Below are 50,281 nucleotides of genomic sequence, written 5' to 3'. Positions count from 1 at the left end.
CCGCATGACTCGTGATACGTCGATACTTGGCCGATGTCCGGACTGCGATGAAGACATCACTCCAGCGTGGTTATTAGTCGAGTACGAGCAAGACGACGGGACGACAGGTATCTGGGCCGAATGTCCGGCCTGTGAAGACGTTGTGCATCCCGAATAGTCTACCCCGCCATAAGCTGGCTTGAAAGACTAAACAGCGTTATCTTTGTAAACTTGGGAGTGGCTATCCGAGGCCCTATACAACCTCTCTGAGCGTTTCTATGCAGCCGATGTCTCTGCAAGCGCTATGTACTGCTGTTCCCATTCACAGGGACCCTCTATTTCCGGCGGCCGCGTCGAGTGAGTGTTATTGACGGCTATCATTTCCCGACGAGTCGGTGCCGCGACCGAGTTCCGTCGATAGGCCGCGATCGTGGCGAACTGCAGTGAGTGGCGCGCCTGTTCGTTCACACTCCTCGTCGTATTCCCTCCATTCCGGCCCGTGATCGATACGCTGTTCGTCGATGATCAGGCCACAGTCCTTGCAGACCGTTTCGGCCGCGTTCGTCATGACCCAGCCGTCGCACTCGGGACACTGATTCGCGCTCGATTCCGTTCGGACGTCTTTGTCGAAGCCAGTTTCGTAGATGTCTCTGGTTGCCATCGTTCTCACCGTGTTTCGGGAAGCCGCCAGTTCGGCGAGCTCCTCACTCATTGAGGGCCCTCCCGTAGACTTCAGCACAGTCTCCGAGGAATTCACGAGCGAATCGAAACGACGGATACAGCAGTGGCTACCTTCCGTGGTGGTGGACGAAGAAGACCGAAAAGCGTGTGATGAACACCTCGATGGGAGGGTTTCGGAAAATCTCCACACGACCATCTTGTCGAGCTTCTTCAGACCCCGGATTATGAAGCTCTGCTTGACTCGTATGCTGCTCATCTGTGGACGGTCTCATCGGTGACGATTCACGAGGACACTGTCGCGGGCTCAACTGTCAACCCTGATCAACCAATACTCACGGCAAAGTTCGACGAGGAGCAACTTTCGGTGGAGAATGTCCTATACTTCCACGTTCAGGATCTTTGTCTCTACCAGACTTCCATTGATTTCGAACTCGCTGTCGTTACTTCTTCTACAGAAAAAATAGCTGTAGCAATCGCTGGAGGGGAGATCACCCCTACGAGCAACCAACCAGTACCCACGGGAGTTCACGTGGTTCAAGCAGGAGAAGCTGCCGGTACTGGCTGATGGCGGTGAAGATACTAGTGAGAACGAAGCGTCGGACTGACGCGTAGTCGTCTCGGGCCGGATCTGAGTCGTAGATGTAGGAGTTCTCTTCACTTTTCGGGAGAGCCGAGCGTTTACAGGACAGATTACGGGGTTGCTTTAGGTATAGTGGACCTCGTAAGAACACCACTCGATAGTGTTATTGACTATTAACGTAGGATTCGATACTTGCACCCCCTCAGTATTTGCTATAGGAGACCTTACACTTGTCCGGCCTTGTTGAAATCCTCAGCAGGTGACGAGTCCTGGCCCGGTTGTGGTCAATACAGAGCCTGTATTCAGCAAGCCGCTGCTCTTTGTTTCAAGTCTGTTGCACCGAGCTTCCAGATAGGAAGAGCGTCTGACCCGTCCTTATTTGTATGCGTACTGTATGATTCAATTCAATATGAAAGGACCTGCAATGCAGCGATTATCGATACTCCTGATGCTGTTCGGTGGGTTTCTTGAAATGGCCGGAGGGCTTCGTGGAAATTATGCGGGACTACCGGCCTATGGGCTCCCGATAATGGTGGTTGCGCTTCTCGTAGGTGGACTTGGATTATTCCTCGTACTCTCCAACAACCGCTGATGGGTAGGACCTAGGTATCTATCACTCCGTTACCGCGCCAGATGACGACCGACCAGTGACCGATACGCAGTAGCTACCTAACGGCTGTTTCATTCCATATTATGTCTGAAGAATATGATTTCAACAGAGCCACTTGTCCCTGTTCGGACGTGCCGATCGACAGTGTCCCATAGACGAAAAACGCGACGCTGAGAAGGCCTAGAATAGTTCCGCCAATCATACTGTTCATCTGTATCATGGGTAGCGCCAATATACAAATCGTAGCGAGACCGAGCGCTATCGTTCCGCTTACGAGCTTTTGTCGCTCCCTCATATCGAACCTCTGCGAATCTGTCATAACTGTCTCTTCATGGGCAACCGTCTAACCAGTCGTCCCGAACATGATCGCCAATGCTTCACACAGTAGAATGGAAGAGATCAACGATGTCTGCTCCTTCACCACGAGACAGACAGTAAATCAGTCGTCGCTCAGTACTCCTTCCGCTACGGCCATGTCGTCGACTGCTGGATCATCTTCGGACTTGCGAAGCACGAACCGCTTCCGTATGAGGTCTGCAGCGTAGATTACTGTGCCGAGGATTATCAGCGTATCACCTGGAAGTCGAGCCCAGAAGAGCGTCTGGATGATCGGTTGGTTGTAGAAGGCGAGGCTCCTCCCAGTAGCGTAGCTGCCAGTGAATATCGCTTCTAACTGAAGGAATCCGACCGGAAGCACGGAGACGAACACCATCAGCGCGAGTCCAACGTTCCAACACCAGAAGGCTGCACGAAGCCACGAGCCGTCCCAGCGGTCCGGCTCGATAGATAGCTGCAACATGTAGGTGACCATCCCGAGTGCAAGGAAGCCGAAGGCGCCGAACATGGCCGCGTGGGCGTGGCCGACCGTGAGGTACGTCCCGTGTTCGTAGTAGTTGATAAGCGGGAGATTGATGAAGAAGCCGAGCACGCCGGCGCCGACGAAGTTCCAGACGCCGCTGGCGATGATAAACATGAACGGCAGTCGGTAGGGGAACCCACCGCTTTCGCTCATTGCTTGATACTGGCCTAGTGCCTCGTAGAGGATGAACACCAGCGGGATGAGCTCAAGTGTTGAGAAGACGCTCCCAATAGGTACCCACATGTCCGGCATCCCAACCCACCAATAGTGATGGGAGACACCGATGACACCGGTGCTCATCACCAGCAACGCCTGCAACATCACCGCCTTCTCGGCACTCCGACGGCTCAGCAGGTTCATTGAGACAAGCGTCAGCCCGACGATGGCGACGATGAAGAACTCGAAGGCGCCTTCGACCCACATATGGACGACCCACCACCGCCAGAACTCGGTTACTGCGATATTGGTCGTCGGGGTGAAGAAGAACCCGGCAGTAAATAGCAGCGCGATGGACCCGCCCGCGTACAGAATCATGTGCGCAAGTCCGTAGGGTGGTTCCCGGTCTAAGAGAGGCTTGAGCCCGCGAATAGAGAGTACTGCCCAGAGGCCAAAGCCGGCCAGCAGTCCGGCCTGCCAGACCTTTCCGACTTCGAGATACTCCAGTCCCTCGTTACCCAGTAACCACCACAGGTTCCCATCTAAGTAGCCGTTTGATCCAAGCCAGATGCCACCCAACCCACCGACGGTAACCACAACGATGGCACCGAGCAGTCCGTCGACGAGCGTGGACTGATGTTTTGGTTCGTGGCCCGTCAACAGCGGCGGCAGGAACAGCCCTGCACCGAGCCACGTTGCGGCTATCCAGAGGATTCCGAGATCGATATGCCACGTCTTGGCCATCGCGAAGGGGAGTATCTGGAGAATATGGACACCGAAGATCTCCTCGATGCCGAAAAAGCCGGCCCGTTCGATGTAGAAGTGGGCGAGCAACCCACCTAGCAATACCTGCGCCAAGAACAGCCCGGCCGCAACCGGAACGAACCGTAACGCGGACCGTTGGCTCGGGAAGATACTCACATCACCGGGTTTGGGGACCGAGAGGCCATCGGTCGACGGCTCGGGGAGTCGAACCGAATTGTACAGCCAGATGCCGAATCCGGCACCCGCCACGAGTAGTATCATTGCGATAACGCTCCACGTCATCGCTGCACCAGTAGCATCGTTGCCGGCATTGGGTGCGTACGGCCACTCATTCGTATAGGAGTGATCGCTGTTCGGTCGGTCGGTGTGAGAGAACCACGCTGTCCACATGGCGAAGTCAGCGAACTGTCGTGCCTCCTCTTCGCTTTCGATCATACCCTTCGGGACACCGCGTTCGTGACTTCCCTCGTGATACCGATCGACATACTCCTCCCGGACTTGCTGGTGGGCGTACAGTTCCGCTTGGGAGTACTCGATGTTCCCACCGTCGTATCCGCTGTTCATGTCGGCACGCACGATGTCGTCAACGGCTGCTTGTTCCTCGGACGGGAGCGAGTCGTACGTGTCACTGTATCTCTCTTCAGCGTAGTACGACCGCATAGATTGGGTTTTCAATTCGAGTGTGTCAGCGGTGTAATCCTCACCATAGTACGCACCGTTCCCGAGAATAGACCCGTGGTTCATCAGCCCATTTTGCTGGAAGGTTCGTTTCCCATCCCTGATATCCTCGTCCGTAGCTAGGGTTTGTCCGTCCGGACCTGTAATCTGGTCCGGAATCGGCGGGGCTTCTTGATACGCAAACCACGCACCTGCGCCCATCACCACCAGGTTGAAAATGAAGGCCGCTGCGATGACCTTCGCGATCGTTTTGCGTTGGAGCTCCATATCGAAACGTGACTGTCGGAGGTGCTAAACAGCTTCCCGAACATATTACCCAACGTTTCCATTGACCTACTCTGCCGCGTGAATGGGGTGGAGGAGACCAATGTCTTCGAAATTGTCAGTCACCACTTCGTCTCCGCTGGCCACTACTAAGGAGACGTACGCTCCAACGGCCGACTCTGCACTACCGCGTTATCATGCGGGTAGTCATTATTCTTCTTTCCACGATCCCTCTATGCGCGAGGTCACAAATCGCTGTGGCCGTTGAGATCTTTTGTCGTGCTGTGGACGACCATGTCGGCTCCGTGAGCGAGTGGGCGCTGGAAGTACGGCGTCGCGAACGTGTTGTCGACAACGTAGGTTGCGTCGCCGACGCTGCAATGTCGGCCACGGCCGAGAGGTCACAGAGCCGCAGTAGCGGGTTCGTCGGCAACTCTACCCAGACGCCGTACATCGAACGGAGAAGTCATTTTCCGTGTCCTGGGAGGGCGATGGTGTTGTGTACGCAATACCGGCCAATGTTGTACCCGACGATATGCACAGTACCCGGGCGGACGTTGAATCGAGCGTGCCGATATCAGTTCGTCACGTCGACAGGGGTGCTTGGTTAAGCGTCAACGGAACGCGGGAACTCGGCGTCAGTTCCCTCTGGCAGTTCACCGACTCCGAATTCTGTGAATGTAACGTGACCGATTTTCTCGCTGAAGGCTTCGCCGAGATCGGTATTGACGGGGCCAGCGTCGAGGCACGACTCGCCGGGCGGTGTATCCAGTGTGGGAGTGAGGAAATCACTCCGTGGCTTACCCTTGGCCGTATCATCGGTGCGGCCGACCGGGAGTTTTACCCTGTTGACCAGGACGCGGTCCAGGATCTTGTTTCGATGGGGAAACCGACACGGGCGAGCGGTACGTAGCGTGTTCTTCTGGGTGACTATCGGACTGTTTCCGGTACTTCCAGATTACCATCAGCCATAGAAGACAGTTGTTGAACGATGCAACCCCGGTTTGACAACGGCCTCGACTCAGCCATCTACGAAGCCAAATTCGACTACAAGAAAGAGGTCTAAACGGTCGGCTAGCGAGGACGACTCAATTGACATCCTCCTCCGCGTGAACGCGAAGAAATCCCGAGCGGTAGGAGTTTCAGGTTTGCAGTCCACTCACCGGACTACCACTCCTTTGGGGTACGGGGAGCCCCACAACATCGGAGTGGTGGACTGCTGGCGGTGCCAGGCCGCCGTTACCCCTATCTTTGACCATATATGGTGTCCCAGTGTTGTTTTAGCCATCGGAACGCCAGCAGGCGTCAGCAGAGTCGGGGGTATCGTCTGCCCTACTTCGAGCAGTCGGCACAGATACACGCTTCTAGCATGTGCGTTCACCGCCTGCCATTTCGGATATTGTCCCATTACATGGGGTGGACAGGCCACCTCCGAAGGACGGGACGGATCCGCTCCGTTCCACCCGATTCCTCCCCTTCGGTACGGTAGCCTGTCACTTAAACGTCAGTGTGGGAAACTCGGAGTGCTTGCTGAACGGGAATCTGTTTCATGGAACGACGGCGCGTATCCACGGCCTGAAGGCCGTGGTATTCGCCTGTTCCTCGTATAAACTGTTTTCTGACAATTCAGTATTGCGCTAAGACCTCGTAAGCACGCGTTGCAGCATGATCCGGGTCATTAGAGTACGTATAGAGTTCTAGGGTCGCGAACCCCTCGTAGCCGATGTCGTCCAGCGAATCGAACACTGTTCGGAAGTCTAGATCTCCCTCACCAGGAATTCGATGATAGTGTTTTCCTCGTCGACCACCCTCGATATCTTCGAGATGCACTCCTGTGATATGCCCAGCGCTCCGGTAGATGGCCTCAGCGAGGTCCTCACCGTAGACTGCCGCATGTCCAATATCGAGATTCACGCCGAGCGAATCGCGCCCGATCTCGTCGATGAGTTCGAGCACGTCGGTGGTACATTCGACGAGGAGTTCGGGTTCAAACTCGATGCCGACCTCGACCTCGCGAGGCTCGGCGTAATCGAGAATTTCGTGGAGCGAGTCCCGGAGGTGCTCACGGGCGCGTTCAGGTGGATTCCCGGGTAGTGGCCGCCCCGTAGCGAGACAGACTGCTGGCGAGCCGACCGCCGCGGCGAGATCTATCGCTCGTTTCGTGTATGCGATTCGCCACGCCCGGTCCTGATCGTCAGCAGTGATGATGCTCGGTTCGAAAAACGCCGAGGGTGGCGCGTCATCGTAGTACCCCATTGCTGTGTTGGCATTGATATTCGACACCGAAATGCCGGTTTCCTCGAGGGCCCCGCGCAGTGCCCGCTCTTGCTCGTGGTCGAATGCTGGGAAGTAAGCGTGTGGATCATCACCCAACAGTTCGACCCCATCGTACCCATGGTCGGCGATGCGACGAACCGCCTCTGGAAGTGTGTACTCGGTGTACGCGTTCGTCGAAAAAGCCAGCTCGACCATTCTCACTCACCACCGTGTCGGCAGACCGCTTCAGGCATGTTGATTTGGGCTCGATACAATCTGAGTCGGAGCGGTTTCAACCGCGTTGTGTACTGTGTCAGTTGCATGGTTGTATGACTGTAGTTACGATACATCGAACAATTGTGAAAGTCCGACAGCAGGAACGACAAACGCGAGCGCCGTCAGCGCCCAGCGAACGCCCGCAATACTTGCGATTGCCGCGTCAACGACAACGAGCGCCAGCACGCACGTCCCGACCACCGGTCCGACAGTTTCCGGTGACGGAGTTCGGTAGGCTCGGCCGAGCGCTTGTCCCGCTGTGACGAGGAATCCGCCGGCAAGGATAATTCCAATACCGGCGGCAAGTGAGTGCGTAGCGAGAGGGCTCATCGTATGAAGGGCGATGGTGCCCAGCCCCGCGATGCCTGCACCGACACCCGCGATGACCACCGAGCGGCGAGTCGCGCCGGTAGCCTCCTGCGCGGCCATGCCTGTCACGCCCGCAATATAGGCAGCGACGACGAGTGGGACTCCGAATACCCACAGGGGAAGCGAGATAAGTGACACAGTCGTAGCCGTCATTCCGAACAGGACGTTCAGCCCCCGCGTGACGCCCATCGCGACGAAGCCTGCCGGGCTGCCCTTCAGAACACCGTCGTACGAAACCACGGCGAGCGCGACTGCGGTCGCGCCGATGCCGGCCGTCACGCCAGCGAGGGCGGCGGCGACGACGATACCACTGCCGAGTAATGTGACGCCGAGAAGCCCAGCCGCCGGGCGAGCGATTCGTCCGGAGGGAATCGGCCGCTCTGGACGCTCCGCAGCGTCGACAGGCGCGTCAACGTAATCGTTGAGTGTGGTCCCGCCGGCATAGAGTAGCATCGACGCGCCAGCCACGCCCGCTGCAGCCGGCAACGAGACCGTCCCGCCGACGGCGACAGCGAGGGCCGCTCCGGCAATCACGTCGGGTGGGGCAGTGAAGAGATTGGGCACACGTACCAGCGCGGCATACGCCGCTGCAGTCCGTCGCAGTTCGCGTGTGCGACGCTGGGAGTGTGCCACGTCAGATCCACCCGTGCTCGTCGAGGTAGGCGTACGCTTCACGTGCGGTTTCGGCGGCCGTTTCCTGATACGGGTAGAGTTCGACGGTGACGAACCCATCGTAGCCCGAGTCCTCGACTGTCTGGAGGAAGCCGTCGATATCCATCGCGCCGTCACCGAGTTGCGTGTGTTCGTGAGTGCGGTCGGCAGGGATATCCTCGAGGTGGTAGTGTGGGGTGTGGTCGCTGAGTCGTCCGACCGCCTCAGCCGGATCATCGCCGACACAGAACAGGTGGCCAGCGTCGAAATTACAGCCAACGGCCCCGGAATCGAGACGGCTTGCGAAATCGAGATACTGCTCAGTCGTCTCGATGAGCAGGTCCGGTTCGGGTTCCACGAGGATATCCACACCCCGCTGCTCGGCCATCGGAACGATGTCGCGCATACTCTCCGCAAACGTCTCCATGCCCCATGCACGAGACTGTCCGTCGGGAATCGGACCGCCCGGCTGGATGGAGATAGAATCTGCATCCAACGCGTCGGCTAACTCCACTGCCTCGCGGGTGTATTCGATGCGTTCCCGTCGATAGTCGGCGTCGGGCTCGATGTACGACGGGTGCTGGAAATCCGTCTCTGAGATCATAAACGCGTTACAGTTGCTGATCTCGAGACCGGTATCCTCGAGCGCTTCCGTGATAGCAACGATGTCTTCCGTACTGGTATTGGCCGGGTGGAGATGTGAGCCACCGAACAACGGCTCGACTCCATCGTATCCGATATCGGCCAGGATCTCGACTGTCTCGACGGGACCGTACTCGTGAAACGCGTTGGCTGAGAATGCGAATTGCATGGGTGATCAGCGCTCGTACTCGAAGTTCGGTGATTGGTTGAAGAACTCGTAGGGGTTGTCGAAGACGACTCGCTGGACCTCTTCACGGTCCCATCCACGGTCGAGCATCTTGTCGCGGGCTTTCGGTACTGCGAGGGGATCGGACGGGTCCCAGTCAGCGGCGCTGTTGAAGAGCATTTTGTCGGTCCCATACTCCTCGAGCAGGTCGATCGCGCTCTCAGCTTCGATCTTACCGGGGTAGAGAGTGAACCCGATCCAGCAGTCGGTCTGCAGCGAGGTGTCGATGGTATTCTCTGTGTTGTGGTCGAGGATGATCCGCTCCTCGGTGACGTCTTCCTCCTGGATCATCTCGACGAGACGCTCGGTCCCTTCAGGCTTGTTCTCGTGGGGCGTGTGAACGATAACTGGGAGCTGGCGCTCCTCCGCCATCCGGAGCTGTCTGCGGAACGCGTATTCTTCGGCCTCGGTGCCCTGATCGAGTCCAATCTCGCCGACACCGACGACGTTCTCCCGATCGAGGAACTCGGGGAGCCCGTCCAGTACCGTCTCGGCCATCTCTGGGTAATTAGCCTCCTTCGGCTCCAATCCGATGGTAACGTAGTGGTCCATCCCGGCAGCACGCTCGGCGCGCTCGGTTTCGAAGTCGATGAGGTGTTCGAAGTAGTCGAAAAACGAGCCCGCGTACTGCTTGTCGGTCCCGCTCCAGAACGCTGGTTCGATACAACACTCGATGCCCGCACGTCGAGCGCGTTCGTAGTCGCCACTCGACCGCGACACCATGTGCATATGGGGGTCTATTACACGCATCGAATGGCATCTCAGCGAGGTGCCACTTTGTTACCACTCGGCTACCAATCCTATCGAGTTTCGAAACATAACGCAACGCGGCCTGAGCCCCGGGAAATACGCATACTCACTGGGGTTGAGAAACGTGGGTGTCGGTATTCGTTCAGGCGGGCTATACCGCCCGTTCAGGGAAGCTATAATAAAACTAGTATTAGCCGATGAATAGGACTGATGACAGAAACAGGTGTCTGGCTGATCGGTGCGCGCGGAAACGTGGCAACCACCGCAATCACAGGAGCCCGCGCAATGGCTCATGGTGAGATTGACACGACCGGGCTGGTGACGGGCGAATGACCACAGTCGGCGACCCGACCACAGCTGGTCGCGTCATCGTCCTCGATGTCGTCGGGCTTCAGCAGGATCATCTCGGGAACGGCAACACACCGAATATAACTACGCTGCTTGAGGGAGGGCTGTCTGCCGACCTTCAACCCCCTATGCCCGCCGTCACAGTCCCGGCCCAAACCACACTGGCAACTGGACAATCGCCCGCAACACACGGTGACATCGCAAACGGTGAGTATGACCGTGAGACAGACACAGTAGCCTTCTGGGAGCGGGATCGAGCCGATAGAACTCGTCTCTGGGAAGCTGCGAGTGAGGCTGGGTTCACCACGGGAGCATTGTTCTTTCAACATCTCATAGGGACTACCGCTGACGTCGCAGTGACACCCTCGCCGATCGAAGACGAGGACAACAACCTACTGGAGATGAACTGTTGGACCAATCCAGACGGGTTCTACGATGACCTGGAAGCCGAATATGGCCACTTTCCATTGCACCACTACTGGGGGCCAGGAGCAAACGAACAGGGCAGCGAGTGGATTTTGACGGCTGCTCGCGAGACAATCGAGCGATACGATCCGGACCTACTCTGGGTGTACGTACCCCATCTCGACTACGATGGCCAGCGCTACGGTCCTGGAACCCCGGAGTTCACCGACGCGCTCGAAACGGTCGACAGATTGGTCGGTGAGTTTCTCGACTTCCTCCGTGAAGACAGTCGATGGGACGAGACTGCAGTAAACATCGTTAGCGAGTACGGGTTCCACAGCGTCGATACGCCTGTCTTCCCGAATCGCGCGCTACGAGACGCTGGTTTGCTCTCAGTAGATAGTACTGATGACCACGGCGACGAGGTCAACATTCCGCAGTCCCAGGCCTTCGCGATGGTTGACCATCAGGTCGCCCATGTGTATGTGGAGCCTGATGCACTACCTGCTGCCAGAAGGGCACTGAAAAATCTCGATGGCATTGCGTCGGTTTTAGAGGCAGAGGGCAAGGAACAACACAACCTCGATCATCCCAACGCAGGGGACCTCGTGCTCATCGCAGAACCAGCTGCGTGGTTCCAATACTACTGGTGGACGGACCAGGAGAACGCCCCCACATATGCAACTGATATGGATATTCACGCGAAACCGGGGTACGACCCGTGCGAACTGTTTTTCGGCGACACGGGGCTCGCGTCGTTGGATCCATCGAAAGTACGTGGGTCCCATGGGCGAGTAGACGACGATTCGGTCCCACTCTACGGACTTGGCGGCCCTGCTGCGCCCGAGATCAAGGTAACCGAGCCAGTCGATGCGCGTGCCGTCGCGCCGACAGTGTTCGAGCTACTCGGCATCGACCTCAGTTCGACTCTTACTTTCGATGTTCCTGGGCTGGTATCTCCGTCCAAATCACAATAAAATGAAATACTATTAGACGAAGTTCTCCGGCGTTCGGTTGAATATTACTTCGTGTTCGTCGGAACAAAAATAGTATTCCTGACCCGAATACTGCACGCTGAGCTCCTCACATTTGTGAACATTGTTACCACAAATCGTACAATCGTGGTTCGTATTACCCATAAATCAAATACAAATGATAGGTATATGAAAGTTAGGGTAGGTCAACTGATACTATTCTTCCCGCATCCAGCTGGTTATACTTGCTACACTTGGAGCCGCAAAGTCACTCAGTATCATCGCCTTCAGCATTTTCGTCATTTTCAGTCCTAACACTCTTCACGGTGAGCGACGGAGATTTAATCAACGATATCTATCGATTGAAAAATATTCGAGAGCACGAGCGAGGACGAACTCGCGGACCTCTCCGTCTCCGATCACGTCCTCGGATTTCTCGTTGCCAACGAGGACCGGGCGTTCAAGGCCCGTGAAATCGCCTCTCAGATCGGCGTCGACAAGGGCGCGGTCAGCACCGCACTCTCGCGATTAAAGGATCGCAACCTCGTCGAACACAAAGCGATGTACTGGGCGATTACCGATGACACCGATCGACTCGACGGGTATAGCGGCTACGAACGGGCGACTACCCTATTCAACGAGCAGTTCGGTGCGGAAGAGAAAAAGTCGTGGCGCGAACACGCCGCCAGCGAGCCACATCCGAGCGAGGAGACCGAATAGTGACCGAGGCGGAGGCGTCACCAATTTTCGAGCGAGGAGATGTCGTCTACGGCGATGACCCATTCAAGGCGACGAAAACGCTCAGCCGTGGCTCATTCTCTCGAACCACGAAGGGCGTCCGTTCCACGGCGAGCAGTATATCGTGGTGACGCTCACAACGAAATCCTGGATGGACGGGCTCATCGACATTCCCGAGGAGAGCTGGCTTCGCGGTGGGACGCCAGACGACAGTCGGATCGTTCCGTGGGGTGTCCAATCGAGCGACCGCGAGGACATCGATTTCTGGCAGGGCGTCTAGAAAGCACTCTCGTTGACGAAGCAGTCGCTGCTCTTGCCGAAGAACTATAGTAGCCAGGTTTTCCCAGCAACCTTTGATTTAGAGATTTCTCCGTGAGAATACTTGGTCACTATGCGGCTCTTGAGTAGCTTCTCCCAGACACGTTGGATCGTCTGGCGGTGGAGCTCTTTGCCCAGCTCAGCGGTCAAAGCAGTCTCCACATCGTCCATCGTGAAGAAGACGCCGCTGCTGTCGTCCGTTCGGTCGCGAATTCAGGCCACCGTTTGGCGACACTGATCACCTGATCGAATGCGACGCCGGAGCCTGAGACTCGAGTTAGGAATGACGCCGGTAACCTTCGTCTCGTCGTGACCAACGATGGTCGTTGCGCTCGCGTCGTCAAGCGCAGTGACTAGTTCTCCCACTTTCATGTGGCCGACCGACCCGTCTCCCCCGACGATTAGCGTCGTCATGCCGAGAGATCGACTCCCCGAAGCCGACGGGCATTGATCGCGACGATGATCGTCGACAGCGACATGAACACGGCACCGATGGCCGGCGACAGCAGAATCCCGATGGGTGCGAGGATTCCCGCAGCGAGGGGCAGCGCGAACACGTTGTAGCCAGTTGCCCAGACGAGGTTCTCCTGCATTTTCCGGTAGCTCGCCTTCGAGAGCTTGATGAGACGGACGACATCCAGGGGATTGTTGTCGACGAGGATGATGTCGCCCGACTCGATGGCCACGTCGGTCCCGGAGCCGATAGCGATGCCCACGTCAGCTCTGGTTAGTGCGGGGGCGTCGTTGACGCCGTCGCCGACCATCGCGACCAGCTTCCCCTCGGACTGGAGCTGTTCGACCGTCGTGTCCTTCTCCTCCGGGAGCACCTCAGCGAAGTACTGGTCGATGCCGAGTTCCTCGGAAACGGCCTTTGCGACGTCTTCGCTGTCGCCGGTCAGCATCGCCACCTCGATGCCCATCCCGTGCAGTGCCTCGATGGCCTGTCTGCTTTCTTCCCGGATGACGTCGGCCAGCGCGAACGCCGCGATGACCTCAGATTCGCCGTGAATCAGGTAGATAACCGTCTGTGCGTTCGAGCCAGCCTCCTCAGCGAAGGCGGTGATGTCGTCGGGTCGGTCGATGCCGAGTTTCTCTATCAGGTTGGGGCCACCCAGGTGAACCGTCTCGCCGTCGACGGTCGCTCGGACGCCGAGGCCGCGGAGGTTCTCGAAGTTCGAGACACTGGCTCGCTGGACGCCTCGGTCCTCGGCGGCGTCCCGGATGGCGCGAGCGATCATGTGCTCGGAATCACCTTCGACGCCTGCAGCGACCTCGAACGCCCGCTGTTCGTCCCAGTTGCCTGCCGTCTCGACGCCCACGATGCCCTGTTCGCCCTTCGTGAGCGTCCCGGTCTTGTCGAACATCACCGTATCGAGGTTCCGGGCCTCCTCCATGGCGATGCGGTCGCGGATGAGCATCCCGTTCTGGGCAGCCGTGGAGGTGTTGATCGCCACCACGAGGGGGACGGCCAGGCCGAGGGCATGTGGACACGCGATGACGAGAACGGTGACGACACGTTCCAGGACACCGATGTTGAATCCGACCGCGACGACCCACGCGATGGCCGTAATCGCTGCGACGCCGAGTGCCACGTAGAACAGCCAGCCTGCTGCCCGGTCGGCGAACAATTGGGTTCGAGATTTGGACTGCTGGGCCTCATCGACGAGTCGCATGATGCCCGCCAGTGTCGTCTCGTCGCCGGTCTTCGTGATGCGAACACGGAGGCTGCCGTCTTGGTTGACCGTGCCAGCGACGACTTCCGACTCGGGTTCTTTGTCCACAGGTCGGGACTCGCCGGTGATCATCGATTCGTCGACCGAGGACTCGCCCTCGACGACTTCTCCGTCCGCAGGTACACTCGCACCCGGACGAACGAGAACGACGTCGCCTTCGTCGAGTTCGGCGACGGGTACCTCCTCCGTGTCCCCGCTCTCGGTGACACGCTCTGCGGTGTCGGGCATGAGTTTGGCCAGTTCGTCGAGCGCCCCAGAGGCCTGCCGGACCGACCGCATCTCCATCCAGTGACCCAGCAGCATGATGTCGATCAGTGTGACGAGTTCCCAGAAGAACGGCGTCGTCCCCTCAAGGAACAGACTCGCGATGGAGTAGACGAACGCGACGCTGATGGCCAGAGAGATGAGCATCATCATCCCCGGCTCACGGTTCTCGAGTTCCGTCCAGGCCATTGAGAGGAACGGTACGCCACCGTACGCGAAGATGATCACCGAGAGGGCGGGCGTGATCCAGACACTACCTGGGAACGTCGGCGCGGTGTAGCCGAAGACATCCTGGATGAACTCGCTGAAGAAGATGACGGGCACCGAGAGGACGAGGGACACCCAGAACCGCCGGCGGAACATACCTTCGTGGCCCGTGTGGTCCGTATGTGCGCCGTGCTCCTCATGTGGACCTCCCTCGTGATCGTGCGCACCGTGGTCGTGCTCTGCTTCTACGTGGTGAGTATGTTCGGTCTCGTGCTCTTGATGCGCGTGTTCGTCCGGAGGTTCGAATTCCGTGGTGGCCTCATCCACCGCAGTATGTGCTTCGTGCTCTGGGGAGTGGGAATGCTGCTCGGATGACGTGTGGGTTGTTGCCAGCGCTTCAGCATCTGCTTCTAGCTGGCAAATTCGACAACAGTAGACAGGTCCTTCGGATTGGTGCGAGGGGTTACCCTCTGTAGAGCGGTTTTCGGAGTCCTCGTGGTCTGGATCGTTACTCATGGCGTGGGTTTTGGTGCCGTCCCTCATTATGTTGTCCAGACCCTGATACTGCGCGGTGCCTTCGGAAGGGCCGGTATCGAACGAGAACGGTGGGGCGTTCGTCGACGTACGTTTCAGCGTTTCTCAGGCGTGGGCGGTGTATCCAGCGTCCTCGACGGCCCGGACGAGTGCTGTGACGTCAGCATCGCCATCGACGCTCGCCTGTTCGGCTTCTCGATCGGCGGTCACGTCAGTCACGCCGCTCACCTCTCGAAGCGCTTCTTCGACTGTCTGTTCACAGTGACCGCAGGTCATTCCCTCAACGGTGATGGTCGTCGACATACACGAATACCTACGCTCCCCTTTTTTATGCGGATTTTCCTTTCGAACGAGGGGTATTGACCAATCCAAAGTTTGGAAACTAAGCAGGTGGCACCGAGGTGCGTTAGTCATTGGTTGCCGTTGGCTCACTATGCGCGACCTCGACGAAACCGATCTCGAAATCCTCCAGCTCCTGATGTCAAACGCTCGTCGACCGTACAGTGATATCGCGGACATCGTCGGTCTCTCGGCACCGGCCGTCTCAGATCGGGTGGCGAGACTGCAGGAGATGGGAATCATCAACCGGTTCACGCTCGACGTTGACGGCTCGCAGCTCCGGAAGGGCATCCCGTGTTGCTGACGCTGGACATCACATCGGATGGAGTGGGAGTCGCGTCACTCAAAGATGTCTTGCTCAACGAGGGAGCAGTCGAACACGTATTCACGACCGCTGAAGCTGATCTGGTCGTCTATGCGCGAGTGCCGGACAACGATGTTGCGAGCTGGCTTGACGACACCCTCGAAGACGGAGCAATCGCAGATCGCTGTGGGGTGGGGAATCAGCTTTACGGGCGTCATCGCGTTCGTCTACGCCGACCTCATCCCCGTCCTGAATGTCTACCGGAAGTACTGCGGCTGGAAAGTGATGCTGTACATCCTCGGCATCTTCTTCGTGACCATGGCGTTCACGGGCCTTCTCATGGAAGAACTGTTCAACGCCCTCGATATCGTCCCGAACCTCGCCCGCGGGCAGACCGCGAGCGAACAGACGTACTTCGGACTCAGCTACACGTTCTACCTCAACGTGATCGCGTTCGCGCTCTCCGGATTCCTCCTCTACGTCTACCGGCATGGTCTGGGCGCGCCCGGTCAGTACCGTGATCCGGTCTGTGGCATGCGGACCGACGACAGTGGTCCGAGCATCACCTACGACGGCGAGACGTACTACTTCTGCTCGAACCGATGCAAGCGGTCATTTGAGAACCACCCCGCCGAATTCGCACAGCAACACCCTCAGGTTTCAGGTACGGGGGCTTCACAGGGCCATGAGCACTGAACGCTGCATCGTGATATCGGATTTCGCGGGTAGGCAGCCCCGTGTATTGCGTTGACCAATCAAAACTGGTACAATCATGTCTCGCAAATACACGTACATGAGCAAGTACGCCGACGGATCAAGGTGGGGGAGATGAATCGACGGCGAGCCGACATGCTAGTCGGTGGCTTGGTCGCTGCCGTCCTGATCGTCGGGAGTGCGCTCAGCTGGGAAGCGTACCAGCAACAGCAGGCCTTCGAGGAGATGGGATCGATGATGGGTACGTCAATGAGGGCGGTTCATGGGACGAATCCACTCTGGTACGTCCTCGGAACTCTTCTCGTCTCGGCTGTCATCGGCGGAGGATATCTCACGGTTCGGGACGAGGTCACCAGCACAGACACAAGCGACCGCTCACAGAGCGAGATGGCGGATCCGACCGACCGTGAGAGCGCCAATTCGCCAGAAGGAACTCGCCAATCGAATGGCGCCATCAATCCGGAGTCTCAGCCACAGGCTCGCGTGTTAGATCTCCTGCCAGATGATGAACGGCGTATCCTCGAACCAGTCCTCTCCTCGCCCGGAATCACGCAGATTGAGCTCAGAGACCGTTCGGACTTCTCGAAGAGCAAGGTGAGTCAGACGGTCAGTGCCCTCGAGAAGCGCGGCCTGTTGTACCGTGAGCGTCAAGGGCGAACGTACCGGATCTACCCGAGTGACGACCTGAAACAGACTCAGAGCTAGTATCTGCTAGCTCCTGTCGAACAGTTTTGTAGCTGAACGTCGTATCCCTTCATATGTGCAATCGCCACGCCGCCCACATGATTGTGGACTACGAAGCGGCGAGGCTCGACGAAGACGAGGAGGAGCCCGAAGGGTCGGAGTCACGCAACTCGAAACAGACGGAGAAGGATCAGCCCGAATTGCTGGCGACTCTCAAGAGTCGCCTCGCTCGATAATCTCGGTTCAGGTCACCCTCACTCGGTGTCACAAAGGTTGACTCGTGAGTATATCCTTTCGAAGCTTCACACTTCTGATTTGAAAGAGTAACTGCAATCAACCATTCCAGCGTAACTTATAGTATGGGAGCGGATGGCCTCCATTCCAATCGGGCCGACAATAATGGCGGTGGTGATTCGCGACACCAGCCATTACCCGCCTCGATCGCACATGTGGCAACAATAGGTGTGTACACGCTCATCACTGGATGGGATTGTCCTTTCTCACGAATCCGGTTCCAGATCCGTCCTTTCCGTGGGCGACGCTCCCCGAGTCGCTCAGAGTCGCCTACACCCAGCCGCGGATCGAACACTGGCCGGTCACCTATACCGTCGGCCTCTGGCTCGTCGTCTTCACGCTCCCGCTCGTGCTGTTGCACGCCTACCACCAGTACGCGTCACGACTCCCGCTTCGGCCGAGTACGTGGCTCGCAGCGCTGCCCGTGACGGTGATGCTCGCCTTCACCACGTACTGCCGGTTCTTCTGGCCCAAGTTACAGCCGCCGACGTGGAACGCCCCTTCCTACACTCTCGTTTGCTGGGGCTACTGCTCAACGTATGATCCGCTCTGGAGTAATATCGCCTACGCGGTGGCCATCTTCGGTGCTGCTGCCACCTACCTCGCCTATCGGGAGTCGACGTACGCAAAATACGCGCTGGCGACGTTCGGGGTTCTTGCGTTCCCACTCGGTGTGCCCGCACTTTTCGACGCCTATCGCCACCACGGATGAGGACTCTACCTTCATAGTGATGGAGAGTTCGTCTTCACTTTCGATCACAGCAGGTGCACAAGCTGGTAGATCACCAAGACCGGCGATAGAGCACTCGAGGAACTCCGAGTGGCGTACGCTCGCGGTGATCTCTCCGAAGAAGAGTTCGAGGAACGGCGTGCAAACCTCCGCCTCGAGGAGTCCCAGTAGGTTACGAACCGATCTTCGATGGTATAGCGACGGGAATTCCTCACGGAACTTCGCTCCGATATCGTGGGCCTGTTAGGAGAGCTTGGGAATCCTCTCAGTAGTGGCGACGATGTCAATGGGACGACCTACGTCAATGCATATCACTCTTCGTACGAAGGTAAGGAGAAACCCTACGACTTTAGTCGAAGGAGGGAGCCACTAGGGTGGCAGTCTACCACTTGTGCCTGCGGTTGGAACCTTCAGGAGAGGTTGTGAAGCAGACTGCTGACTGTGACAAACAGCTGATACACCCATCCCACTTGGTAGGTATCTCGCATTAAGACGTAGCAGAATAATGCTGCGTAGATTTACAGACGCAGTAAATATGACCTCAGTCGTCCGCTGTACTCCAGCTACCACTGGGACTGCTATCCATCTCGGCTGGGTTGCCCATCCCCTCTTTCACGCCGACGGCGATGAGCGCGACGTTGACGGGATAGGCGGCGAAGAACCCGATGGTCAGCGAAAACAGCAGGGCTGTCCAGAACAGCGGCGTCGTCCAGCCCGCCTTACCGGCCAGCAGCAGGTCGGTGCCGATGGCGACGATCTCCATGATGGTGATGCTGGGCGTCTCGCTCCAGATGGCGTCCCACATCGCTTCTCTGAAGCCGACACCCTCCTGCATCAGCGGGCCCACCGTCAGTGCGAGCCCAATGATGAACGCGAGTGTGAACGTTAGCGCGACTATCCAGAGCGTCGAGAAACTGAGGATGATGGTCGCGGCAGTGATGCCGATCACCTCCCCGATTCCACACCCAGAGTAGCAATGCGAAGTCGAGCGGAAGCCCTGCTTCCACAGCGAGTCACTATCGAGTTGTGTTCGGCCCGTAAACCAATACACTCCTAGACCGAACAGCCCCGAGTAGGCGATGACGAGCGACCAGACGAACTTCATGAGCGACGGGATGTTCTGGTTGTATTTCTCGAAGTCCCACCACAGCGCGCCCAGCGAGACGAGATCCTGACTTTTTTTGATTTCTAGCTTGCATGAACAGCGAGTGGGCGGAGTCTCCTGAGACATTCGACAGTAATACAGCTGTTAGAGAGGGCGTGGCTATTGCGTAGGTTCTGCAGGCTCATTGAGCTACCCACGTCCTTCAGGCCGTGGTAACTTACTAGCAGAAGCGGGGTCGCTTGGAGCATACCAGCAACCACATGTTCCTATTCTCGCAACGGCTTTCGTTGTGTTTTAAATTTCCTTCCGGCCGAACGCCTGTCCGTCAACCACCTCGGGGTCGATCCTTGAGGCTTGCCAGTTGACTTTCGGTTTAGCTAAGTAATTCGGCAAGCGTGTAGTCGCCGTTCAGGTCAACCAGTTCTAATCTACGACAATGCGACTACGCTCGGCCATATACGGATGACCGTAGCCACAGTAAACCGTACAGACGAAGCCAAACGATCCAGTGGTGTTTACGACGAATCCGAGTTCGCTCGGCACCGTCGAGTGATGCCAGAGGTATACCGGTGGCGCGAGCGTTCCGTCGTTCCCGCTCCCCCACCCATACCCGTGCATTCCAGGGCCACACCAAGATGTCCCTGGACCAGACGGACCACTAGGCCCCTGTCCTGGACCTTGGGTCCCCTGCCGCGGGCCTCGGCCACCCTGCCCGGGGCCGTATGGACCGCCGTGGGGCCCGTGGTGACCGCCCCACGGCCTGCCCAGACCACCGCTTCCGGGGCCCTGACCTTGCCCCTGACCCTGTCCCGAGCCACCTGATCTATTCCACATATACTCGTCGTTGAGGATGGCGAGACTGTGGTCCGGGTATGCGGCTTCGGCCGCCTCGTGCAGGGTTTCGAGAGTCGTACCCTGAGGAACCGGGATCGCCTGTTCGTTACGCTGTGCGCGGTCCTCTGCACTCGGGATGTTCGTTCGAACTGCTTGCGGGAGTCCATCTATCGCGCCCTCGGCTTCGACATTAAAGAGAGTAAGTCGCAGTTCGTCACCTGACGATAGCGTTAGTTGGTCGACCTCGGCACCGTCCTCGTCCAGTATGAAGTATCCCCAGTGATACGATCCAATGAAGGCCCGAACGGTCTCCGCCTGCTGATTGTCATCTGTCTGTTGGGCAGTTTGCTGTGTAGTACCCTGTTGCCTTTGTCGCACTCCGGAATTCGGTAGCGAACAGCCAGCCAGGGCGGCTATGCCGGTGAACGCGAGCAGTTCTCGGCGAGTCATCGGTGGAAACTTGTCGTCCATACTCAGCCGATGGGTGTCGTGTGATAATTGTTGTTTTTCCCACACGACGCCCAATTTGTTGTCTGTCTCGACCGATCTATATTCCCTGGAGCAGGAAAGTGGCTAAATGAGGCCTCAACTGATGCGGTAGCGCGGAGTCCCCTTCCTCAAGGAGCGAGCGAACCCGTCAGGGTGAGCGAAGTAGGGTGGGGTAGTTGACGAGCGATACCTCCAATCCGATCCGTCCTGAACTCTCGATAAACGTTGTCGTAGCTGTCACGCTGAATAGCAGCTTCTCACTGGTCTGGGGTGTAGTAGCCGGATTTATACGCTTGACCTCGTAACCAGCGCACATGAGGCATATTGGGCTGAAGGTCCGGATGGCCGTCGTTGGTGCCCTGCTCGCGGCGTTCTATCTCGTCGCCTCCGCCGCTGCCTCAATCTCTGCAGCCCGCTATTCCATTTTTCTATAAATGAAGGGTCGTCTATGTATTTGATGTTCGTTCGGACAGTAAACACAGCCGTTCTGATCAGTCGTGGTGTGAGTGAGATGGTGCCCTCGGTGCACAAATTCTTATTTTGCTTTGGCACGACAATCAAACATGTCGAACGAAGACCGAGCTAACAACGGATTTGAATGTCCAGTATGCGGCGACACCTTCGACACAGAAGAGGACCTGAACGAACACGTCACAAATATTCATCCTGACTGACCGACGCCAGCGAGGGGATACGGCGGACAAGATTGGAGGGTGCGTGGCCGCTCTTAAGTGCGTCAGAACGCGTCGAACAGGTCCTCACCGGCAATGTCAACTAGTTGTTTGCTCACCGCTCTGTGGAGTGGGACCGGAAAATCAAGCGCTGAGTGCTGGCACCACGGACCGGCGGAACAAATAAAACTGACACGACATGAATCGTAGTATGCCGCTACTGCAGTTTGATACGACACTCTCGCTGTCGGCTGAACAAAAAACGTCGTTCGCAGAGACTGTCACAGAAATATACACGACCAAGATGGCTACGAAGCAGGGTCACGTCGCCGTGACGATTCGTGATCGCAACCCGGCCGACCTCCACCTCGGCCGCGCCGTAGAGGGACCGCTATTGTTCCTGGATGCCGAGATTCGACAGGGACGGTCCTTCGAGCGCAAGCGGGAGTTCGCGCTCGCGGTGATGGAACACGTTGCGAGCACATTTAATGTCCCCGACAAGAATATGAAGGTCGTGTTCACCGAACACCCGGGAGAGGCAATGATGGGAGTCAACCGCGTCGGTGGGGAGTGGAACGGCGAGTGACCAGCTCCATGCCTCCACAGTCATAGAGTCCTCTAGAGTACACTCGATGAACCGATCGTACTGGCGGACAGTTTCGCTTGTTACTCTGTGGCAGGTTTCAGCAAGTATCTGTTATTATACGGTCTTCGCCGCGACGCCCTTCTTTCGGGACGTGTTCGGACTCAGCCGGTTTGCGGTCGGGCTCGTCATCACGGGCCTCACGCTCGGCTATGCAGTCTTTCTCCTCCCGCTGGGGGCCGCAACCGACCTGTACGGCGAGCACTGGGTGCTCTCGCTGGGACTGCTTGGGCTCGCGACCGGTGTCCTCCTCGTCGCCGGCGCGCCGTCGTACGCGCTCTTGCTCGGTGCTGTATTCGTTCTCGGATCCACCTACGGTACTGCTATCCCGGGAACGAACAAGGCTGTATTCGACACCATAGACCCCCGACGGCAGAACACGGCGATCGGGATCAAGCAGGTCGGCGTCACCGCTGGGAGCGGCATCAGCGCGTTGCTCGTGACGGGGCTCGCGGACGCAATCTCCTGGCAGGCGGGCTTTCTCGTCGCCGGATTCCTCGCCATTCTGGTCGCGATAGCGTTTTTCCTCCTCTACGACGGAGGGGGCGATGGCGGCACTGGTACGTTTCCCGACTTCCGTCGATTACTGTCGAACGCCCCTTATCGTGCGCTCACCGCGGCGGGCTTCTTCCTCGGCGCCGCACTGTTCACGACGACCGGGTACACCATCCTCTACATTGAGGAGTCGGTCGGTGCGACCGTCGTCTTCGGGGGGTTTGTCTTCGCCCTCGTCCAGTTGTTCGGCAGCGCCGGGCGCGTTATCACCGGGTGGATCGCCGACGTACTCCCGGGCGACCCGCAGGTTCGCATCACCACGATACTCATCGCCCAGACGCTGGCAAGCGCTGCTCTGTTCGTCGTCGTGGCCACAACCACCACCCCATTCGCCAGCGCGGTTGCATTCTCGGCGCTGGGATTCTTCGTGCTCGGCTACACCGGCGTCTACTACTCCTGTATGGCGACAATTGTTCCAGCCGACGAGATGGGTGGGGCGACTGCGGGCGGGCAACTCGCACTGATCACCGGCGCGCTGGTCGCACCGCCCATTTTCGGACATTTAGCCGACGTATTCGGCTACCGGGTGAGCTGGCTATTCCTTGCGGTCGGGTCGGTCGTCGCGGGTGTATTACTGGTCGGCGTCGTCCGCGCCAACCCGCCCGTGGACCAACCGGCATCGGCGGTCGAATGAGTCGGGGAGACGGGGCCGCAGCGAGCGGACGATTAGCCCAGAGCGAGCATCCCCGCCCACTGGGGGAGCTCCGTGAGGTTGATGCCCCATATCATCGGGAGCCAAAATAGCGAGAGTATGACGACGACTATTATCCCGATGATGTTGAGCCCGAACCCGGTTTTGGCCATTTGTGGCATCGTGATGTATCCCGAGCCGAAGACGACGGCGTTAGGGGGTGTGGCGACGGGCAACATGAACGCAAAGGACGCAGCGGTCGCCGCGCCAATCATGATCCCGTACGGGTGAATCGAGAGTCCGATAGCGAGCGAAGCCATGATCGGCATCAACATCGCGGTGGTCGCCGTGTTCGAAGTCACTTCAGTCATGAAAATCGTCAATAACACGACGACAGTCATGACAAGGGCTATCGAAACCCCTTCTAGACCGCCGAGCTGGCTGCCGATCCACTCGGCGAGCCCGGTTTCCTGAAATCCGGCAGCGATTGCGAGTCCGCCCCCGAACAAGAGGATGATCCCCCAGGGAATGTTAACTGCTGTCTCCCAGTCAAGCAGGAACGTAAAGGATCCGTCTTCCTCTCGAGCAGGCACCAGAAATAGGACCAGTGCACCAGCGATGGCAATCACGCTGTCAGTGATACCCGGAATAATGGGTTCCAAGATGAACGATCGCGTGAGCCACGCAGCCGCAGTCACAGCGAACACGACGAGCACGAGCTTCTCATTGCGCGTCATTAACCCGAGCGCTTCGATTTCGTCATCGATGACCTCTCTTCCACCGGGTAAGCTTTCCATCTGTGGTGGGATGATGAACTTGGTGACGTACACCCAGATGATCCCCACTCCCAACGCGGTAATCGGAACACCGTAGAGCATCCACTGGGCGAAAGAGATCGTCTGATCGAACGTTTCGTTGATTGCGCCAACCAGCACCAGGTTCGGTGGAGTGCCGATAATCGTTCCGATACCACCTACCGAGGCCGAATACCCGATGCAAAGCATCAATGCCGTACCGAAGTTAAATTCGCCCTGATCGGTGGGGATGTCTGCGTCGGTGCGATCGATGATGTCCGTCGTCTGGAGAACGACTGCGAGACCGATGGGTGTCATCATCATTGCCGTTGCAGTGTTGGACACCCACATCGAGAGGAACGCTGTCGCGACCATGAACCCGAGAATGATGCGCCCCGGACTGGTACCGACTGCGCGAATCGTTCGGAGCGCGATGCGCCGGTGAAGATCCCAGCGTTGCATGGCCATCGCAATGAAGAACCCGCCCATAAACAGAAATATCAGGTCGTTCGCGTACGGTGCAGTAGTCGAATCCACGTCGAGCGCTCCGGTGAGCGGGAATAGTACGATCGGAAGTAGCGACGTCGCCGGGATCGGGATTGCCTCGCCGATCCACCACGTTGCTACCCAGGCCGTAGTCGCGCCGACTGCTTGCCCACCGGGTGATAATCCCTCGGGGGTGGGCACGAGCATAATCGCCGCGAACAGCAACGGTCCAAGAACTAGGCCGATCTTCTGCCGGCGGGTGTACTGGCCGCCGACATCGAACGCCGATCCATCGTCGCCGTCGTCACCACTTCCGCCGTTGCCAGCAGTGGCTCCTTGCGTTCCCTCATCTCGACCACCATCGGTTGCGAGTCGCTTGGCCAGTTCCCGCTCCTCTGGCGCTAGTTTCGAATAATCTAGAAGCGCGGTCGGACGCATCCGGAGGGCATTCCGAGTGCGTCGGTCGAGTTTCCAACAGTAGTTCCATACCCTTTCTCGACGCGAGCGGTTTCCCATGCCTCAAATATCAAAACGCTGCCAACTTAGCTTTGTGGGTTGGTGCCGATACACACGAAACGGGTAGTCTGACGACCAGATGGAATCGCGTCCGCTTGCGTCTCTCTCAAGAACTTTCACTCTGAATCGTCTTTGATCCCTCTACGACTCCGAGGAGAGCTCTGGCACGACCATCACCGGCCGGTCACTCTCGAGAATCACCGCCTGTGCGACGCTGCCAAACAGCACTTTGCCGACCGGCGACCGTCGGCTGATACCAAGGATGATCATGTCGCTATCCTGTCCGGCAGCAAACTCGAGGATTTCCACGGCTGGCTCGCCCCTCCGTTCGTGAACAGTAAACTCGTAGTCACTCGACTCGAACAAGTCGACGGCGGTTTCGACCGACGAGGGAATGCGGTCGGTGGTGCGTACCGTTTCAGCCATCTCCTCGTCGAAGCTCTCGGTGAACTCCTCACCGGCGGCCCACTGGGGGTCGTTCGTCGAGACGTTCTCGTAAACGTGAAGTACGTCGACGGTGATATCGCCGGCGGCCACAGGAAGCTCCAGGATGGTCTCGGACTGCGCTCGCGCTCGTGATTCGTTCGTGTCGACGGGAAGTAGAACACGGTACATACAGACTAGTTGACACTGAACGGTAAAGTCTTCACCGCCCATCTCTTTTTTATCAGGTAGCCCGTTTCGACACTACCGCTCACTGCTCACGGCGACGCAGTCGCCGTTCGCGTGGTCTGCGAGGCAGCGGAGCTTCCCCGGACCTTCGGTCCCACTCAATCCATGGACAAAAGCGGTGCTCTCCTCGCTCGCGTTACTACTGCTGTGCGTCGACAACGGCGACGCCAGTGAGGTTGACGATATCCTTGACTTCGTCGCCGCGCTGGAGGACGTGAACGGGTTTGTCCATCCCGGCGAGCATCGGTCCGACTGCATCCGCATCGCCTAGTCGCTGTAGGAGCTTATAGCCGATGTTGCCAGCTTCGAGGTTCGGGAAGACGAGGACGTTCGCCGGATCGTCCAACTCGGAAAACTCGTAGGTCCCCGAGAGCATTTCTTCGACGACGGCGGTGTCTGCCTGCATCTCGCCGTCGACGGAGAAATCGACCGCGGGATCCTTGCGCAGTCGGCGGGCGGCCTCGCGGGGTTTGCGAGTGCCAACGTTGTCGACGCTCCCGAAGTTGGAGTAGGATAGTAATGCTGCCCGCGGCTCGACGTTAAACCGCCGAGCGAGTTCGGCGGTGTGGCGAGTCACCTCCTCCAACACGTCTGCGTTCGGGTCCTGATTGACGGTTGCGTCGGCGCAGAACACGACCCGGTTCTTGAAAGTGAGCAGTAGACACCGGCAGCGTAGTCGGCGTCAGGCGCGGTGCCGATCACCTGCAGGGGCGGCCGCAGTGCCGATGGGTAGTTATAGGTCAGACCGGTGAGCATTGCGTCGGTGTCCCCGGTCTTCACCATCACGCTGCCCAGGTAGTTACTATTCTGATACACAGCGCGTATACAGCATGACGTCCGAATCAGTTCTGCTCGTATTCAATCGCTAAGTACAGAGCGTGCATTTATCCTTGCCCGTCTATACGAGAACCAGTGTATTCGTACGGGCAACTTACCGAGTTCCCGTAGGAATGGCACTCGTTATATGGTGAAAATGCTTAGCTCCGCTATGAGTGGGAGTCAATATTCGTGCACTCGAACCGTGCCCCGTTAGCCGCACTCTCCGTCACCGTACACGTCCAGTCGTACACGTCGGCAATCTCGCGAACGAATGCAAGCCCAAGCCCAGTTCCTCCACTCTCGGCGGCTGTCGTATACCCTTCGTCGAAGATCGTGCCACGCTCCTCGGCCGGAATCCCTACACCGTCATCGGCCACGTAGAAGCCAGTCGGTAACTCACCGACTGTAATCGTGACGTCAGACCCACCGTGTTCGACCGCATTCTCGAGTAGATTCCGGAACAGATGCCGAATGTACGTCTCGTCCGCCTGTATCGTCTTGTCTAGCTCGATGTTGAGTTCGGCGTCGGGTGCGTCCACGTCAGCCCACGCTTCCCCGGCCTTCTCATTAAGAGCGACCGGCTCCCGCTCGCCAATTGCGTCATGATCCCGGGTTAGCACCAGCATGACATCGATTATATCCTCGAGACGGTCGAACGCCTCGGTGACGTAGTTAACCGCCTCTGCGTCCGTGTCGTCGGGTAACTGTTGGCTGTAAATCTGGCCGATGGTGACGGGGTTGCGGAGCTCATGAGCGAGCATGCTGGCGAACTGGTTGAGGCGCTCGGTCCGCAGTTCGAGTTCCTGTTCGCGTTCGATCCGCTCGGTGATGTCCTGCGCGAAGGTCAGTCCGGCGAACACGTCGCCATCCGCGTCCCGCAGGGGCGTCGCCCACACTCGCCAGTTTCGGCCGCCGAACTCGAACACGTCGCTGTCGGTTTCGCCGTCCTCGATGGCGGCCCGTAACAACGGCTCGAGGTCCTCGAGAATGCACTCGGGGTACACCTCCCTAACCCTCCGGCCTTCGAGCTGATTCCGACTCGGCAACGTCTCACCCAACACGGAGCCCTGCGCCAGTTCGATACGGAGGTCCTCGTCGTACACCGAGACCGCGCCGTTCGGGAAGTTTTCGGCGAGCGTCCGATACCGACGCTCCGACTCCTCGAGAGCTCGCTCGCGCCGCTTTCGGTCGGTGATGTCACTCGCCATCCCGATCCATTCGTCGATTTCGTCGTCCTCGTCCAGCATCGGGACCGCCCGCGAGAACGTCCAGCCGATGCTCCCGTCGTCCCGCTCCACCCGGTGTTCCAGATCGAAGATGCTCTTCGTCCGAATCGCCTCGTCGATAGCGTCCATGACCCGCTGCCGGTCGTCGGGATAAATGTACTTCTCGACCCAATCGCTGGTTGATTCGTCCGTATCCGTGAGGAACTTTTTGCCCTCGAGTTCGTGCATTTCATTCCAATCGGGGCTCATGCGATATACCACGTCCGAGCTCGCGTTGATCAGCGCGCGGAATCGTTCTTTGCTCTTCTGGAGTGCCTCCTCGGCCTGTTTGCGTTCGGTGACGTCACGCGTCGTCCCGGCGATGGCTTCGACTTCCCCGTCGTCAAGCACCGGGGCGAAGATATATTCGTAGATGCGCTGGCCGTGCTTAGCGTGCGGGAACGCGACTTCGCCGCGAACGGATTCTTTCGTCTCGATGACCTCGTCGATTTCGCGCTCGTGCATCTCCGCATGCCACGGCTCGTAACCAATCTCCCGCAATGTTTTCCCGATGGACTCTTCGCGAGTGCGGCCCCACATTTCCAGCACTGCGTCGTTGGCGAACGTGAAGCGGTAGTCAAGGTCGAAGGCGTAGATGAGATCGGGCGTGCTGGAGATGATTGTCTCGTAGAGCCGCTGTTGCTCCTCGGCATCGGCAATCTCCTTCTTTAGCTCTCTCTCTGCTTCCTTGCGCTCGGTGATGTCAGCGGTAGCGCCATACATCTGGAGCGCCTCGTCGTTGTCGTCGTATTCAACTTCTCCGCGGGACATCACCCACCGCGTATCTTCGTCCGCGGTAGTGACGCGGTACTCGGCCTCGAATTCGCCTGTCTCCTTGACCGCTTCGTCGAGTCGTTTCCACACCCGTTCTTGGTCCGCCTCGTGAACCAGGGCGAAGAACTCCTCAACGGGTACGCCTGCAGTGGCCTCCTCTAGGCCCATGCCGTACGGTTCGGTGATATATTCGTCCGCGGTCACGGCGTCTTCTCGAACGTTCCAGACCCAAGTGCCGACCAGCCCGGCGGACGCGGCAACTTCGAGTCGGGGTTTCGTCTCACGGAGCTCCCGTTCGCACTCGTTCGTCGCCTTGCGGTCTGGCCGCTGGTCGGATTCATCGAGCCTCTGGTCCGGACGCCTGGAGTCGCTAATCTCGCGAACGATGCCGACGGTTCCCTGGACCGCACCGTCCACTTCGAGCGAGGACGCCCGTACTTCACAGTGAACCTGGTCACCCCTGGCAGTCCGTACGGGGCACTCGAACGGTTCGCTTCGATTGGTGGAATTCGTGAGAAGCTGTTTAGTAGCCGATCTATCGTCGTCGAGGAGTAACGAGACGTGTTCGCCGAGGAGTTCCTCGCGCTCGTAGCCTGTCAGCTTGACGATGCCGTCGTTGACCGCGACGAACTGACCCTCGGCATCAAGTTGGTAGATCCCATCGTCAACTGCATTTACGAGCATCCGATACCGCCGGAGGGCTTCGGTGTCATCGGCGTTCTCCCAGAACGCCGTTCCGGAAGCCTCCGCTCGTTCACTCATACGCGCAATAGTATAGTACGGCGGAAAAATGTTTATACAATCATGTTCTTGAAAAATACATATCTGATATCAAGCGCGACAGACATCCCCTTTATGAGGACGACTTTTCTCGTTTCATTTAGACGTCTTCATGACCTCTTATTGCCGGACGCCCCTATCCGAGTAACCTCGGTTATTCAATCCGTCATTCTACTGAACGGCTGAACCAGTGCAGAGTGGGTGAGGATACACGATAGAGATCTGCTACACATCCTCTCTATTCAGCAGCCGATTTCTGACAGAACTCAGGGAGAAAATCAGCACCCCCGGTGAGTAGCTCACCTGTATGCAGTATCGGCTTTGCGAACTATTCTGTGACTGTCAGTAACGGCGTGACCGATACAGAGGAAAGGTTCAGCACGATGGCATCTTTCTATTCACGGACTGCAGTCTGTAATTCCCGTTAGGTGCGCGTGCTTATTGACCGCTGACCACCTTGTTAGAGTTCAGTGGTGTTCAGATCACCAGGCTGCATACAGAGCGCTCATCTCGCACGCCATCGCTAGGTGGCCACCTAACGAGATTACTCCGGACGGGAGGTGGCGACCCTCAATTACTACGTCCAAGCCGTCGATGCCAGTCGAGAGTCGTTCGGGCATTTACCTTTCCGTTTCAGCGACTTACGGGGAAGCCGTTGCCTTTGAGCGCGGTGGTCCTGCTCCCCATACAGCACCCGCTTGCACGGCGTCATTCATCATTGTTGGATGATTTGTGTTGGTCGAGAGTCATCGATTGGGGTAGCAGTGATCTCCCCGGTGCTGGTGACCGTGACGCGGCAACCAGAGAATGTGAACTCGACTTGGCCGGAGGGGTTGTCGCCGTCACCAGGGGCGCTCACCAGCGCGTCGTCCTCGTCGACCGCGACCGACTCTCCAAACATTTCAAATGCACTGACACCAGACCCGACGAGTTCCGTGGTTTGACTCCAGCCTGTCGGTACTTCCGGCCCGGACGACCGTGATCGATGGAAGACGAACGCAGCGTCGGCGTAGGGGTCCCCGGAGACAACCCACTGGGTCGGCGCACCGATCAAGGCGATGTCGACCGACGCCCGAATTTCTGGTCTTTTGGTCCGGCCGTAAGGCGGGTCGACAGGGACCAGTCGCCATCGCTGCGCTCGAACCCGTCGGCGACCTCGTCCGCGCCAACGATGGCTGTGTCGCCGTCGATGGCCACCGCTCGGCCGAACGCCTTCGGGATGGCATCGCTGGGCGTGAGGACCACCGTCTCGGACTATTCCGATCCTTCGAACTCGTAGATCTACGCTGCACCGCCACCGGCTCATCGGGATCATTCGGGTCCTTCCGGCCGTCGTTTGTAGCGATGGACGGTAATTCGTTTGTTCAACCTATTTCACGTCGTAGCTAGTGCTCTCTGTCTGCTCGAAGGATAGGCAGAGGCCCACGGCTGCGAGTAACACTCACTGCGAGCTGCGAAACCATTTCGCGAGGCCAGCACTCGTCGTCATCTCAATGATCCCGAAGACGACTGCCGGAAGTGTCGCTGCCGTCGGAAAACCTGCGCCGACGAGCAGGGTGGCGGCAACGGCGAAGTCACGCATGCCGATCGACAGCGTCGCGGCGATCCGCTCATCCCGCGGGAACTGCCAGCTAACGAGCCAGCCAACAACGTACCCACTACCATTGAGAACGACTGCGCCGGCCGCGACGAGGACGAGAATGTTCCCGCCATCGCGAATGAGCGAGGCGTTCGCCGCCGCGACGATGCCGATGATGAGGATCACCATGAGTCCCGACACCGACGGATAGAACTCGTCGTATTGACCGATGCGAGCGGGCCACCGATACCGGGCCGCGACGGCGAGCGTCATCGGAATGACTACCGCGAGCAACAGCTGTTCGACAATGAGTCCCGGTTCGACTGGGACTGACTCGCCCAGCAACACGGTGACGACGCCCGGAACGAGCACAAGCGTTCCGAGACCGACCACGACGAGGACTACCGTGGACAGCGCGGTGTCACCGCCGCTGAGTTCGGTCATCGTCGGTGTCACGAGTTCGGGCGTCACTGCGCCAAGAACCACAAAGCCGGCAGTGAGTGCAGGATTGAGGGTGAGTAGCCGAGCAATGGTGAACGCCAGTAGTGGCATACCAGTCTGAACGACGAGAATCACGACTAGGGCCCGTCCACGGATCTGACGGAATCGATCTGGCGCGAGCGTCAGCGAGACCGCACCGATCATGACGGCGAGAATCGGCGTCGACAACGGCGTGAGCACAGCCACGGATGGGACACCCAATCCAACGGCAACCGAGAGCAGCACCCAGAGCAACAGATAGTCGTCAACGAGTGCTGCACCACGAGTCACAGTGCTGGCCGACATCGATGGGGGCCATTTGTCCATCTGTGGTTTGGTCGTTTATATTCTGGATTCCGACTGGAATAGGGGACAGGCGGCGGTCACAACCTGCTGGCAAGGGATTTGCTGACAGCAGCGGGTATCTCATGGGATCTGTCTGAGAACGCCCACGCCCCGCTGCCTGACAGCGTTTGAGTATCGCGTACCGTGGTTAGGCTTCTGCTGAGAGTCGGTCGTCGATTGCCTCGATGATGAGGTCCAAATCAAGGTCACCGCCGTGGACCTCCTTGTCCCAGATCACCTCGCCATCGGCAGTCACGACGAAGACGCCGCCGTGGCCCGGCGTTAGTGTAACTCCCTCCAGATCTTGGCCGAATTCGTTCAGCAGCTGCGTCTGGGTTTCGATTGCCGACTCAAGCAGTCCACACGGGACACAGTATTCGATTTCGACTGTGGTCATACTTACTCTCACCTCGGACGGGTATCGCCGTAAAGCTATGACAAGGTCATCCTGACCGGGTTAGCGTGAGGTAACCACGCCGGCGAGCAACGAGATGCCAGATAGCGTCGAAATCAGTGGTCAAAATGAGGAGCCCCAGCGCGCCCAGAAGGACGCTGAAGTTCTTCCAGTCCGGTCCAACGTAGAGTATCGCCACGAGCATCACGGGGATCAGTGCGATGGCCGCGAGTCGTTCGCCAGTACCGACGAGGAGGAGTGCAACCGCTCCGATTTCGATGAGGCCGGCAACAATGACCATCGCTGCAGGAGCAGGCAGCCCAATGGCATCGAAGAATGTGACTGAATGGACGTAGGTAACGACCTTACTCAGGGCTGGTTTAGCAACGAGCACGATGAGGACGAGACGAAGCCCGATTTGAACCCACTCCGGGACAGACTGCCGGACTGACTCGAGATTATCGATATATGCATTCACCATATTGGGCAGTGTCCAAGAACCCGAATAAGCGTCAGCGAAGCTCGCACTGAGTGGGTACTGTTTCCTAACCAGCTCAATAATCCTCATTCACTTTGAGATGGTTACTTAGTATCGTAACAATATTAGATCTGCTGTCAGTACTCGTAGAGACGAATGAGTAGAGCAAGCGAAGACAAAGACGAGGAGTGCGTTGCATCTTGGTGTGCCGACGATGACTGGTGTACGGTAACGTGTACAACCCATCTCATCGGGAAAAAATGGCATCCGGTTATTGTGCACCGCCTGCTCGAACATGGCCCGCTCGGATTCAACGCGCTCAAAGAGGAGATTGAATCGATTTCCAGCACTGTCCTCTCAAATAGCCTGGAAGATCTAGAAGACAATGGCCTCGTGAATCGAGCCATCGTGAGTGAGAAGCCGTTTCGGGTTGAGTATTCGCTAACTGAACAGGGTACGTCGCTCGAACCTGTGATCGATGCGATGGACGCTTGGGGCGAAGCGTATCTCCGAGAGACATCGCGTAGCTGAGTTCTCTCTCCTCGTGCTGAGGTCAGTATGTATAGAGCTGCACTCAATCGGATTTGATCTCCAGTCACATACGCTGGCGGCCCAGAAACCACCATGCAATACCGTCCGTTAGAATCCCGGAGAGCGAACGGCCTCGTCGCGAAGCCGAGAGACGTTGTGATCCGCCTGCCGACAGTCGACATCGGCCATCACCGTCGGGAATTGGAGGAGTCATCAGTAGACAGCGGCAACGCATGGTCATCGGGGGGACTATACGTCTTGCAGCCAGTACATTCAGCTATGCTTCAGGGGCTGTTGGAGAGACTACGACAGACACTCGTATCGGGGCAATCCCACGGGAATACGGTCGATACCTGCCTTAAGTGTGGGAATGCAACAGTTCCAGGTGCCGGCCGGTGTACGGACTGTCTCACCGAGTGACCGCACGTAGTATCCGAACCCAGTCCCAATGTGCTACTCTGCGGATAGCTCGCGATGGCGTGCTGTTGGGAACCATCTCAGCGGTCGCGTGGCTAGTGCGATGATCGCGTCAGTACCACCGTTGCATCTCACAACAACGGATCGACAGCAGACTACTCATTAGTCGACGAGTTCCGGTCTGGCGGTGGATAGCTTGTTCAGTGAGACGCTTTCTGGGCACTGGCTAGTACGGACTCTCTCCTACATCCGTTTCTTGCTCACGATAGCGGCTGAAACAGCCGTTAGATAGAGCATGCGTATTCAGCACGCGATTTCTAACGTAGTGCGGATAGGTTCAAGACTGGAGCGGTATTTCGCCCTTCTATATCTGACAGAGCGTTCCGACGGGCAAATCAGCTCAGGTACTAGTTACTGAAAACGAACGTCGCTATGGTTTACACTCCCATTCATGTCCACATTCCGAACAGGTAGCGATGTCAAAGGCCACGTTTCCAGGACGTCCCCCACACTCAGGGCATCGGATAATACCTTCGTGGTGGCTCATATTAAATTGTTGACTGAAATCTATAATAAAATTTATTGTTTCATATTTATAAATACTAGTGAGATAAATGCCGAATAGACGCTATCCTCTCGCTCTCCCAAGCGCACCAGCTACCGTTCCACCAGAACACCGATCTCGTGGGGTATACAGTCATATCGTGGCTCTGGTCCCACAAACCAGTGGTATCTCGCCGAAAGCGCTGCAGTGCTTGGTACATCCTCTGTATTGACCAATTTGAGGTGCTAATTCTACAGGAGAGATATTGAATCTATTATACATTACACGTACGACCTGACCGCTAAACGACGGCGGTTCCAGTTCGGAGGCGATACGAGGGAGTCCGTTCCAGGGGAACACTTATATTAGTCCCCCCTAATATTAGCAATCGCTAAGATGAGTCGACAATCGTCCTCACCAACACAGGGAGAGAACACGCCATCGGACAGAGAGTGCTGTACTGCCACTCATTCATTGACTGAGTCAGAACTCACCGCAGACGTCCAGGTTCTCTCCGCTCTCGGCAACGACACGCGGTACGAGGTCCTCAGATTGATTGCTGACACAGAGGGGGACGTGTGTGTCTGTGAACTCGAACCGGCACTCGGTGTCAGCCAGGGCGCTATTAGTCACGCGCTTTCACGGCTCTACGCCGCCGGACTCGTGTCCCGACGCAAAGACGGCAAATGGCGATACTATGCTGCAACATCACGAGCGACGGCCCTCTTGACCACACTTGATGAATCTCGGGGTGAACTCGATGAGTGAACAGCCCAACCCGGATTCGACGACCGGTGGGCTAGCTTCCGACGAACAGCGCCGAGCAGTCCGCCGACGGTATAGACAGATTGCGAATGAGTCGTCGAGTTGCTGTAGTGACTCGGACGCTGGGCCCGACGAGAGGCTGACTCGCCAACTCGGCTACTCCGAAGATCAGGAAACCGCCGTGGCGGACGGGGCAAACCTGGGACTTGGCTGTGGCAATCCAAATGCAATCGCCGCTCTGCAACCCGGTGAGACTGTCCTTGATTTGGGCTCTGGCGCGGGTTTCGATTGTTTCCTTGCTGGCCAAGAAGTCGGGGACACCGGCCATGTAATCGGTGTTGACATGACGCCGGCAATGATCGAAAAGGCTAGGGAGAACGTCGCAACGAACGATGTTCGGAACGTCGAGTTTCGACTCGGTGAAATCGAACATCTCCCAGTCGCCGATGAGACGGTCGACGTCATCATTTCGAACTGTGTGATCAACCTCTCCCCCGACAAACAGCAGGTGTTCCACGAGGCCTATCGTGCCCTCCGGCCCGGAGGACGACTCGCGATCTCGGACGTGGTATTGACCGCCGAACTGCCCGAGGATGTTCATGCCGACCCGGAATCAGTCGCCTCTTGTGTTGCGGGCGCATTGCCGATAGTCAACGTCGAACGAATGCTCTCGAACGCGGGCTTCGAGGCGATTCAGGTCGAGTCGGACGAAGCAAGCGAGGAGTTCATCAGGGAGTGGGACGCCGACCGGGACGTGAGCGAGTACGTGGTTTCAGCGACAATTGAGGCAACCAAGCCGGCCTGAGACGGTTATTCGGCTCCAGCGACTCTATTTCGAAGCTGCTCTATTGTGCGAAGCGTCAGCCTCGCCGAAAAGCTCGCCGAAAAGGGCCGTTACTCGCTGTTCGATGTCATCTCGAATTGTACGGACCTGGTCGAGGTCTTAGCCGTCAGGATCGTCTAATGCCCAGTCACAAACGTCGACATCCGCTGCGTCGAGGTCAAGCGTCGAACAGCCATGGTCGCGACAACGTCGCAGGATTCGAGTTCCGCCGTCGAGACTTCACGTGGTGTCTGCCGAGAAATCCATCCCGAGTTCGCTCATGACCGTCACGACCTCTTCGTGAACGCTGTCAGCTGGTGGGTCTCACCTGTGATGAGCTCAACGCTGTCTTCGAGCCCTCGGCGCTCGCGTTCAGCAAACGCCTCTACTCGCTCAAGTCAGCCGACGAGTCATCTGAAACCACGGATAGAGCGTGACAAGAGACGTCTCGACGGCCAGTTTGCTATCGATCTCTGTAGTCGCAACGACAGCTGGGATGCCAAGAGACTCGGTAATGGCTGGTAATCCAAAAGTGAGTGCTAGTCACCACTCCTCTCGTGGTGGCAGTTCGGCACCACAGTACTTACAGAATCGCATCGGCGCACGCGGCGTCTCCCGCCCTGTATCGTACGAAAACTCACGGCCACACTCTGTGCATGCTGTCTTTGGCATTAATGTCTCCGGGAGCCAGTGTCGCACTGCTGGCTATACGGTACCTATGCCCCCTGGTGTGGTAAATATACGCATGATATCGGGAATCGCTCGGTCCCTGCTACGATCACTTCTATAGCTTAGCGTCGCTCCTTCTTTCCGGAACACTCATTATACAATTCTGGGGACAGCCTTAGCCCCCAGATGTCTAATTAGTATCTCTACTCCAATACCCACTCAGGCGATGTCAATAGTGCGGTCACGCCACAGAACGGAACTGGAGAACCTCTCGAATGGAGTACGTCGTCCACTCAGAGAGCGAACGGTTATTATAAACCCATGTGTATATATACCATGGGTACAAATGACAAGGGGTCGCCAATCGACGACATTGGCTATCTCACACGATCAGAACACCGTGCCCCAACGCTTGTGGCACTGACCGTTCGTCCCCGGAGCCGATCCGAACTCTGGGAGATGACCGGCGTTTCGTCTTCGACGCTTCGACGGACACTACGTGAGTTCGAAGACCGCAACTGGATTCGCAGAAATGAATACCAATACGAGGCGACACCCCTTGGTGCATACATTGCATCCGCCGTCGCGGAGCTAATCGAGCGAGTCGAAATTGAACGGAAGGTCCGCGACGTCTGGCAGTGGCTTCCGGACGAGGAGAGTGGATTCACGATCGAGATGTGTGCCGATGCGGTCGTGACGGTTGCTGAAGCCGACAATCCGTACGCGCCACTAAACCGATTTCTTACCCTTATCAGAGACACACACCAGTTTCGTTTCGTCGGTACCGATATCGCGATCTTCGAGCCCTATCGGAATGAGCTCTGCCAGCAAGTCATCGATGGTATGCAAACAGAGATTATCCATCCGCCAAAGATAGCCAAATATTATCGGTCGAACTATCCGGAATTGTTTGCCAAGACCCTGGCGAGTGACAATCTCACCATGTGGTTACACGATGAGCTCCCACCATATGGAATCGGGATCTTCGATAATCGAATCGCAATCTGTGGCCACGATTCCGATAGTGTCACAGTTCGTGTGTTGGTCGACACCGACTCAGAGGATGCTCGTGAGTGGGCGGAATCAAAACACGAGTTCTATCGGCACCAGACCCCGACTGTCCCACTCGAAACGGTCGAGAAGTAACAGCCTGGGTGAGTTGCGCTCAGATGTATCAGACTCGGTTTCCGCCACACAACCGGCCCATCACTCGCTGTTTGGGAACGAATGGGCCCGGAAGCGATTCCGCCGGCGGTGGCTCTCGCTTCCACTGGGTGACGGCTGTGCATCACCTGCACAGATGTCAGTGACTGCCGGATGATCATAATGTGGACACAGCGTCACCCACCGTCGGTGCACCACTAGTTAGCTTCCTAACATTTGGGCGCTTATCAGCTCCTGCCGGAAGGCAACTGAACCACTATGGCACAAGCACACAAACTCGACTGCGAATCGGCAGCAGCTGATTGCCGGTTCATCATCCAGTCAGAGAACGAAGCTGAAGCGATCGAACTGGCTAGGAACCACATGAAAGAGGTGCACGGGAAAGAGTACACGGACGACGAACTTCGGACGGACCACCTGCAGGTCGTGTAACGATGGCGACTGACCAGCAGGTCACCCACGGCGTGGATCTTGAGACATTCGAAGAATTCGCCGAATTCGCGGCCGAAAGCCCTGACGAGGTGCAACTTGGGCTCGGTGCCCGGTCCACCTACGAAGGGACGTGCGCGCACAGCCTCGCAAAGGTAGACAGCTACGAACTCGGCGGCGAGACAATCGCACGCGAAACCCGAGAGTACACGATTCCCTACGGAGCGTGGAAAGAAGTCTTGGACGCAGGCGGCTGGGTCGGCGGGACCGACCGGCTAGAACCAATCGAGGCCGCACTCTCCGCGCTGGCTTCATGCATCAACGTCGGCATCACCATCAATGCCGTCGCTACCGGCGTCGACATTGAGTATCTCCAGACCCGCGTTCGCACTGAGTTCGATCCAAGAGTCCTCTTCAGTCTCAAGGATCTCGACGAGGCCGACGCTGTCTTCGAGAACCTGACCGCTGAAGTCGAGATCGAGAGCCCCGACCTCGATAAAGACCAGATCGACGAGTGGGCGCGACGTGCGCCAGTGTATACGCTCGTCTCGCTCGCTCAAGACGTCCAGCTCACGGTGACCACCTCGGCCGAGGTGGCGGCCGACGACTGACGAGGTGACGACGAATGCCAGAGTCACTCGACGTTGACCGCCTCGAACGGGCCGTCAAAAGCGTCTATCGAGACGTCGCGGAGGCACCGACCGAGGAGTATCACTTCGAGATGGGCCGTTCCCTAGCGAAACGGCTCGGCTACCCGGTAAGCGATCTCGACACGATCCCCGAAGAAGCACTGGAGTCCTTCGCCGGCGTCGGATACCATTTCGATTTCGCCGCCCTCGAAGAGGGGGATGACGTCCTCGACCTGGGGAGTGGGTCCGGAACGGATGTGTTCGTCGCGGCGGTACACGTCGGCGACACCGGGAGCGTGACTGGTCTCGACATGACCAACGAACAGCTCGCGAAGGCGCGACAGCTGCGCGACGAAGCAGTAATAGAGAACGTCTCCTTCGAACGGGGCTACATCGAAGACGTCCCTTTCGACGACGGAACGTTCGACGTCGTCCTCTCGAACGGGGTCATCAACCTCTCACCCGATAAACAGCAGGTGTTTACGGAGGCGAATCGCATTCTCACCGCTGGGGGGCGGCTCGCCGTCTCGGACATTATCAGCGAGAAACTGATTCCCGAGAGTATCAAGAACAACGAGGATCTCTGGGCGGCCTGTATTGGTGGGGCCGAACAGATTGACCGCTACACGGCGCTCATCGAAGAAACCGGATTCGAGGTGGGTGATGTCCGGGACAACACACAGTATGAGTTCCGCTCGGAGCAGGCGGCGAGTGCCTGCCAGAAGTACGGCGTGAAGAGCATCTCGCTTGGCGCCCACAGGTGATCACTATGGCAACCGAACAATCTATCGCAGACGAACGGCAAGAACAGCCCGAACTCGGGTCGCAACTTCGGAACGGCTCCCTGTTGATGGCGCTCGCCGGAATCGCGTTTATCGGCTACGGAATCGTGTTCCTCGTGTTGAACTTCGTAGGGAGCGGCTTCGAACTCGGGGTCAGTACGCTCGATGGAATGACGAAGGCCGATTTGAATCCGACAGTGGCGTACTACATCAGTCACCTGCACGTCGCCACTGCCGCATTCATTATCTCAACAGGAATTGCCGTCACCACCCTGTCGTGGTATGGTGTGCGCCAGCGACTTCGATGGGCGTGGGCGACTGCGGTCGCCGCCGCTGTCGTCGGTCTCGCACTCGCGTTACCAATGCACTACACGGCAGATGCGTTCACCCACGATTGGGTGACCCATCTCGGCCCGATCTACCTGGCGACGATCGTCTTCATCGGTGGCGTTGTAATAGCGTATCGCGGCTTGAGTGCAACGTGACGGTGGACGCTCCAATCATGGATGATCGTACAATCCACATTATTTTGCACAACGAAGCCGGCCTTGAGATCACCCTATTTGAGTCCCTGTTCCGCGTCGGTATCTATCTGCTCGCCTTCGGTAGTATCGCTAGTGTTGTTTTCTGGGGGATTGATGTAGCCCGCTCCATCCACTCCGAAGTTGTAAACACGTGGGGCGACGAACAGAACACGAGTCATCCCGCGGCGTCGCCAGTCAGCGAGACGGTCCAGGAGTCAGCCTCAGCGTCCAGGATGTCGTTCTGGTGACAGACGAAGTGCTCCTCGATTGGTGTCAGCCAGTTCGCGCACGTTCCTCTCCCCCTGTGCCGAAGACTGTGTACTTGTCAGCGATGTCGCGCGTCGGCTTCACGCCGTTGCCTCGCTCCTTCAGTATCGCCGCTATCTCTCCCTGACGTCCCGCCCTTGGCCTGTTTATGTCCATAGGTACCACTCGACGCACGGGGGAAGTGGCTATTCCCCGCCTTCACCTCAACGACCTGCTCCTGCGTGGCCAATGAGGTTGACCGACGATCCCGAGTACGACCTCTCCGGGCGTGCCATCGTCACGAACCCACGCCGATCGTACGGGTCGCGGGAGCGTTCGCGGGAGGGCGTCGGTTACGCCCCGACCAGCCAACCCCGATTCCGTCGATGGTGGTCTCTGATCGACGCCATTGCACTCGCAGGCCGATATCTGACATCCCTGGGATGTAAATACACTCACACTATGCGAGATGAAAGCGGCGAGTATCGATTGTCGTCGGACCAAGAGACAATCAGTGACTGGGCCGAGGAGCACGATGCCGTCCCGGTCCGTCACCGAGGAGCGGACGAGGAGTCCGGACGGATCCGCATCGTCTCGCGTGACCAACTGTCGGACGACCATGAGAAGATGACCTGGGACGAGTTCCACAGCGGCATCGAGGAGCGGGATTCGGTCGTCGTTTATCGCGGCACAGGCCATGACGAGCCGTTCGAGGTGACCGAACGCAGCGCGGCGATCCAGGAGTCCTCGCTCGAGGACGAGGCCGTCGAGGAGGCGCTGCTCGAGGGCGAGACCGTTACGACAGAGGTCACCGAGACGACCGTCGTCGAGCGGACGGTCGTCGAGGAGGCCGAGATCCAGAGCGAGGTGATCGACCGGGAACTCGTCGAGGAGAACGTCGTTGGCGCCGAGCTCCGCTCGCGGGAGTTCGACTGCGACGTGACCGGTTTGGACTCGCACGACGATGACTTCGGCTCGACCGAGACCGACGCCAGCACCGCGGATACAGAGAGCCACTTCGACACCGCTCGGTTCGAATCTGGCTATCAGTGGGACGAGCCCGTCGGGGTCGAGGTCGACGTTGAGGAGGAGTGGCTGCTCACGAAGGAAGTAACCGAACGACTGACGATCGAGAGCGAAGTCGTCGGGATGGACATCACGGAGTCGGAGACGGTCGAGGAGGACGCCGTCGAGCAAGAGATCGACGTCGAGGGCGTCCAGCAGAACGTCCTCGACAGTGGTATCGTCGATGTCGATGTCAGTACGATGGAACTCATCGAGAGCGGGTCGATCGAGAGCGAGTACGACGAGGACGACGTCGTCCACACCTATCTGTTCGAGCGCGAGACGATCGAGGAGGGGGTCACCATCGAGAAGCACTATGCCGGCGATGTCACGGGTGAGACGACGGACGCCTCGACGGGCCGGAGCGAGGTCGTCGAGAGCCGTATCATCGGCGGAGACGAGGTCGAGTTCGAGATGGCTACCGTCGTTGACACGGAGACCGGCGTCGAGACGGACCTCGAATCGGAGGAGGATACCGATATGACCGCCGAGACGGAGACATCCACCCGCGAGACGACGACCGGCACGGACGCGGATGTCGGTGGAGCCGGAGCAGCCACCACGACGCCGAGCGACGACGACGAGGGCAAGACGGTCTACGACGCCTCCGGGGACAAGGTCGGCATGGTCGTCGACGTAGAGGGCGACACCCTCTACGTCGACCCCGACTCCTCAATCACAGACAAGTTCAAGTCGGCGCTTGGCTGGGACGTGGAGGAGGACGACGCCCAGCCGATCCCTGCGACCCGTATTGCCCGGATTACGGATCGACAGATCGAGCTGGTCGACGAGATGAGCGAAGTCCGGTAGACACATCCCCGGCCCCACCCCGATCCCCGGCCTGTAATCCTTGTCCTCGATCCAGTCAGTGACGACGTCGAGTTGTTGGGTCGCGACGACGATAACGACCGCCAGCACGAGAACTGCGCCGATGGCGACGCGCATCTGTGCTTTGTTGAACTGGCTGAACACGTAGAGATACCGAGCGGCATCCCGACGACGAGTCCGCCGACAGGAACGATTCATTTGCGCCAGTCGAACGCGTCCCGGACGCTCCACCAGACGCGAGCGTTGCTCACGACCGCCGTTGCCGTGAGGATGATCGAGGCGCTCGAGGGCGACCGGAACAGCGGCATCAGACCCATCGACGCTTGTGCGAAGCCGAATCCGGCGATCCCGTGAATGACAGACGCGACCAGAATGACGACCGTAGACAATCCCGTCGTCACCAGTTACTCGTCATCGGTACCGCCTCCACGATCAAGTCAGCGTTCGCATCTTTGCAGACGATAGTATGCCTTCCTCACTTAGCTTAATTGTCCCTAAGAACCGCAAGGAGACGTCACCGATCACATTTCAAAATCACACTTCGACTGCGTCACGAGTTTCTGTTTCCAACTCGGGGATAGTACTTCTCGGCCGTCGTGTCCAATCTTCTGCGACACAGTGTTCGTAGAGGGTCTTGTGCGGTATTTCGAATAGTAACCACAATTCATGAACAGGAGGAGGACGTATCTGCACCCGCGCTACGATGAACGGGAACGAGAAGTCCCTCGGTGAGTGGAAGTCCCTCGGTGGCGATCCTGCCAGCGACGGCGCGGGCGACCCAGACGTCGTCTTCGCGCACGTCAGCGACCTCCACGGGCAGCTCACGCCACGCTACCAGGTATACTACGATAACCCGACGTCGAAACCGAACTTCGAGTTCGGAGACGACGACCGCGTCATCAAGCGCGGTGGCGGGGTTCCCCTGCTCGCGGCCAAACTGGACGAACTCCGCGCAAACTACGAGGTCTGTACGCTGATGAGCGGGGACACGTTCCATGGCTCCGCCGTGACGACCTACACGAACGGGCGGGCGATGCTCGACCCCATCAACGAGTACATCGACCCCGATGTCTACGTCCCCGGAAACTGGGATTACTCGAACGAGGCCGCCGAGGGCGGTAAATTCGCGGAATTGATGGACGAACTCGACGCCCCCGTCCTCGCGAACAATCTCTACGACTGGGAGACCGACGACCAACTGTACGACGCCTACGAACTCCTCAACGTCGGGGGAGTTTCGGTCGGCGTCGTCGGGATGACAAACGTCTACGTCGACCGGATGGCGCCCGCGTTCTACGAGGAGAAATACCGCTTCGGCAAACACCCCGCGCTGCTCGAAGAGTCAGCGCATGCCGCCCGTAAAGACGGCGCGGATATCGTGGTCGCCGTCACCGAGATCGGCCTCCCGTGGATGGTCCAGGCCGCCAAGGACTGCCCGAGCGTCGACGTGATGTTCAGCGCGCACACCCACGAGTACACCTACGACCCTATCGTCGTCGAGGAGACCGAGACGGTGGTCGTCGAGTCGGGGATGGGCGAGGCACTCGGCCGTGTCGACCTCCGCGTGCGCGACGGTGACGTGCAGTTCCGACACCACCTCTACTGTCTCACCGAGGACGGCGAGCACACGCCGGAACCGGACACCGATGCACAGGAGACGGTCGCGGCCGTTCGCGAGCCGTTCTTTGCGGACGACCCCGGGTTCGAGCGGGGAGCCGGAACGCTCAACCGTCCCCTCGATACGATCGTCGGGGAGACGGAAACGCCGCTCTACCGACAGTCGTTCCTCGAAAGCGCCTGGAACACGCTGTTCAACGACGCACTGCAGGCGCACTTCGACACCGACCTCGCCGTCTCACACGGGTTCCGGTACGGGACCGCCATCCCGCCCGGCGAGATCACGCTCGGCCAGCTGTACACGTTCTTTCCGATGGCGACGCCCATCGCTCGCGGCGTCGCCTACGGCCAGCAACTCATGAGCCACATGGAGGAGTTCCTCGAGGACAACTTCACCCCGTATCCCTACGACCAAGAGGACGGGCGCGTCCGGAACTTCTCCTCGAACGTCGAGGTGACCGTCGACCCGACGGCCAAGCGTGGGCGTCGCCTCGTCGAGATGCGAATCGACGGCGAGCCGGTCGACCCCGAGGAGACGTACTCGGTGGCGACGTTCCGCCGGCCCGGCGACCCCGAACGCGACCTCGGCAACTGCGGGTTCCCGTTCCAGGACATCCAGGTGGACGGCGAGACGATTCCGGTCGACGTCATTGTCGAGTACCTCGATGAGCGCTCGCCAGTCGACTACGAGGTGATGGGACTGGTCGAGACGGCCGACGACGGCGGCCGCGCGCAGAACACGCCCGCCGACGGGCCGTATCCGTTCATCCAACCGGGCATCGACTACGCGGGCGGTGAGGCCTACTGCGAGACAGCGATGATTCCTCGTGGGACCTCCTTCCCTGAAGAAGGGCGTAATCGAAAGCGCTAGGCAACGAACGACGACAGAGTCAACGACTCAACAGTAGACACGGGCAGAATACCGGTGAGAGATAATGGTCAAGAACATCACTGCGGAACAACTCGCAGACAAGATCGATGCCGACGAACAGTTCACGCTCATCGACACGCGCCCCGAAGACAGCTTCGAGGCCTGGCACGTGCGTGACGCAGAGAACGTCCCCTACGACCCTGACAAGGGGTTGAGCGAGGAGCAACTGAACCAGGTGAACGCGCTGGTTGACGGCCGACCGGTCGTCGCCATCTGTGGCAAGGGGCTGACGTCGACGCCATTCGCATTTGAACTGAATGAGCACGGGTATGACGACGCCGAGGTTGTCACCGGCGGAATGGAAGAGTGGAGCAAACTCTACGAGGTCATCCCCATCGAGACGACCAGTGGCGACCTCGTTGTTCGGCAGGTCCAGCGACGAGCGAAGGGCTGTCTTGGCTACATCGTCGGCTCGAAAGCGGCGGAAGAGGCCGTCGTGGTCGATGCGACCAGACAGACAGACCAGTTCAAAGTTGCTGCCCAGGACGCTGGGCTCTCGATAACGCGCGTGTTCGATACACACGTTCACGCGGATCACATCTCTGGGAGTCCAACACTCGCAAAGGAGGTCGGCGTGCCCTACCACCTTGGCGATAAGGCTAGTGAACGCGGTGTCGAGTACGAATACGAACCGTTGTCAGATGGAGACGTCATCGAAGTTGGCGACGTCGAGATCGAGGCGCTCCACACACCGGGTCACACCTCTGAGATGATGAACTACCTCGTCGACGGCGAACTCCTGTTGACGGGCGATACGCTGTTCGTCGACTCCGTTGGACGGACGGAACTCCAGTTCGGTGAGGATGACGCCTCGCGTGGCGCGGAACTGCTGTGCGACTCGCTCCACGAGACGATCCTTGATCTCCCGGACGACACGACGGTTCTGCCGGGGCACCTCACCGTCACGAGCGACGGGCGCTACGAGAACGGCTCACCGGGCCAGCCCCTCGCGGCCCGGCTCGGCGACTTGCGTGAGGAACTCGACCTTCTCGGGCTCGACCGCGACGCGTTCGTCGAACGGCTGACCGAGAACGCCCCGGAGAAGCCCCCAAACTACGAGACAGTTATTGCCATCAACACCGGCAAAGAGACCGTCGACGACGAGGGTGAAGCGACGGAACTCGAACTGGGGCCTAACAACTGTGCCGCCTAACGGACAGCGGCCGCTCTCCCGTCGCAGACTCCTCCAGCTGACGGGGGCGTCCACTCTCGCAGCTCTCGCGGGCTGTGCCGGTCAGCTATCGGGCACCGATGGTGACGAGGGGCGTGAGGTGACGCCACGCTCGACAGTCACGTCCAACCCAGACAAATCCCGCAGTCTCACCGCGGGGCCCGGGACGATTCAACCAGCGCCCGATACGTCGACGACGAATTGGATGTACGAGGGTCAATTCCCGGGACCGGAGCTACGCGTTCAGGAGGGCGACGTGCTCAGCGTCGAACTGACCAACGATCTCCAAGAGGAGACGACGATTCACTGGCACGGGATTCCCGTCCCGAATCCGGTCGATGGCGTTCCGAACGTAACTCAAGACCCGATTGCGCCCGGCGATACGTTCACGTACACGTTTCGTGCCGAACCTGCCGGGACGTATTTCTATCACAGTCACGTTGGGCTCCAACTCGATCGAGGATTGCTCGGTCCACTGATCGTCGAAGAGCGTGAGCCACACGTCGAGTACGACCGCGAGTACGTCGTCGTGCTCGACGATTACCTCCCCGGAGATCCTCGACCTCCCTCAGACGGGGGGCGAGGAGGCAGTGGGAGGGGCGGTGGAATGGGTGGCGGCGGTATGATGGGTGACGTTCGGCCGCCGTACGAGGGGCTCCTTATCAACGGTCGCCTGCCCGAAAATCCACCGACGTTCGACGTAACAGAGGGCGAGCGAGTTCGCTTCCGGTTCGTGAACGCCGCCAGCGCGACGGTCTTTGGCGTCCGGATTGCCGGTCATGAAATGACGGTAACCCATACTGATGGTCAGCCGGTCAACCCTGTCGACGTCGACTCGTTCGTCTTCGGAGCCGGCGAGCGGTACGACGCCGTGGTCGAAGCGGAGAATCCGGGGAGATGGTTCATTCAGGCGGACGCACTCGACGGGAACGAACCATCAGCTAGAGCCGTCGTTGAGTACGAGTCTGCAGGCGGTTCAGGCGCCCCACAGTCTCCATCGTCCCCCAGTAACCGACTGCAGTACGGAGACCTGCGAGCGATTTCTTCTCTCGACGGTGTGAGTGGGAGCCCTGACCGGACGTTCGATTTGACACTGTCCCGCGGTGGCGGCCAATCGTATACGTGGACGATAGACGGGCAGGCCTATCCGGACGCCGATCCGCTCCAGATTCGACCGGGCGAGCACGTTCGCATTCGGATGACCAACCAGAGTCCCGTCGTCCACCCAATGCACCTCCACGGCCACTTTTTCCGGGTCGGAAACGCTATCAAAGACACGGTCATGGTCCCAGGACATCGGGGACGGGTGACGCTGGACTTCCACGCAGACAATCCCGGCCGGTGGCTGTTCCACTGCCACAACCTGTATCACCTCGACGCGGGCATGGCACGCGTCGTGAAATATGTCGAATGACCCAGTTGAACCCCTGTCCAAGATTGTCGGTTCACTTTCGCGTCCTCGTGGCAAATGATGGTCACGCGCCTGTGCGGTCCTACTCTTTTTCAGCCCCTGGCCACTGACGTGCGTCCTTCTGGACTATTCCGTGCATAGTCCGCCGTCGCTCGTCCAGTTCTTCAAGCATGTCGTCGAACTCTTCTTTCGGGACTGTTGGAATGCCTGCCTCTTGGAGAACATCGAGATCAGGCGCCGGTGGCTGCGTGTCGGATGGGGACGCAAATGTATTGACTGTGTCGAGGTAGCTCTGGACGCTCGACCGCGCGCTCTCGATGATCGAGTCGGCGGGTCTGTGCTTCTCAGGCGTCGCTCGCTGCCAGAGAATCAGGGCGTCGTCGAGACTGGCAACGCTCAGCACGGCGGCGGCCGCGCAGTCGTCGGTGTAGAAGTAGTGTAGGATTGGGTAGGCCTTGTGGTTAGCCGTCAGCTCGTTCAGCGCCGTGGTGATACTGTTGAGTGGGAGAGCGACGTCATCGAACCCGTCACCGTTCCAGGTGGTGGTGACAATCGCTTCACCGTCCGTTCCGAGGCCGCTCACGTCCCGCGCAAACGTACGTTTCTGCGTGACTGCGTCGAGAACGGAGAGGACGTAGGTGATGCTCAGAGTCACCAGCAGCATTCCACTGGCAGTCATCAGCGCTGTCAGCACCTGCCAGAGGCCATCTCGGGGGGCAAAGTCACCGTTGCCCAGCGTGAACAACGAGTAACCCACGAAATAGAAGCGTTCGGCCCAGGAGATGGGCCCCGAGACAATGGTGTCTTTCAGGGCGTTGTCGGCACTCGCGAAGACGAACATCCACCCGCTCCAGAGAAGGGCGATCCACATTCCAAGTCCGAGGGCTAGGACCAGTGGTCCGGTCAGCGTCCGAACGCGGGGACTATAATTTCCCAAGCGATGTAGCGGCTTCCAAGTCCACGACATCAGGCGTCCAGTGAGGGGTCCCGAGCCGCCTTCGATCCAGAGTGTCGTCCACAAGAGGTCAACCACGGCTATGACGAGCAGACCAACGCCTACTCCGAAGTAGAGATCATTCATTCGTCGATTATTCCTCCTAAAACCGGGTTACACTGTAACGGAACCTGGAGTGTATTCATTGTCGATGGTAGTGACGGCTGCGTTGTCTTTTCAAGGTACATCACTCGGCGGCTTGGGCCTATCCTTGGGCCTCGTTACATGGCCTAGTTGGAGATAGCCACTTTCTGCACTTATGGTTAATATTCCAAAGCATAGCGTATCACTGATGGCGGCCCTCACCGGTTCTACCAGTTCGAGGCGAACCAATCCATCTCCACAGCGAATTCGAGCCGGATGAACGATTCCTTTCAAGAGAAACGATTAGAACGCCCTATAAACAGTCTCGGACGTTCTCCTGCGCGGATTCACACCCATCGTGATAACTTCCGAGCAGTCCTACGAGTAACCGAGGAGAACAACAATGACCAACTTCACCATCGGCCGCTGGCTGCTCGTGGCCCTCGCGATTATCGGACTCGCGTTTGTCGCGCCCGTGGTCAGCGCACACGGCAGCGACACGACCGCTGACGACGCGCCCACGAACAATGCCACCGCAGATGAATGGGCCACTTGGATGGAGGCGCAGATGACCGAACACATGGGCCCTGGTAGCGTCGAGTGGATGGAGTCACACATGGGTGTGACCGTCGACGAGATGGCCCAGGACATGGCTGATGACGACTACGACCGCGGGATGTACGGGCAGGGCCACTGCTGAGGGCCCCTGGCCGTACCGAACGCATCGAACGATCCAACTACTCACCCACCACCACACGTCAATGACCCCATTCACCACTAACCTCGGACGCACTGCTCGTCGACTCGCGATACTCGCTGTCCCGCTGCTGGTCGCGACGACTGGAACAGCTGCTGCACACGGTGGCGGGAGCTACGGCGGGGGTATGATGGGCGGCGGCTGGGGGCTCTTCGGTGGGACGATGGGCCTCTGGGGGCTCCTCTGGATGGGGGTGCTGCTCACTATCCCGCTCTACCTCATCTTCACGTTTGGAAGGCGTCGAGAAGATGAAACCGACGGACGGCCGCTGTCGGCCCTCAGAGGGCGCTACGCGCGCGGTGAGATCTCGGACGACGAGTTCGAACGGCGGTGCGAGCAACTGGAACGGTCCGGGTGACGCTTCGGGAATCCGTTCCAGCACGTGAGCCCCACTGCCTTCACCGCTTCGGAACCCCACTATTAAGTCTGCCAATACCGTACTATATTGCATGACGTACACAATACAAGAGCCAGTGTCCGGTGACTTCGACCAAGTAGTCGAGACGACGATCGACGCGCTCAAAGACGAAGGATTCGGCGTCCTCTGTGACATCGACGTGCAGGCGACGCTCAAAGAGAAACTCGGCGAAGAATTTCGACAGTACCGCATCCTCGGCGCGTGCAACCCGGGGCTAGCACACGAAGGCCTGAACGAGGAAATCGAACTCGGCGCGCTCCTCCCGTGTAACGTCATCGTCTACGAAACCGACGACAGTGAGGTCATGGTGAGCGCAGTCGACCCGCAACAGCTCGTCGGTCTCGCTGACAACGAGGCGCTCGACTCGATCGCGACCGAGGTCCACGAGCGGTTCGAGCGCGTCCTCACCAGCGTTGCCGAGGAACTCGAATCCCAAGCGGAGGAGTAGCTGACGACGTCCTCGTCGAACTAACTCAACACGAGGGTGAGTGGACGGCGACGCCCGTCAGGGCGTTCGCCGCCCGCCACCACGCGACCGGTTGTTCACTCAGAGAAACACAAGCAATTCTCTCGCTTCTGGGTGTAGAACGCTCGTATCAAGCAATCTTTCAATAGATTTGTCGATTATCTGACAGCGTTGGCGACCCGCCGACGGCGACGCCGAGGCGGGCCGCCGTCGACGAGACCGCTGTCAAAGTCAATGGCGAGCAGTCTTGGTTGTATGCTGCAATCGACACTGAGACAAAATTGCTTCTCGATGTCGCCGTGTTGGCCGTCGTGGCACCGATCCAGCAGCGGCATTTCTGCATGGAATGGCCGAGAAACACGATCTCTCCGAAGCTGA

The 50,281-nt window shown here is 58.4% G+C and carries 49 protein-coding genes and 8 pseudogenes; 34 read left to right on the top strand and 23 right to left on the bottom strand.

Translation table 11 applies throughout. The annotated features are described in order from the left end of the window. Positions 1-4 precede the first annotated feature (4 nt). Entirely contained in the window at positions 5-157 is a 153-nt protein-coding gene (locus E4S61_RS26995) for a DUF7837 family putative zinc-binding protein (RefSeq protein ID WP_449405165.1), read from the top strand. A gap of 198 nt (positions 158-355) precedes the next feature. Here the strand turns inward: E4S61_RS26995 and E4S61_RS17385 are convergent. Beyond that, positions 356-640 (bottom strand): annotated as a pseudogene (locus E4S61_RS17385) (TFIIB-type zinc ribbon-containing protein); the annotation flags it as partial. Positions 641-934: 294 nt separating this feature from the next. Between E4S61_RS17385 and E4S61_RS25960 the strand changes: the two are divergent. Next, positions 935-1,225 (top strand): hypothetical protein, encoded by a 291-nt coding sequence (locus E4S61_RS25960; RefSeq protein WP_209309542.1) that lies wholly within the window; start codon positions 935-937, stop codon positions 1,223-1,225. Positions 1,226-1,634: 409 nt separating this feature from the next. Next, positions 1,635-1,832 (top strand): hypothetical protein, encoded by a 198-nt coding sequence (locus E4S61_RS17375; RefSeq protein ID WP_135305205.1) that lies wholly within the window; start codon positions 1,635-1,637, stop codon positions 1,830-1,832. A gap of 457 nt (positions 1,833-2,289) precedes the next feature. Here the strand turns inward: E4S61_RS17375 and E4S61_RS17370 are convergent, their stop codons facing one another. Both E4S61_RS17370 and E4S61_RS17365 read right to left on the bottom strand, forming a co-directional pair. Then, positions 2,290-4,575 (bottom strand): nitric-oxide reductase large subunit, encoded by a 2,286-nt coding sequence (locus tag E4S61_RS17370; protein ID WP_135305204.1) that lies wholly within the window; start codon positions 4,573-4,575, stop codon positions 2,290-2,292. A 248-nt stretch (positions 4,576-4,823) separates the two neighbouring features. Beyond that, positions 4,824-5,017: pseudogene (locus E4S61_RS17365) on the bottom strand (PLP-dependent transferase); the annotation flags it as partial. Positions 5,018-5,107: 90 nt separating this feature from the next. Between E4S61_RS17365 and E4S61_RS17360 the strand changes: the two are divergent. After that, positions 5,108-5,485: a hypothetical protein gene (locus E4S61_RS17360; RefSeq protein ID WP_209309541.1), complete on the top strand. Its 378-nt coding sequence runs from the start codon at positions 5,108-5,110 to the stop codon at positions 5,483-5,485. 713 nt (positions 5,486-6,198) lie between these two features. Here the strand turns inward: E4S61_RS17360 and E4S61_RS17355 are convergent. From E4S61_RS17355 to E4S61_RS17340, 4 genes are all read right to left on the bottom strand, one after another. Next, positions 6,199-7,044 (bottom strand): sugar phosphate isomerase/epimerase family protein, encoded by an 846-nt coding sequence (locus E4S61_RS17355; RefSeq protein ID WP_135305203.1) that lies wholly within the window; start codon positions 7,042-7,044, stop codon positions 6,199-6,201. 123 nt (positions 7,045-7,167) lie between these two features. Continuing rightward, the gene (locus E4S61_RS17350; protein ID WP_394346457.1) at positions 7,168-8,148 is read right to left on the bottom strand and encodes a UbiA family prenyltransferase; all 981 of its coding nucleotides are present in this window, start codon (positions 8,146-8,148) and stop codon (positions 7,168-7,170) included. Further along, positions 8,108-8,935 carry a sugar phosphate isomerase/epimerase family protein gene (locus E4S61_RS17345; protein WP_135305201.1) on the bottom strand — a complete coding sequence of 276 codons (828 nt, stop codon included), beginning with the start codon at positions 8,933-8,935 and terminating at the stop codon, positions 8,108-8,110. The genes E4S61_RS17350 and E4S61_RS17345 overlap by 41 nt, the downstream gene beginning before the upstream one ends. Positions 8,936-8,941: 6 nt before the next feature. Continuing rightward, on the bottom strand, positions 8,942-9,742 hold the full coding sequence (locus tag E4S61_RS17340; RefSeq protein WP_135305200.1) for a TatD family hydrolase: 801 nt from the start codon (positions 9,740-9,742) through the stop codon (positions 8,942-8,944). Between the two features lie 329 nt (positions 9,743-10,071). Between E4S61_RS17340 and E4S61_RS17335 the strand changes: the two genes are divergently transcribed. After that, the gene (locus E4S61_RS17335) at positions 10,072-11,472 is read left to right on the top strand and encodes an alkaline phosphatase family protein (RefSeq protein ID WP_135305199.1); all 1,401 of its coding nucleotides are present in this window, start codon (positions 10,072-10,074) and stop codon (positions 11,470-11,472) included. Positions 11,473-11,484: 12 nt separating this feature from the next. On the opposite strand, the gene E4S61_RS26765 is transcribed toward E4S61_RS17335, so the two are convergent. Continuing rightward, positions 11,485-11,634 carry a YHS domain-containing protein gene (locus E4S61_RS26765; RefSeq protein WP_135305198.1) on the bottom strand — a complete coding sequence of 50 codons (150 nt, stop codon included), beginning with the start codon at positions 11,632-11,634 and terminating at the stop codon, positions 11,485-11,487. A 204-nt stretch (positions 11,635-11,838) separates the two neighbouring features. Here E4S61_RS26765 and E4S61_RS26760 point away from each other — a divergent pair, with 204 nt between their 5' ends. Together E4S61_RS26760 and E4S61_RS26755 are read left to right on the top strand one after the other, a co-directional pair. Further along, complete coding sequence (locus E4S61_RS26760) at positions 11,839-12,189, top strand: MarR family transcriptional regulator (protein ID WP_135305197.1); 351 nt, start codon at positions 11,839-11,841, stop codon at positions 12,187-12,189. Next, positions 12,189-12,537, top strand: a pseudogene (locus E4S61_RS26755) (type II toxin-antitoxin system PemK/MazF family toxin). The gene E4S61_RS26760 and the pseudogene E4S61_RS26755 overlap by 1 nt, the downstream one beginning before the upstream one ends. 398 nt (positions 12,538-12,935) lie before the next feature. On the opposite strand, the gene E4S61_RS17315 reads toward E4S61_RS26755, so the two are convergent. After that, entirely contained in the window at positions 12,936-14,885 is a 1,950-nt protein-coding gene (locus E4S61_RS17315) for a copper-translocating P-type ATPase (RefSeq protein WP_245180814.1), read from the bottom strand. Positions 14,886-15,368: 483 nt separating this feature from the next. After that, positions 15,369-15,566, bottom strand: coding sequence for a heavy-metal-associated domain-containing protein (locus E4S61_RS17310; protein ID WP_135305195.1), 198 nt, complete (start codon positions 15,564-15,566; stop codon positions 15,369-15,371). Positions 15,567-15,696: 130 nt separating this feature from the next. Here E4S61_RS17310 and E4S61_RS26235 point away from each other — a divergent pair, with 130 nt between their 5' ends. From E4S61_RS26235 to E4S61_RS17285, 6 genes and pseudogenes are all read left to right on the top strand, one after another. Continuing rightward, complete coding sequence (locus E4S61_RS26235; protein ID WP_245180805.1) at positions 15,697-15,906, top strand: Lrp/AsnC family transcriptional regulator; 210 nt, start codon at positions 15,697-15,699, stop codon at positions 15,904-15,906. 189 nt (positions 15,907-16,095) lie between these two features. Next, positions 16,096-16,602 (top strand): annotated as a pseudogene (locus tag E4S61_RS17300) (YHS domain-containing protein); the annotation flags it as partial. Between the two features lie 132 nt (positions 16,603-16,734). Then, positions 16,735-17,325, top strand: a complete 591-nt coding sequence (locus E4S61_RS17295) for a helix-turn-helix transcriptional regulator (protein WP_135305194.1) — start codon at positions 16,735-16,737, stop codon at positions 17,323-17,325. 53 nt (positions 17,326-17,378) lie between these two features. Then, positions 17,379-17,540 carry a hypothetical protein gene (locus E4S61_RS25550; protein ID WP_167768552.1) on the top strand — a complete coding sequence of 54 codons (162 nt, stop codon included), beginning with the start codon at positions 17,379-17,381 and terminating at the stop codon, positions 17,538-17,540. Between the two features lie 248 nt (positions 17,541-17,788). Beyond that, on the top strand, positions 17,789-18,310 hold the full coding sequence (locus E4S61_RS17290) for a hypothetical protein (RefSeq protein WP_135305193.1): 522 nt from the start codon (positions 17,789-17,791) through the stop codon (positions 18,308-18,310). Between the two features lie 84 nt (positions 18,311-18,394). Beyond that, positions 18,395-18,499 (top strand): annotated as a pseudogene (locus E4S61_RS17285) (SHOCT domain-containing protein); the annotation flags it as partial. A 370-nt stretch (positions 18,500-18,869) separates the two neighbouring features. Here the strand turns inward: E4S61_RS17285 and E4S61_RS17280 are convergent. Both E4S61_RS17280 and E4S61_RS25955 read right to left on the bottom strand, forming a co-directional pair. Continuing rightward, positions 18,870-19,559, bottom strand: coding sequence for a DUF4396 domain-containing protein (locus E4S61_RS17280; RefSeq protein WP_135305192.1), 690 nt, complete (start codon positions 19,557-19,559; stop codon positions 18,870-18,872). A 297-nt stretch (positions 19,560-19,856) separates the two neighbouring features. Next, complete coding sequence (locus E4S61_RS25955) at positions 19,857-20,738, bottom strand: cupredoxin domain-containing protein (RefSeq protein ID WP_209309539.1); 882 nt, start codon at positions 20,736-20,738, stop codon at positions 19,857-19,859. 581 nt (positions 20,739-21,319) lie between these two features. On the opposite strand from E4S61_RS25955, the gene E4S61_RS26750 reads away from it, so the two are divergent. The 3 genes from E4S61_RS26750 to E4S61_RS17260 all read left to right on the top strand — a co-directional run bounded on the left by E4S61_RS26750 (position 21,320) and on the right by E4S61_RS17260 (position 23,259). Further along, on the top strand, positions 21,320-21,430 hold the full coding sequence (locus E4S61_RS26750) for a C2H2-type zinc finger protein (RefSeq protein ID WP_135305191.1): 111 nt from the start codon (positions 21,320-21,322) through the stop codon (positions 21,428-21,430). Between the two features lie 208 nt (positions 21,431-21,638). Continuing rightward, entirely contained in the window at positions 21,639-22,013 is a 375-nt protein-coding gene (locus E4S61_RS17265; protein ID WP_135305190.1) for a tautomerase family protein, read from the top strand. 46 nt (positions 22,014-22,059) lie between these two features. Further along, positions 22,060-23,259, top strand: a complete 1,200-nt coding sequence (locus E4S61_RS17260; RefSeq protein ID WP_135305189.1) for an MFS transporter — start codon at positions 22,060-22,062, stop codon at positions 23,257-23,259. Between the two features lie 32 nt (positions 23,260-23,291). Here the strand turns inward: E4S61_RS17260 and E4S61_RS17255 are convergent, their stop codons facing one another. The 9 genes and pseudogenes from E4S61_RS17255 to E4S61_RS17220 form a co-directional block, all read right to left on the bottom strand. Further along, positions 23,292-24,974 carry an SLC13 family permease gene (locus E4S61_RS17255; RefSeq protein ID WP_245180803.1) on the bottom strand — a complete coding sequence of 561 codons (1,683 nt, stop codon included), beginning with the start codon at positions 24,972-24,974 and terminating at the stop codon, positions 23,292-23,294. A 219-nt stretch (positions 24,975-25,193) separates the two neighbouring features. After that, on the bottom strand, positions 25,194-25,667 hold the full coding sequence (locus E4S61_RS17250) for a universal stress protein (protein ID WP_135305187.1): 474 nt from the start codon (positions 25,665-25,667) through the stop codon (positions 25,194-25,196). A gap of 196 nt (positions 25,668-25,863) precedes the next feature. Next, a pseudogene (locus E4S61_RS17245) lies at positions 25,864-26,534 on the bottom strand (phosphate acyltransferase); the annotation flags it as partial. A gap of 176 nt (positions 26,535-26,710) precedes the next feature. After that, positions 26,711-29,344, bottom strand: coding sequence for a PAS domain S-box protein (locus E4S61_RS17240; RefSeq protein ID WP_135305186.1), 2,634 nt, complete (start codon positions 29,342-29,344; stop codon positions 26,711-26,713). Positions 29,345-30,077: 733 nt separating this feature from the next. Beyond that, the gene (locus tag E4S61_RS26745; RefSeq protein WP_394346456.1) at positions 30,078-30,416 is read right to left on the bottom strand and encodes a HalOD1 output domain-containing protein; all 339 of its coding nucleotides are present in this window, start codon (positions 30,414-30,416) and stop codon (positions 30,078-30,080) included. Further along, entirely contained in the window at positions 30,413-30,607 is a 195-nt protein-coding gene (locus tag E4S61_RS25540; RefSeq protein WP_167768550.1) for a hypothetical protein, read from the bottom strand. The genes E4S61_RS26745 and E4S61_RS25540 overlap by 4 nt, the downstream gene beginning before the upstream one ends. Before the next feature lie 196 nt (positions 30,608-30,803). Next, the gene (locus E4S61_RS17230; protein WP_209309538.1) at positions 30,804-31,727 is read right to left on the bottom strand and encodes a bile acid:sodium symporter family protein; all 924 of its coding nucleotides are present in this window, start codon (positions 31,725-31,727) and stop codon (positions 30,804-30,806) included. 187 nt (positions 31,728-31,914) lie between these two features. After that, positions 31,915-32,163 carry a SelT/SelW/SelH family protein gene (locus E4S61_RS17225; protein WP_135305184.1) on the bottom strand — a complete coding sequence of 83 codons (249 nt, stop codon included), beginning with the start codon at positions 32,161-32,163 and terminating at the stop codon, positions 31,915-31,917. A gap of 46 nt (positions 32,164-32,209) precedes the next feature. Continuing rightward, positions 32,210-32,641, bottom strand: coding sequence for a DoxX family protein (locus E4S61_RS17220; protein WP_135305183.1), 432 nt, complete (start codon positions 32,639-32,641; stop codon positions 32,210-32,212). Between the two features lie 153 nt (positions 32,642-32,794). Between E4S61_RS17220 and E4S61_RS17215 the strand changes: the two genes are divergently transcribed. From E4S61_RS17215 to arsM, 3 genes are all read left to right on the top strand, one after another. After that, complete coding sequence (locus E4S61_RS17215; RefSeq protein ID WP_135305182.1) at positions 32,795-33,169, top strand: winged helix-turn-helix transcriptional regulator; 375 nt, start codon at positions 32,795-32,797, stop codon at positions 33,167-33,169. A gap of 1,357 nt (positions 33,170-34,526) precedes the next feature. Beyond that, positions 34,527-34,898: an ArsR/SmtB family transcription factor gene (locus E4S61_RS17210; protein ID WP_135305181.1), complete on the top strand. Its 372-nt coding sequence runs from the start codon at positions 34,527-34,529 to the stop codon at positions 34,896-34,898. Next, a complete protein-coding gene (gene arsM / locus E4S61_RS17205) occupies positions 34,891-35,700 on the top strand; it encodes an arsenite methyltransferase (RefSeq protein WP_135305180.1) in 810 nt (269 codons plus the stop codon). The genes E4S61_RS17210 and arsM overlap by 8 nt, the downstream gene beginning before the upstream one ends. Before the next feature lie 24 nt (positions 35,701-35,724). On the opposite strand, the pseudogene E4S61_RS26230 reads toward arsM, so the two are convergent. Further along, positions 35,725-36,053: pseudogene (locus E4S61_RS26230) on the bottom strand (arsenate reductase/protein-tyrosine-phosphatase family protein). Positions 36,054-36,723: 670 nt separating this feature from the next. Here E4S61_RS26230 and E4S61_RS17195 point away from each other — a divergent pair. The 11 genes from E4S61_RS17195 to E4S61_RS17145 all read left to right on the top strand — a co-directional run bounded on the left by E4S61_RS17195 (position 36,724) and on the right by E4S61_RS17145 (position 47,187). Further along, complete coding sequence (locus E4S61_RS17195; RefSeq protein WP_135305179.1) at positions 36,724-37,533, top strand: helix-turn-helix transcriptional regulator; 810 nt, start codon at positions 36,724-36,726, stop codon at positions 37,531-37,533. A 276-nt stretch (positions 37,534-37,809) separates the two neighbouring features. Beyond that, the gene (locus E4S61_RS17190; RefSeq protein ID WP_135305178.1) at positions 37,810-37,983 is read left to right on the top strand and encodes a DUF1059 domain-containing protein; all 174 of its coding nucleotides are present in this window, start codon (positions 37,810-37,812) and stop codon (positions 37,981-37,983) included. 2 nt (positions 37,984-37,985) lie between these two features. After that, entirely contained in the window at positions 37,986-38,591 is a 606-nt protein-coding gene (locus tag E4S61_RS17185; protein ID WP_135305177.1) for an OsmC family protein, read from the top strand. 14 nt (positions 38,592-38,605) lie between these two features. Further along, positions 38,606-39,373, top strand: coding sequence for a methyltransferase domain-containing protein (locus E4S61_RS17180; RefSeq protein WP_135305176.1), 768 nt, complete (start codon positions 38,606-38,608; stop codon positions 39,371-39,373). A 5-nt stretch (positions 39,374-39,378) separates the two neighbouring features. Next, positions 39,379-39,876, top strand: coding sequence for a hypothetical protein (locus tag E4S61_RS17175; RefSeq protein WP_135305175.1), 498 nt, complete (start codon positions 39,379-39,381; stop codon positions 39,874-39,876). A 17-nt stretch (positions 39,877-39,893) separates the two neighbouring features. Beyond that, positions 39,894-40,163, top strand: a complete 270-nt coding sequence (locus tag E4S61_RS25535; RefSeq protein ID WP_167768549.1) for a hypothetical protein — start codon at positions 39,894-39,896, stop codon at positions 40,161-40,163. 460 nt (positions 40,164-40,623) lie between these two features. Then, a complete protein-coding gene (locus tag E4S61_RS25530) occupies positions 40,624-42,036 on the top strand; it encodes a hypothetical protein (protein WP_167768548.1) in 1,413 nt (470 codons plus the stop codon). A 75-nt stretch (positions 42,037-42,111) separates the two neighbouring features. After that, a complete protein-coding gene (locus E4S61_RS25950) occupies positions 42,112-42,408 on the top strand; it encodes a hypothetical protein (RefSeq protein ID WP_209309536.1) in 297 nt (98 codons plus the stop codon). Positions 42,409-42,757: 349 nt separating this feature from the next. Further along, positions 42,758-44,542 (top strand): 5'-nucleotidase C-terminal domain-containing protein, encoded by a 1,785-nt coding sequence (locus E4S61_RS17155; RefSeq protein WP_135305174.1) that lies wholly within the window; start codon positions 42,758-42,760, stop codon positions 44,540-44,542. Between the two features lie 64 nt (positions 44,543-44,606). Continuing rightward, complete coding sequence (locus tag E4S61_RS17150) at positions 44,607-45,755, top strand: MBL fold metallo-hydrolase (RefSeq protein WP_135305173.1); 1,149 nt, start codon at positions 44,607-44,609, stop codon at positions 45,753-45,755. A 118-nt stretch (positions 45,756-45,873) separates the two neighbouring features. Then, positions 45,874-47,187, top strand: coding sequence for a multicopper oxidase family protein (locus tag E4S61_RS17145; RefSeq protein WP_394346459.1), 1,314 nt, complete (start codon positions 45,874-45,876; stop codon positions 47,185-47,187). Positions 47,188-47,266: 79 nt separating this feature from the next. On the opposite strand, the gene E4S61_RS17140 is transcribed toward E4S61_RS17145, so the two are convergent. Further along, entirely contained in the window at positions 47,267-48,265 is a 999-nt protein-coding gene (locus E4S61_RS17140; RefSeq protein ID WP_135305171.1) for a potassium channel family protein, read from the bottom strand. A 400-nt stretch (positions 48,266-48,665) separates the two neighbouring features. On the opposite strand from E4S61_RS17140, the gene E4S61_RS17135 reads away from it, so the two are divergent. From E4S61_RS17135 to E4S61_RS17120, 4 genes and pseudogenes are all read left to right on the top strand, one after another. After that, positions 48,666-48,962: a hypothetical protein gene (locus E4S61_RS17135; protein WP_135305170.1), complete on the top strand. Its 297-nt coding sequence runs from the start codon at positions 48,666-48,668 to the stop codon at positions 48,960-48,962. Between the two features lie 61 nt (positions 48,963-49,023). Continuing rightward, positions 49,024-49,377: an SHOCT domain-containing protein gene (locus tag E4S61_RS17130; RefSeq protein WP_135305169.1), complete on the top strand. Its 354-nt coding sequence runs from the start codon at positions 49,024-49,026 to the stop codon at positions 49,375-49,377. A 91-nt stretch (positions 49,378-49,468) separates the two neighbouring features. Next, positions 49,469-49,885 (top strand): DUF302 domain-containing protein, encoded by a 417-nt coding sequence (locus E4S61_RS17125; protein ID WP_135305168.1) that lies wholly within the window; start codon positions 49,469-49,471, stop codon positions 49,883-49,885. Beyond that, positions 49,867-50,281 (top strand): annotated as a pseudogene (locus E4S61_RS17120) (DDE-type integrase/transposase/recombinase); the annotation flags it as partial. The gene E4S61_RS17125 and the pseudogene E4S61_RS17120, both read left to right, overlap by 19 nt.

The organism is Haloarcula amylovorans (assembly GCF_004681185.1).
In the GTDB taxonomy this organism is placed as follows: Archaea; Halobacteriota; Halobacteria; order Halobacteriales; family Haloarculaceae; genus Haloarcula; species Haloarcula amylovorans.
The sequence above is the reverse complement of the archived record's forward strand: the minus strand, read 5'-3'. Positions and strand labels throughout refer to the sequence as shown.

Coding starts and splice junctions, on each gene's coding strand:
- E4S61_RS17140 (WP_135305171.1), bottom strand. CDS start 48,265: ATGAATGATCTCTACTTCGGAGTAGGCGTTGGTCTGCTCGTCATAGCC.
- E4S61_RS25550 (WP_167768552.1), top strand. CDS start 17,379: ATGTGCAATCGCCACGCCGCCCACATGATTGTGGACTACGAAGCGGCG.
- E4S61_RS17355 (WP_135305203.1), bottom strand. CDS start 7,044: ATGGTCGAGCTGGCTTTTTCGACGAACGCGTACACCGAGTACACACTT.
- E4S61_RS17190 (WP_135305178.1), top strand. CDS start 37,810: ATGGCACAAGCACACAAACTCGACTGCGAATCGGCAGCAGCTGATTGC.
- E4S61_RS26995 (WP_449405165.1), top strand. CDS start 5: ATGACTCGTGATACGTCGATACTTGGCCGATGTCCGGACTGCGATGAA.
- E4S61_RS26750 (WP_135305191.1), top strand. CDS start 21,320: ATGTCGAACGAAGACCGAGCTAACAACGGATTTGAATGTCCAGTATGC.
- E4S61_RS17175 (WP_135305175.1), top strand. CDS start 39,379: ATGGCAACCGAACAATCTATCGCAGACGAACGGCAAGAACAGCCCGAA.
- E4S61_RS17135 (WP_135305170.1), top strand. CDS start 48,666: ATGACCAACTTCACCATCGGCCGCTGGCTGCTCGTGGCCCTCGCGATT.
- E4S61_RS17340 (WP_135305200.1), bottom strand. CDS start 9,742: ATGCGTGTAATAGACCCCCATATGCACATGGTGTCGCGGTCGAGTGGC.
- E4S61_RS17225 (WP_135305184.1), bottom strand. CDS start 32,163: ATGACCACAGTCGAAATCGAATACTGTGTCCCGTGTGGACTGCTTGAG.
- E4S61_RS17195 (WP_135305179.1), top strand. CDS start 36,724: ATGGGTACAAATGACAAGGGGTCGCCAATCGACGACATTGGCTATCTC.
- E4S61_RS17240 (WP_135305186.1), bottom strand. CDS start 29,344: ATGAGTGAACGAGCGGAGGCTTCCGGAACGGCGTTCTGGGAGAACGCC.
- E4S61_RS17155 (WP_135305174.1), top strand. CDS start 42,758: ATGAACGGGAACGAGAAGTCCCTCGGTGAGTGGAAGTCCCTCGGTGGC.
- E4S61_RS25955 (WP_209309539.1), bottom strand. CDS start 20,738: ATGGACGACAAGTTTCCACCGATGACTCGCCGAGAACTGCTCGCGTTC.
- E4S61_RS17295 (WP_135305194.1), top strand. CDS start 16,735: ATGAATCGACGGCGAGCCGACATGCTAGTCGGTGGCTTGGTCGCTGCC.
- E4S61_RS26235 (WP_245180805.1), top strand. CDS start 15,697: ATGCGCGACCTCGACGAAACCGATCTCGAAATCCTCCAGCTCCTGATG.
- arsM (WP_135305180.1), top strand. CDS start 34,891: ATGAGTGAACAGCCCAACCCGGATTCGACGACCGGTGGGCTAGCTTCC.
- E4S61_RS17315 (WP_245180814.1), bottom strand. CDS start 14,885: ATGTTCCGCCGGCGGTTCTGGGTGTCCCTCGTCCTCTCGGTGCCCGTC.
- E4S61_RS17255 (WP_245180803.1), bottom strand. CDS start 24,974: ATGCGTCCGACCGCGCTTCTAGATTATTCGAAACTAGCGCCAGAGGAG.
- E4S61_RS17310 (WP_135305195.1), bottom strand. CDS start 15,566: ATGTCGACGACCATCACCGTTGAGGGAATGACCTGCGGTCACTGTGAA.
- E4S61_RS17220 (WP_135305183.1), bottom strand. CDS start 32,641: ATGGTGAATGCATATATCGATAATCTCGAGTCAGTCCGGCAGTCTGTC.
- E4S61_RS17360 (WP_209309541.1), top strand. CDS start 5,108: ATGCACAGTACCCGGGCGGACGTTGAATCGAGCGTGCCGATATCAGTT.
- E4S61_RS17125 (WP_135305168.1), top strand. CDS start 49,469: ATGACGTACACAATACAAGAGCCAGTGTCCGGTGACTTCGACCAAGTA.
- E4S61_RS25530 (WP_167768548.1), top strand. CDS start 40,624: ATGCGAGATGAAAGCGGCGAGTATCGATTGTCGTCGGACCAAGAGACA.
- E4S61_RS17370 (WP_135305204.1), bottom strand. CDS start 4,575: ATGGAGCTCCAACGCAAAACGATCGCGAAGGTCATCGCAGCGGCCTTC.
- E4S61_RS17130 (WP_135305169.1), top strand. CDS start 49,024: ATGACCCCATTCACCACTAACCTCGGACGCACTGCTCGTCGACTCGCG.
- E4S61_RS17260 (WP_135305189.1), top strand. CDS start 22,060: ATGAACCGATCGTACTGGCGGACAGTTTCGCTTGTTACTCTGTGGCAG.
- E4S61_RS17375 (WP_135305205.1), top strand. CDS start 1,635: ATGATTCAATTCAATATGAAAGGACCTGCAATGCAGCGATTATCGATA.
- E4S61_RS17215 (WP_135305182.1), top strand. CDS start 32,795: ATGAGTAGAGCAAGCGAAGACAAAGACGAGGAGTGCGTTGCATCTTGG.
- E4S61_RS26765 (WP_135305198.1), bottom strand. CDS start 11,634: ATGGGTAATACGAACCACGATTGTACGATTTGTGGTAACAATGTTCAC.
- E4S61_RS17180 (WP_135305176.1), top strand. CDS start 38,606: ATGCCAGAGTCACTCGACGTTGACCGCCTCGAACGGGCCGTCAAAAGC.
- E4S61_RS17150 (WP_135305173.1), top strand. CDS start 44,607: ATGGTCAAGAACATCACTGCGGAACAACTCGCAGACAAGATCGATGCC.
- E4S61_RS25535 (WP_167768549.1), top strand. CDS start 39,894: ATGGATGATCGTACAATCCACATTATTTTGCACAACGAAGCCGGCCTT.
- E4S61_RS17280 (WP_135305192.1), bottom strand. CDS start 19,559: ATGTCTCAGGAGACTCCGCCCACTCGCTGTTCATGCAAGCTAGAAATC.
- E4S61_RS17335 (WP_135305199.1), top strand. CDS start 10,072: ATGACCACAGTCGGCGACCCGACCACAGCTGGTCGCGTCATCGTCCTC.
- E4S61_RS17250 (WP_135305187.1), bottom strand. CDS start 25,667: ATGTACCGTGTTCTACTTCCCGTCGACACGAACGAATCACGAGCGCGA.
- E4S61_RS17185 (WP_135305177.1), top strand. CDS start 37,986: ATGGCGACTGACCAGCAGGTCACCCACGGCGTGGATCTTGAGACATTC.
- E4S61_RS17290 (WP_135305193.1), top strand. CDS start 17,789: ATGGGATTGTCCTTTCTCACGAATCCGGTTCCAGATCCGTCCTTTCCG.
- E4S61_RS17230 (WP_209309538.1), bottom strand. CDS start 31,727: ATGTCGGCCAGCACTGTGACTCGTGGTGCAGCACTCGTTGACGACTAT.
- E4S61_RS17210 (WP_135305181.1), top strand. CDS start 34,527: ATGAGTCGACAATCGTCCTCACCAACACAGGGAGAGAACACGCCATCG.
- E4S61_RS17345 (WP_135305201.1), bottom strand. CDS start 8,935: ATGCAATTCGCATTCTCAGCCAACGCGTTTCACGAGTACGGTCCCGTC.
- E4S61_RS17265 (WP_135305190.1), top strand. CDS start 21,639: ATGCCGCTACTGCAGTTTGATACGACACTCTCGCTGTCGGCTGAACAA.